Annotated in this window: 51 protein-coding genes and 4 tRNA genes (1 of these 55 cut by a window edge); 17 read left to right on the top strand and 38 right to left on the bottom strand. The window is 58.9% G+C overall.

Annotated features, from left to right (window positions below):
- The 4 genes from ACIOWL_RS12155 to ACIOWL_RS12140 all read right to left on the bottom strand — a co-directional run.
- Positions 1-776 carry the 5' portion of a Gfo/Idh/MocA family protein gene (locus tag ACIOWL_RS12155; RefSeq protein WP_400385271.1) on the bottom strand. 373 nt of this gene lie to the left of the window's left edge, so the window shows 776 of its 1,149 coding nt (coding positions 1-776); its start codon is at positions 774-776; the stop codon falls past the left edge of the window.
- A 46-nt stretch (positions 777-822) separates the two neighbouring features.
- On the bottom strand, positions 823-1,884 hold the full coding sequence (locus tag ACIOWL_RS12150; protein ID WP_400385268.1) for a substrate-binding domain-containing protein: 1,062 nt from the start codon (positions 1,882-1,884) through the stop codon (positions 823-825).
- 62 nt (positions 1,885-1,946) lie between these two features.
- Entirely contained in the window at positions 1,947-2,975 is a 1,029-nt protein-coding gene (locus ACIOWL_RS12145; protein ID WP_400385265.1) for an ABC transporter permease, read from the bottom strand.
- Positions 2,972-4,510 (bottom strand): sugar ABC transporter ATP-binding protein, encoded by a 1,539-nt coding sequence (locus ACIOWL_RS12140; RefSeq protein ID WP_400385262.1) that lies wholly within the window; start codon positions 4,508-4,510, stop codon positions 2,972-2,974. Before ACIOWL_RS12140 ends, ACIOWL_RS12145 begins: the two co-directional genes overlap by 4 nt.
- A gap of 110 nt (positions 4,511-4,620) precedes the next feature.
- On the opposite strand from ACIOWL_RS12140, the gene ACIOWL_RS12135 reads away from it, so the two are divergent.
- The 6 genes from ACIOWL_RS12135 (at position 4,621) to ACIOWL_RS12110 (ending at position 11,783) form a co-directional block, all read left to right on the top strand.
- Positions 4,621-5,838 (top strand): ROK family protein, encoded by a 1,218-nt coding sequence (locus ACIOWL_RS12135; RefSeq protein WP_400385259.1) that lies wholly within the window; start codon positions 4,621-4,623, stop codon positions 5,836-5,838.
- Between the two features lie 11 nt (positions 5,839-5,849).
- Positions 5,850-6,869 (top strand): sugar phosphate isomerase/epimerase family protein, encoded by a 1,020-nt coding sequence (locus ACIOWL_RS12130; RefSeq protein ID WP_400385256.1) that lies wholly within the window; start codon positions 5,850-5,852, stop codon positions 6,867-6,869.
- A gap of 158 nt (positions 6,870-7,027) precedes the next feature.
- Positions 7,028-9,184, top strand: coding sequence for an RNA polymerase recycling motor ATPase HelR (gene helR, locus ACIOWL_RS12125; RefSeq protein WP_400385254.1), 2,157 nt, complete (start codon positions 7,028-7,030; stop codon positions 9,182-9,184).
- Between the two features lie 32 nt (positions 9,185-9,216).
- Positions 9,217-10,458, top strand: coding sequence for a sensor histidine kinase (locus ACIOWL_RS12120; RefSeq protein WP_400385251.1), 1,242 nt, complete (start codon positions 9,217-9,219; stop codon positions 10,456-10,458).
- Positions 10,455-11,072, top strand: coding sequence for a response regulator (locus tag ACIOWL_RS12115; RefSeq protein ID WP_400385248.1), 618 nt, complete (start codon positions 10,455-10,457; stop codon positions 11,070-11,072). Before ACIOWL_RS12120 ends, ACIOWL_RS12115 begins: the two co-directional genes overlap by 4 nt.
- 267 nt (positions 11,073-11,339) lie before the next feature.
- Positions 11,340-11,783: a DUF2871 domain-containing protein gene (locus ACIOWL_RS12110; RefSeq protein WP_400385245.1), complete on the top strand. Its 444-nt coding sequence runs from the start codon at positions 11,340-11,342 to the stop codon at positions 11,781-11,783.
- A 74-nt stretch (positions 11,784-11,857) separates the two neighbouring features.
- Here the strand turns inward: ACIOWL_RS12110 and ACIOWL_RS12105 are convergent, their stop codons facing one another.
- Positions 11,858-13,024, bottom strand: coding sequence for a hypothetical protein (locus ACIOWL_RS12105; protein WP_400385242.1), 1,167 nt, complete (start codon positions 13,022-13,024; stop codon positions 11,858-11,860).
- Positions 13,025-13,193: 169 nt separating this feature from the next.
- Here ACIOWL_RS12105 and ACIOWL_RS12100 point away from each other — a divergent pair, with 169 nt between their 5' ends.
- On the top strand, positions 13,194-14,429 hold the full coding sequence (locus tag ACIOWL_RS12100) for an exonuclease domain-containing protein (RefSeq protein WP_400385239.1): 1,236 nt from the start codon (positions 13,194-13,196) through the stop codon (positions 14,427-14,429).
- Between the two features lie 97 nt (positions 14,430-14,526).
- Here ACIOWL_RS12100 and ACIOWL_RS12095 read toward each other — a convergent pair whose 3' ends face one another.
- From ACIOWL_RS12095 to ACIOWL_RS12040, 12 genes are all read right to left on the bottom strand, one after another.
- Positions 14,527-15,981 (bottom strand): FAD-dependent oxidoreductase, encoded by a 1,455-nt coding sequence (locus ACIOWL_RS12095; protein ID WP_400385237.1) that lies wholly within the window; start codon positions 15,979-15,981, stop codon positions 14,527-14,529.
- Between the two features lie 17 nt (positions 15,982-15,998).
- A complete protein-coding gene (gene cobA, locus ACIOWL_RS12090; RefSeq protein WP_400385235.1) occupies positions 15,999-16,778 on the bottom strand; it encodes a uroporphyrinogen-III C-methyltransferase in 780 nt (259 codons plus the stop codon).
- Positions 16,771-17,628 (bottom strand): ABC transporter permease, encoded by an 858-nt coding sequence (locus ACIOWL_RS12085; protein ID WP_400385232.1) that lies wholly within the window; start codon positions 17,626-17,628, stop codon positions 16,771-16,773. Before ACIOWL_RS12085 ends, cobA begins: the two co-directional genes overlap by 8 nt.
- Positions 17,606-18,343 (bottom strand): ABC transporter ATP-binding protein, encoded by a 738-nt coding sequence (locus ACIOWL_RS12080; protein WP_400385230.1) that lies wholly within the window; start codon positions 18,341-18,343, stop codon positions 17,606-17,608. Before ACIOWL_RS12080 ends, ACIOWL_RS12085 begins: the two co-directional genes overlap by 23 nt.
- On the bottom strand, positions 18,343-19,428 hold the full coding sequence (locus ACIOWL_RS12075; protein ID WP_400385227.1) for an ABC transporter substrate-binding protein: 1,086 nt from the start codon (positions 19,426-19,428) through the stop codon (positions 18,343-18,345). Before ACIOWL_RS12075 ends, ACIOWL_RS12080 begins: the two co-directional genes overlap by 1 nt.
- Complete coding sequence (locus tag ACIOWL_RS12070) at positions 19,415-20,710, bottom strand: sulfate adenylyltransferase subunit 1 (protein WP_400385224.1); 1,296 nt, start codon at positions 20,708-20,710, stop codon at positions 19,415-19,417. The genes ACIOWL_RS12075 and ACIOWL_RS12070 overlap by 14 nt, the downstream gene beginning before the upstream one ends.
- A gap of 2 nt (positions 20,711-20,712) precedes the next feature.
- Complete coding sequence (gene cysD / locus ACIOWL_RS12065) at positions 20,713-21,636, bottom strand: sulfate adenylyltransferase subunit CysD (RefSeq protein WP_400385222.1); 924 nt, start codon at positions 21,634-21,636, stop codon at positions 20,713-20,715.
- Positions 21,637-21,652: 16 nt separating this feature from the next.
- Positions 21,653-22,372: a phosphoadenylyl-sulfate reductase gene (locus ACIOWL_RS12060; RefSeq protein ID WP_400385219.1), complete on the bottom strand. Its 720-nt coding sequence runs from the start codon at positions 22,370-22,372 to the stop codon at positions 21,653-21,655.
- On the bottom strand, positions 22,369-24,069 hold the full coding sequence (locus ACIOWL_RS12055) for a nitrite/sulfite reductase (protein ID WP_400385216.1): 1,701 nt from the start codon (positions 24,067-24,069) through the stop codon (positions 22,369-22,371). The genes ACIOWL_RS12060 and ACIOWL_RS12055 overlap by 4 nt, the downstream gene beginning before the upstream one ends.
- Before the next feature lie 67 nt (positions 24,070-24,136).
- Positions 24,137-24,874: a sirohydrochlorin chelatase gene (locus ACIOWL_RS12050; protein ID WP_400385213.1), complete on the bottom strand. Its 738-nt coding sequence runs from the start codon at positions 24,872-24,874 to the stop codon at positions 24,137-24,139.
- Positions 24,875-24,902: 28 nt separating this feature from the next.
- The gene (locus ACIOWL_RS12045) at positions 24,903-25,670 is read right to left on the bottom strand and encodes an SDR family oxidoreductase (RefSeq protein WP_400385211.1); all 768 of its coding nucleotides are present in this window, start codon (positions 25,668-25,670) and stop codon (positions 24,903-24,905) included.
- Positions 25,671-25,777: 107 nt separating this feature from the next.
- Complete coding sequence (locus ACIOWL_RS12040; RefSeq protein WP_400385209.1) at positions 25,778-26,368, bottom strand: gamma-glutamylcyclotransferase family protein; 591 nt, start codon at positions 26,366-26,368, stop codon at positions 25,778-25,780.
- A gap of 20 nt (positions 26,369-26,388) precedes the next feature.
- On the opposite strand from ACIOWL_RS12040, the gene ACIOWL_RS12035 reads away from it, so the two are divergent.
- Positions 26,389-28,707, top strand: a complete 2,319-nt coding sequence (locus tag ACIOWL_RS12035; protein ID WP_400385207.1) for a hypothetical protein — start codon at positions 26,389-26,391, stop codon at positions 28,705-28,707.
- A 67-nt stretch (positions 28,708-28,774) separates the two neighbouring features.
- On the opposite strand, the gene ACIOWL_RS12030 is transcribed toward ACIOWL_RS12035, so the two are convergent.
- A complete protein-coding gene (locus ACIOWL_RS12030) occupies positions 28,775-29,278 on the bottom strand; it encodes a methyltransferase family protein (RefSeq protein ID WP_400385204.1) in 504 nt (167 codons plus the stop codon).
- Positions 29,279-29,456: 178 nt separating this feature from the next.
- Between ACIOWL_RS12030 and valS the strand changes: the two genes are divergently transcribed.
- The gene (gene valS, locus ACIOWL_RS12025; protein ID WP_400385201.1) at positions 29,457-32,075 is read left to right on the top strand and encodes a valine--tRNA ligase; all 2,619 of its coding nucleotides are present in this window, start codon (positions 29,457-29,459) and stop codon (positions 32,073-32,075) included.
- A gap of 87 nt (positions 32,076-32,162) precedes the next feature.
- Here valS and ACIOWL_RS12020 read toward each other — a convergent pair whose 3' ends face one another.
- The 11 genes from ACIOWL_RS12020 to ACIOWL_RS11970 form a co-directional block, all read right to left on the bottom strand.
- Positions 32,163-33,134, bottom strand: a complete 972-nt coding sequence (locus ACIOWL_RS12020) for a hypothetical protein (protein ID WP_400385199.1) — start codon at positions 33,132-33,134, stop codon at positions 32,163-32,165.
- 156 nt (positions 33,135-33,290) lie between these two features.
- Positions 33,291-33,896 (bottom strand): DsbA family protein, encoded by a 606-nt coding sequence (locus ACIOWL_RS12015; protein ID WP_400385196.1) that lies wholly within the window; start codon positions 33,894-33,896, stop codon positions 33,291-33,293.
- Between the two features lie 59 nt (positions 33,897-33,955).
- Complete coding sequence (gene clpX / locus ACIOWL_RS12010) at positions 33,956-35,248, bottom strand: ATP-dependent Clp protease ATP-binding subunit ClpX (protein ID WP_400385193.1); 1,293 nt, start codon at positions 35,246-35,248, stop codon at positions 33,956-33,958.
- Positions 35,249-35,414: 166 nt separating this feature from the next.
- Positions 35,415-36,074, bottom strand: coding sequence for an ATP-dependent Clp protease proteolytic subunit (locus tag ACIOWL_RS12005; protein ID WP_400385191.1), 660 nt, complete (start codon positions 36,072-36,074; stop codon positions 35,415-35,417).
- A 51-nt stretch (positions 36,075-36,125) separates the two neighbouring features.
- Positions 36,126-36,719 (bottom strand): ATP-dependent Clp protease proteolytic subunit, encoded by a 594-nt coding sequence (locus ACIOWL_RS12000; RefSeq protein WP_400385837.1) that lies wholly within the window; start codon positions 36,717-36,719, stop codon positions 36,126-36,128.
- 254 nt (positions 36,720-36,973) lie between these two features.
- A complete protein-coding gene (gene tig / locus ACIOWL_RS11995) occupies positions 36,974-38,326 on the bottom strand; it encodes a trigger factor (RefSeq protein ID WP_400385188.1) in 1,353 nt (450 codons plus the stop codon).
- Positions 38,327-38,412: 86 nt separating this feature from the next.
- A tRNA-Pro gene (locus ACIOWL_RS11990) sits at positions 38,413-38,487 on the bottom strand.
- Between the two features lie 157 nt (positions 38,488-38,644).
- Positions 38,645-38,719 (bottom strand) — tRNA-Pro (locus tag ACIOWL_RS11985).
- Positions 38,720-39,908: 1,189 nt separating this feature from the next.
- A tRNA-Gly gene (locus tag ACIOWL_RS11980) sits at positions 39,909-39,982 on the bottom strand.
- A gap of 186 nt (positions 39,983-40,168) precedes the next feature.
- Positions 40,169-41,137, bottom strand: a complete 969-nt coding sequence (locus ACIOWL_RS11975; RefSeq protein ID WP_400385185.1) for an Fpg/Nei family DNA glycosylase — start codon at positions 41,135-41,137, stop codon at positions 40,169-40,171.
- A 2-nt stretch (positions 41,138-41,139) separates the two neighbouring features.
- Positions 41,140-41,613: a ribose-5-phosphate isomerase gene (locus ACIOWL_RS11970; protein ID WP_400385182.1), complete on the bottom strand. Its 474-nt coding sequence runs from the start codon at positions 41,611-41,613 to the stop codon at positions 41,140-41,142.
- A gap of 285 nt (positions 41,614-41,898) precedes the next feature.
- On the opposite strand from ACIOWL_RS11970, the gene pepN reads away from it, so the two are divergent.
- The 3 genes from pepN to ACIOWL_RS11955 all read left to right on the top strand — a co-directional run bounded on the left by pepN (position 41,899) and on the right by ACIOWL_RS11955 (position 45,533).
- Positions 41,899-44,445, top strand: coding sequence for an aminopeptidase N (gene pepN, locus ACIOWL_RS11965; RefSeq protein ID WP_400385179.1), 2,547 nt, complete (start codon positions 41,899-41,901; stop codon positions 44,443-44,445).
- Positions 44,446-44,532: 87 nt separating this feature from the next.
- A complete protein-coding gene (locus ACIOWL_RS11960) occupies positions 44,533-45,000 on the top strand; it encodes an OsmC family protein (RefSeq protein WP_400385176.1) in 468 nt (155 codons plus the stop codon).
- A 26-nt stretch (positions 45,001-45,026) separates the two neighbouring features.
- Positions 45,027-45,533 (top strand): globin, encoded by a 507-nt coding sequence (locus ACIOWL_RS11955; RefSeq protein ID WP_400385173.1) that lies wholly within the window; start codon positions 45,027-45,029, stop codon positions 45,531-45,533.
- 64 nt (positions 45,534-45,597) lie between these two features.
- Here the strand turns inward: ACIOWL_RS11955 and ACIOWL_RS11950 are convergent, their stop codons facing one another.
- Complete coding sequence (locus tag ACIOWL_RS11950; RefSeq protein WP_400385170.1) at positions 45,598-46,257, bottom strand: hypothetical protein; 660 nt, start codon at positions 46,255-46,257, stop codon at positions 45,598-45,600.
- Positions 46,258-46,432: 175 nt separating this feature from the next.
- Between ACIOWL_RS11950 and ACIOWL_RS11945 the strand changes: the two genes are divergently transcribed.
- Complete coding sequence (locus tag ACIOWL_RS11945) at positions 46,433-47,320, top strand: acyl-CoA thioesterase (protein ID WP_400385167.1); 888 nt, start codon at positions 46,433-46,435, stop codon at positions 47,318-47,320.
- Between the two features lie 18 nt (positions 47,321-47,338).
- Here ACIOWL_RS11945 and soxR read toward each other — a convergent pair whose 3' ends face one another.
- On the bottom strand, positions 47,339-47,887 hold the full coding sequence (soxR, locus tag ACIOWL_RS11940; protein WP_400385165.1) for a redox-sensitive transcriptional activator SoxR: 549 nt from the start codon (positions 47,885-47,887) through the stop codon (positions 47,339-47,341).
- Between the two features lie 138 nt (positions 47,888-48,025).
- Between soxR and ACIOWL_RS11935 the strand changes: the two genes are divergently transcribed.
- The gene (locus tag ACIOWL_RS11935) at positions 48,026-48,529 is read left to right on the top strand and encodes a flavin reductase family protein (RefSeq protein ID WP_400385162.1); all 504 of its coding nucleotides are present in this window, start codon (positions 48,026-48,028) and stop codon (positions 48,527-48,529) included.
- Between the two features lie 74 nt (positions 48,530-48,603).
- Here ACIOWL_RS11935 and ettA read toward each other — a convergent pair whose 3' ends face one another.
- From ettA to ACIOWL_RS11920, 3 genes are all read right to left on the bottom strand, one after another.
- A complete protein-coding gene (ettA, locus tag ACIOWL_RS11930) occupies positions 48,604-50,286 on the bottom strand; it encodes an energy-dependent translational throttle protein EttA (RefSeq protein ID WP_400385159.1) in 1,683 nt (560 codons plus the stop codon).
- A 113-nt stretch (positions 50,287-50,399) separates the two neighbouring features.
- Positions 50,400-50,873 carry a single-stranded DNA-binding protein gene (locus ACIOWL_RS11925; RefSeq protein WP_400385156.1) on the bottom strand — a complete coding sequence of 158 codons (474 nt, stop codon included), beginning with the start codon at positions 50,871-50,873 and terminating at the stop codon, positions 50,400-50,402.
- A gap of 71 nt (positions 50,874-50,944) precedes the next feature.
- Entirely contained in the window at positions 50,945-51,781 is an 837-nt protein-coding gene (locus ACIOWL_RS11920) for a lysostaphin resistance A-like protein (RefSeq protein WP_400385153.1), read from the bottom strand.
- Positions 51,782-51,960: 179 nt separating this feature from the next.
- On the opposite strand from ACIOWL_RS11920, the gene ACIOWL_RS11915 reads away from it, so the two are divergent.
- Positions 51,961-52,037 (top strand) — tRNA-Arg (locus tag ACIOWL_RS11915).
- A 111-nt stretch (positions 52,038-52,148) separates the two neighbouring features.
- Here ACIOWL_RS11915 and ACIOWL_RS11910 read toward each other — a convergent pair.
- A complete protein-coding gene (locus tag ACIOWL_RS11910; protein WP_400385150.1) occupies positions 52,149-52,895 on the bottom strand; it encodes a site-specific integrase in 747 nt (248 codons plus the stop codon).
- 254 nt (positions 52,896-53,149) lie between these two features.
- Complete coding sequence (locus ACIOWL_RS11905) at positions 53,150-53,509, bottom strand: hypothetical protein (RefSeq protein WP_400385147.1); 360 nt, start codon at positions 53,507-53,509, stop codon at positions 53,150-53,152.
- A 653-nt stretch (positions 53,510-54,162) separates the two neighbouring features.
- On the opposite strand from ACIOWL_RS11905, the gene ACIOWL_RS11900 reads away from it, so the two are divergent.
- Positions 54,163-54,606, top strand: coding sequence for a DUF488 family protein (locus ACIOWL_RS11900; RefSeq protein ID WP_400385144.1), 444 nt, complete (start codon positions 54,163-54,165; stop codon positions 54,604-54,606).
- Here ACIOWL_RS11900 and ACIOWL_RS11895 read toward each other — a convergent pair.
- The gene (locus tag ACIOWL_RS11895; protein WP_400385141.1) at positions 54,603-55,250 is read right to left on the bottom strand and encodes a hypothetical protein; all 648 of its coding nucleotides are present in this window, start codon (positions 55,248-55,250) and stop codon (positions 54,603-54,605) included. The two genes, ACIOWL_RS11900 and ACIOWL_RS11895, sit on opposite strands and share 4 nt — an antisense overlap.
- Positions 55,251-55,459: 209 nt before the next feature.
- Positions 55,460-56,083, bottom strand: a complete 624-nt coding sequence (locus ACIOWL_RS11890; protein ID WP_400385139.1) for a hypothetical protein — start codon at positions 56,081-56,083, stop codon at positions 55,460-55,462.
- Between the two features lie 218 nt (positions 56,084-56,301).
- On the opposite strand from ACIOWL_RS11890, the gene ACIOWL_RS11885 reads away from it, so the two are divergent.
- Positions 56,302-56,460, top strand: a complete 159-nt coding sequence (locus ACIOWL_RS11885) for a hypothetical protein (RefSeq protein WP_400385136.1) — start codon at positions 56,302-56,304, stop codon at positions 56,458-56,460.
- Positions 56,461-56,689: the final 229 nt, after the last annotated feature.

Genomic DNA, 56,689 nt, shown 5'->3' with positions numbered 1-56,689 from the left:
ATGCGGGTAGCTTCGACGGTGGCCATCGCCCCGTTATCCAGCTCCAGGGTGGCCCATATCGCGTCATCCACACTCACTGTTTCCAGGCCGTTTGCTCCGGGTCGTTCGTTGACGAAGGTTCGGATGGTTCCCGATACGCTTTCAACCTGGGCCTGGGTGAGAAAACGCAGCTGGTCCACCGCATGAGAGCCTAGGTCGCCGAGCGCGCCGGAGCCGGCTTGTTCCTTGCGCAGCCGCCAGCTCATGGGCGAGAGCTCGTCGCTCAGCCAGTCCTGGTAGTAGCGGATATTAAGTTGGCGCAGTTCACCAAGCCGACCTTCGGCAATAAGTTTTTGAGCCTGCGCGAGCGCCGGAACCCGGCGGTAGTTGAAGCCGACCATACTTTTAACGCCATCGGCCGCCGCCTGCCGAGCGGCCTGGGCCATTGACTGCGCCTCGGCAAGCGTATTAGCTAGGGGTTTTTCCACCACAACGTGTTTGCCGTGGGCCAGAGCGAACTCGGCGATTTCGGCATGGAGGGCACCCGGGGTGCAGATATCGACAATGTCGATATCTGCACGAAGGATCGTTGCACGCCAGTCGGTGCTGGATTCTTCCCACCCGTAGCGCGCTGCCGAGCGCGCCACGCTGGTGGGGTTGGTTCCCACCAGCACGCGCATCACCACCGCTGGGGTGTCAAAGGCGGCGTTAACATTGCGCCAGGCCTGTGAGTGAGCCTTACCCATAAATGCATGGCCGATGACTGCTACCCCGAGGGCCGTGTCAGTTCTGGGCATATGCTTCTCCTTAGGATTGGTGTGGATGCTAACGGCCGTGGGTTGGTTAGGATTCGAAAGCGGTCGGCAGGTATTTCTCAACGTTGTCCGCGGTCACGACCGCGGCGTAGAGCACAATCTTGCGTGGGATCTCGATATCCAGCAGGTCGCCCAGCGCCTTATCCTGGGCAACCAGACGGGCCAAACGGACGCCGTCGGCTGCCTGGTAGGCAGGGTAAACGGTAGTAGCCTTCACCACCGAGTCACCCGACTGGATTTCGCGCATCATGTTTGCCGAACCGCCGTTACCGACCATGAAGAATTCGTCGCGGTTTGCGGCCTTGATGGCTGCCAAAACACCCACACCCTGGTCATCGTCGTGATTCCAGATGGCGTCGAGCTCCGGGGCCGCCTGGAGCAGGTTGGAAGCCGCACGTTCGCCGGATTCAACCGTGAATTCGGCGGGAACCCGGTTGGAAACCTCAAGGCCGCACTTTGCCAGGGCGTCCTTAAATCCTTGACTGCGTTCTTGGGTCAGTGGCAGCGAGTCGATACCAGGGATCTCACCAATCTTGGCATCCTTTTTCCCGTCCAGCTCGGCACAGATGAAGTCGCCGGCGGACACTCCAACACCGTAGTTGTCACCCAGTACGGTGACACGTGAGGACTGGGCGGTGCTGAACTCGCGGTCAACGTTGATGACCGGAATTCCGGCATCCATGGCTTTCTGAGCCACCTGGGTCAGGGCGGCTCCATCAAATGGAAGCAGCACGATTGCATCAACCTTGTCGTTGATCATGGTTTCGACCTGACTGATTTGGACACTGACGTCATTGGTACCTTCAGCGACCTTGAGTTCCACATCCGGGTACTCTTTAGCGGTTTCAACTGCAAGGTCGGTCATGGCCGCCATGAAGCCGTGGTCAGCAGCGGGAACCGAGAAGCCAATGGTGACTTTCTCGCCTTCTTCAGCATTTGAACCCGCAGCCGCCGGGGCAGCTGAGGTACCTGCTGATTCGTTGGCTGGTGCCGGCGAGTTGGAGACACAGGCGGTGAGCATGAAGGCCGAAGCGGCCAGCAGTGCTGCGGCGCTGAGCATCTTGCGTGAGGGTTGGACCGAGGTGAACATTGCTTCTCCTTTGAATCTATGTTGCTGCGAGGTGTAGTCGTGCGGTGAAAGATGTGAGTGGATCAGGTTCTCGACTGACGTACCGCCAGCTGACGTTGAATCAGCACGGCAATCACGATGATGGCTCCCTTCGCAATCAATTGGACCGAGAGTGAGAGGTTGTTCAGGGCGAAAATATTGGTCAGGGTCGAGAAGATCAGGACACCGAGGATGGTTCCGAAGATGGTGCCGCGTCCGCCGGTGAGCAGCGTGCCACCGATGACCACTGCGGCGATCACATCCAGTTCAAGGCCGGTTCCGTGGGTGGCGCTACCGGTAGTGGTGCGGGCCATCAGCATAAAACCGCCAATGCCTGCACACAGTCCGGCCAACGCGTACACATACATGGTGTGGCGTTCAACCTTGATGCCCGCCAGCCGGGCGGCTTCCATGTTCCCGCCAATGGCGAAGGTGCGTCGGCCGAAGGTGGTGCGGTTGAGCAGTACCCACCCTCCGATGGCCACAACGATGAAAATCAGCACAATGACCGGGATTCCCAAGAAGTCGCCGCCAACTGCCTGCAAAAACTCGTCCACGGTGATGAGTTGGGTCTTTTTGTCGGAAATGATCTCGGCAAGTCCCCTGGCCGCTGCCATCATGGCCAGTGTCATGATGAACGCCACCACCTTGCCGTAGGCGATCAAGATGCCGTTGACCAGACCCGCGGCGGCGCCGATCGCCATGGCCGTCAGCGGGAGAACCAGCCAGGTGGTGTTTTGCGCAAACATTTGACCGGATAACGTTGTGGCCCACACCGTGGACAAGGCCAGGATGGCCCCGGCGGACAGGTCGATGCCGGCAATGGTGATCACGAAGGTGGCGCCGATACTGACTACGCCGGTCACCGCGGCCAGCCGCAGGATGGTCATCGCATTGTTTGTGTCTGCGAATCGGTCTCCAGCGGTGAGCGCACCCAGCACGCAAAGCAGGATCAGGGCGAAGATCAAGCCCATGTTGCGGCGCAGCCCTGCGTCAAGCAGCCACTTCATCAGGCTGCGGCGGGCCGGTTCGTCGGAGACCGCCGGCGTTTTGGTCGGAGTCGAGGAGCTCATAGGGTGGTCCCTTCCATCACAAGGTCAAGAATTTGGTGTTCGCTTAATTGCGTGGCCTCGGCTTGATGCACAATCCGGTTTTCGGAGATCACCAGAACCCGGTGGCTCAAGCCCAAAACTTCTTCAAGTTCACTGGACACCACCAGAACCGCGATTCCAGCGTGTGAAAGTTCGGAGATCAGTTGGTAAATTTCACTCCTGGCTCCGACGTCGACGCCGCGAGTTGGCTCATCGAGCAGCAAGACCTTGCAACCATGTGACAACCACCGGCCCAACACAATTTTTTGCTGGTTTCCGCCGGAGAGGGTCCTGGCTTCACGGGTGGGATCCGCGGGGCGTAGTTCGAGGTTGCTGATCTGCTGCATGCTCGCCCGGTATTCACCCTTTCCTGCGGTAAACCCGGCGGTTGCGTAGCGTCCGATGCTGGCCAAGGTGAAGTTTGCGGTGAGGGTGTCATCGAGTAGCAACGCCTGGCTTTTACGTTCCTCGGGGCACAGTCCAATGCCTGCGTTCACGGCGCTGGCCGGAGAACCCGGACGCAACCGCTTGCCCGCTACATGGACTGAACCGGACACCGGGTGTGTGCTTCCATAGATGGCCGCAAGGATTTCCGAACGTCCCGAGCCGACCAGGCCGGCAAACCCGAGCACTTCTCCGGCTCGCACCGAGAGGTCAATGGGTTCATGGCCGGGAGCCACGACAAGCTGCTCGACCCGCAGGATCTCCTCGGCATCCCCGGGGACCGGGACCACCGGCGGGAACACATTGGTGATGGAGCGCCCGGTCATGAGCTGAATCAGTTCGGTGTTCGAGGTTTGATTCACCGCAAGGTTGGACGCCACGGCCCGCCCGTCTTTCAACACGGTGATTCGATCCCCGATTTGGCGGATCTCTTCGAGTCGGTGAGAGATGTAGATGACGGCGACTCCGCTGGCGGTCAGGGCCTTGACCGTCTCGAAGAGATTGTGGACTTCCTCGGAGTCGAGGACCGCGGACGGTTCGTCCATGATGATCAGGCGCACTTCCCTGGACAGGGCTCGTGCCATCGAGACAATCTGCTGCCCCGCGGCTGAGAGTTGGCCGACTTCCTTGTCGGGAGCGATTTCGGGATGGCCCAGCCTGGCCAGTAGTTTGGCGGCTTCGATTTTTTCAACTTTGGCCGAGCTGAATCCGGCGCGAGTTTTTTCGTGTCCGAGAAAAATGTTTTCGGCTACCGTCAATGATTCGACGAGGTCCAGTTCTTGGTACATCGTGCCAATCCCGGCCTTGATGGCATCGTCCGGGTTGGAGAAATGTTGTTCCTGTCCGTTGAGCAAGATGTCGCCTTCGTTCGGCTGATGCACGCCGGCCAGCACCTTGATCAGGGTGGATTTCCCAGCTCCGTTTTGTCCGAGGAGGCAATGGACTTCCCCCGGGAGCACGTCGAAGCTGACCTGTTGTAGAGCAATAATGCCGGGGAATCGTTTTTCAATTCCGCGCATTTCAAGCAGCCTCGGCTGTTCGAGGGCCTGGTCCATAGATTCTGGATGACTCATGTGATGGACATTACACCGACTTTTGCCTACTGTCGAGCAAAAGTTGTATAAATGATGTCATTAGGTGTGATCTGGAATACAACTTCTGCTGGATGTGATTCACTATGAGAATGGCTTCGACAACAACCTCCCCCAAGTCACCCGCCGCGGCGAAGGGCGCAGGAGAGTTATTCCAATACCTCCGGGACGGTACACCACGCACCCGCTCAGAACTTGCGCAGGCCACGGGATTCTCACGGTCAACCATTGCGGCCCGCGTGGATGCATTGCTGGATCTGGGCCTCATTGGCGCTGTTGGCGCCGCGTCATCCTCCGGAGGCCGACCACCCTCAAACTTTGCATTTGCCCCCACGGCAAGAACGGTCTTGGCCGCGGACCTCGGGGCCGCGCATGCGATCCTCGCCCTAACCGACCTGGCAGGAAACATCATCGACCACCTGCGGTCAGATCTTCAGATTGCCGAAGGTCCTGAAGTTGTCTTGTCGTGGGTTGTCGAAAACTTTGAGCTTCTGCTCTCACGCAACAACCGGGATCTGTCCACACTCTCCGGGATCGCCATCGGAGTTCCCGGTCCGGTTGAGCACTCAACCGGCCGCCCGACCAAACCTCCGATCATGCCGGGGTGGAATCACTACGACATTCCCGGCAGGATCCACCAGAGGTTCAACGTGCCGGTGCTGGTCGACAACGACGTCAACATCATGGCGCTGGGCGAAAAAACACTGTCGTGGCCGGATGTTGAAAACCTGATGTTCGTCAAGGTCGCCACCGGGGTGGGGGTGGGAATTATCAGCGGCTCAGAACTGCAGCGCGGAGCCCAAGGATCCGCCGGCGATCTGGGGCACGTTCAGGTGCCGGGCGGCGCCGACACCCCGTGCAACTGCGGCAACACCGGATGTTTGGAAGCGCTCGCCGGAGGGGCGGCGGTCGCCCGGAACTTGACCGCACTGGGTTACCCGGTCAGCACCGCCTCTGAAGTCAGCAAACTTGCCGAGGAGAACAACACCGCGGCCATCGGGGTGCTGCGCCAAGCCGGACGGGATATCGGTTCGGTGCTGGCCATGTGCGTGAACCTCCTGAATCCCTCGGTGATTGTCCTGGGCGGCCGCCTGGCGCGGGCCGGTGAACATGTCATCGCCGGGGTGCGCGAAGTGGTGTACCTTCGCTCCACACCGCTGGCCACCCAGCACCTGGTGATCACCAGCTCTGCCGCACAAGACATGGCCGGTGTGCGGGGTGCAAGCATGCTCGTCATCTCCCACATCCTCGCCCCCGACTCGGTGGACGAACTGATCGCCCACAACGCCGCAGCACCGGAACTCAGTTAGGAGAACACCCGATGAATGATCAATCCTCAACCCATCCAGTCACGCTCTTTACCGGACAATGGGCGGATTTGCCCTTCGAACAGGTTGCCGCCCTCGCCGCAGGCTGGGGGTACGACGGTTTGGAAATCGCCGCCTCCGGCGACCACCTGGACCTGAAACGCGCCGATGAAGACGCGAACTACCTCAAATCCCGGTTGGAAATTCTTGATCGCCACGGTTTGAAGGTCTACGCAATTTCAAATCACCTCACCGGGCAAGCAGTCTGCGACGACCCCATAGATTTCAGGCACCAGGCGCTCGTTCGACCCTACACCTGGGGTGATGGCGACGCCGAGGGTGTACGCCAACGCGCCGCCGAAGACATGAAACGCGCCGCCAGGGTGGCCCGCAAACTCGATGTGGATGTAGTGGTTGGTTTCACCGGCTCCAAAATCTGGCCCTATGTCGCCCAGTTCCCGCCGGTGCCGCAACACGTCATTGATGCCGGCTATGAAGACTTCGCCGCCCGATGGAACCCAATCCTCGACGAATTCGACGCGCACGGTGTGCGCTTCGCCCACGAGGTGCACCCCTCGGAAATCGCCTACGACTATTGGTCCTCGGTTCGCTCGCTGGAAGCCATCAACCACCGTGAAGCCTTTGGTTTCAACTGGGACCCCTCGCACATGATGTGGCAGAACATCGACCCCGTGGGATTCATCTGGGATTTCAAGAACCGGATCTACCACGTGGATTGCAAGGACACCCGGCTGCGGCCGGCCAATGGACGCGCCGGGGTGCTCGGCTCCCACCTGAGCTGGGGAGACCCTCGTCGAGGCTGGGATTTTGTGTCCACCGGGCACGGGGACGTTCCCTGGGAAGATGCATTCCGGGCGTTGGAGGCCATCGGCTACCAGGGACCCATCTCCATCGAGTGGGAGGATGCCGGCATGGACCGGCTGCACGGGGCCAGTCAGGCAGTGCAGTTCATTCGCTCACTGTTGTGGAAGCGTCCCGACGCATCGTTCGACGCGGCTTTCAGCAATCAGTAGTCGCCAGCGCCAAGACAACCCGGAACATCACACCACGGCATAACTCACCCCGCATTTTCAGGATACCCCGCTCGGGGGGCCTTGCCGCAAGGCCCCCCGAAAGGGTCATAATCGATGCTTGCCCACCAAAACCCGCAGCATCCCCGGGAGCTATCCGCATGCCATCGAGTCACCCGTCGCCAAGCTATTTTCAGTTCAACCCCGAGCATTCAACACCGCAACACACCCTCGCGGTACAAACCGATGAGCAACAACTCACGAAGATCGCACTCAGGGTCCACCAGCTACGCATAGAGACCACCACGCAAATCTCCGACCACGGACACGAACGTGCCGGAGTCCTGCAGCAGTCCCTGGAACGCGACGTTCAGCTGCACCGCTTAGGACAAAAACTTCAATACCTCGACCGAGTGGGCCCGCAGGCCTGCCTCGGATTTATGCAAGAGGCCGCCACCGGCGAGCGCATCTACATTGGCCGCTTGGGGCTCAGTGACGAGCAGGGAGAGAGCCTGTTGGTGGACTGGCGCGCCCCGGCCGCCGAGCCGTTTTTTGCCGCGACCCATTCGCATCCCGCAGGCTTGGCGATGCGGCGTCGCTACCGTTGGCGCCGGCAGCTGGTGACAGATTTCTGGGATGAGGTGTTTGACGATCCCCAGTTGGCCATGAGCCCAGCGTTGGATGACCATTCAGCATTCTTGGCTTCCTTGGGTGCCGAACGCACCGGGCGGATGCAGGATGTGCTCTCCAGCATCCAGGCCGATCAGGACGCGATCATCCGCAGCGCCTCGGCCGGGGCTTTGGTGGTGGATGGCGGGCCCGGTACCGGCAAAACCGTTGTGGCGCTTCACCGGGCCGCGTATCTGCTCTACGCGGATGCGTCGTTGCGTAGTCGTGGCGGGCGGGTTTTGGTCCTGAGCCCCCATGATTCCTATACGGCCTATGTTTCGGATATTTTGCCCAATTTGGGTGAGGATGAGGTCCTGGTTTCCACGCTTTCGAATTTAGTTTCGAATGTCGGGGAGCTTGAGCCGGAATCGAACCCGCGCATCGCTGCCATCAAGTCGAGTATGGCCATGGTTGATGCGGTTGCCCGTGCGGTGGAAGTTTTCGAACAGCCTCCGGCAGGCCAGGTGCTGATTGATTGCAGTTGGGGTGAAGAACGGATCTCGGTGGCGCAATGGAACACCGCGGTGCAAACCTGCGACCCGGGGCTTGGGCACAATGAGGCCCGTGAACAGCTTTTCGAAATCCTGGTGGAAAATCTCATGTCCGGCGTGCCGGACACCGCCGGTTCTGCGGAATTGATTCGCCACGAGTTGAACCACAATACGCAGTTGCTCGGCTGCTTGGATGAGTATTGGCCGGTGCTGGATCCGCAAAACTTGCTCCGCGCCGTGTACTGCACCCCTGCCCTGCTGCGTTATTGTGCGCAGGGGTTGAGCGCTGCGCAGATCCGTGAGCTGCTTGACGCGCCGCCGGCCACACAGTGGACGCAGCAGGACCTTCCGTTGCTTGATCTTGCCCGGTCACTGGTTGGCGACCCCTTGCACGCCGCCGAAAACCGCCGTCGTGCCGCGGTGCTGGCCTCTGAACGTGAACTCATGCTCCAGGTCATTGCGGACCTGATCACCGCGGCGGATGACAAGGAAGACTTGAGCTCGCAACTGATGCATGCAGACCTCCAGGAACAGCTGGTCTCCCAACGAGCCGAGGCCGAGGAACCAACCGAGCTCACCGCCGAGCCCTTCTCCCATATCATTATCGACGAGGCGCAGGACCTGAGCGATGCGCAGTGGGCCATGATCCTTCGCCGTTGCCCCTCCGGCAGCCTGACCCTTGTCGGGGACCGGGCTCAGGCTATCGCTGGATTCAGCGAGTCGTGGGAGGAACGTTTGGCACGTGTTGGCATCCGCAACCCGCGGATCGCACACCTGAGCGTGAATTACCGAACGACCGCGCAGGTGATGGAGGCGGCGGCCGCCGTGATCCACCGGCACCTGCCCGAAGCGAATGTACCGGTGTCGCTGCGCACCGATGGAGCGCCGGTGCGTTGGGGGCACCCCGGCGAGCTCGACTCGATCATCAGCTGTTGGCTTGCCGGGCATCCGCAAGGGATCGCGGCGGTCATCGGGAAGGAGGATTATGTTCCCCCGGCCCGGGTGGTCTCCCTGACCCCGGCCCAGGCCAAGGGACTTGAGTTCGATTTGGTGGTGGTGTATCGACCGCAACGATTTGGAGCCGGACTCTCGGGCGCGGTACAGCGTTACGTGGCGATGACCCGGGCCACCGCCCAGTTGGTGGTTCTGGGTGAATAAACACCGGGGCAGATTTTAGTACGCTGGCTACTATGAGTACCTGGCCGGCGGACACGCTTCACACCCAGAGCCGGCAGCACGCGCTCGCCTCACCGGCGGCCTTGCGCTGGGGGCAACACGTGGTGACCGCCATCCTGCTGGCAATGGTCCTGCTGCGCGGGCTCGCTGGCGCCCAGCACACGTGGCCGGTCATCGGCGCGGTGGTGCTGTTCGCCGGCTGGTATGCCTTGGGGTTCGTCCTGCTGGCCGCTTCCCGCACAACACCATTGCCGGCCTGGTGGCTGGCGATCCTGCTGACCTGTTGGGTGGCAACCCTTGCGGTCTCCCCCGAGTTCATCTGGTTGGCCTTCAGCCTCTGGCTGCTCATTGGACATCAATTGCCCTTTGCACCCTCCATCCTGTGCTCGGTGGCGGTCTACGCGCTGACCATTCTCGCCCCGTACCTGCACCAGGTTCAGCCGACCCCGGCATCGGTTGTCGGCCCGCTGGTCGGCGGGATCTTCGCCTGGGGTATCTCCCGTGGTTATCTGCAGCTGGAAAAAGACGCGCAGGAACGCACCGCGCTGGTTGAATCCTTGGTGCGCGCCCACCACGACATGAGCAACCTGCAAGAAGAGCTGGCCCGCTCCCAGCATGAGGCGGGGGTCGCCGCCGAACGAACCCGTCTGGCCCGCGAAATCCACGACACCGTAGCCCAGCAGCTCTCTTCCATTGGCTTGCAAGCCAAAGCGGCGCTCACAGCAGATAACCCGCGGCGTCAGCACCAGGCGCTATCCCGCATCGACGATCTGGCCGGGGCATCCCTGAGCGACCTGCGCCGGATCATCGCGGCCTTGGCGCCGGCAGAACTCGATTCCCAAGCGCTCGCCGAGGCCCTTGAACGGCTTCTGTCTGGGTTGCGGCGGGACACCGGGACTTCCACCAGGTTGAATCTGGATCCGGGGGTGCCGGCCCTCGACCCGGGCATACAGATCGTGTTGCTTCGCATCGCGCAGTCAGCATTGTCCAATGTGCGGCGCCATGCGCAGGCGTCTACGGTGTCACTGAGCCTGGGGCTCGCTGGCGGCGAGGTGCGTTTGGACATCGTGGACGACGGATGCGGATTCAGGCTGGAAAAGATTCCCCGCACCAGCCAGGCCGGAGGCTTCGGGCTCGTCGCCATGAGCGCGCGCTTGCGTGAACTCGGCGGCGGGCTGGATATTGAAAGTTCCCCGGGGCAGGGCACCGCCCTCTGCGCACACATTCCCCTGCATCAGCTAAAGGACAACACATGATTCGGCTTTTGTTGGTTGACGACCATCCGATTCTCCGGACCGGATTATGCGCACTGTTTGAGAACTATGCAGACCTTGAAGTTGTGGGCGAGGCATCCAGTGGCGAAGAGGCGCTGGCATTCCTGAGCCAGCAGCCTGTCGACGTCGTTCTGTGCGATTTGCGTCTGGGTGCCGGGATGAATGGCGCTCAGACCACGGCGGCCGTATCCAAACTGCCCAATCCACCACAGGTACTGATCCTGACAACCTTTGACAAAGATGCGGAGATCCTCGCCTGCATTGAAGCCGGCGCGGCGGGGTACCTGCTCAAAGACGTCAGCGCGCGCACCATCGTGGACTCGATTCGACAGGCGGCTGCCGGGCAACTGGTCATGGCCCCCGAGCTCACCGCCAGGGTGCTTGCCGGGCTACGACGGCCCAAGGTTGAACTCACGGTTCGTGAAACCGAGGTACTGCGCCAACTGGCCACGGGGGCGGGAAACAAGGCGATCGCCAAGGAATTGTTTGTCACCGAGGCCACGGTCAAAACCCACCTGGTGCACATTTTCGAAAAGCTTCAGGCGACCACGCGGACCGAAGCCATCACCAAGGCAACCAGCCTTGGCCTGCTTTAGCCTCAAGCCGCCTTGCGCAACACACCCGAACGGTTCTCAACCGATCGGTTGATTTTTTATTCGGCTCATTGCCCGATGTTTCCCGTGCGCCCATCGCGTTGACTGGAACCATGAACGTTTCATGCTTGCGGCGAAGCGGTCTGCTCCTGCGTGCCGGTCCCGGCACGTGCGCGGCGGCAGTGCTGTCCAGCTGACCAGAATCGTCGTCTTCACGCAGGCATCAACGCATCCATACGCCTCGATACTTCCCCCAACGAAAGCAATTTCATGCCAAAACTCGTTAATCTCGCGTTCCTCTACATGCTCCTCGGCGTCGCCTCGGGGCTGTTCTTCCGTGAGTTCACAAAACTGAATGATTTCCCTGACGGTGCGTGGACCCAGCTCTCCGTGGTTCACACCCACCTGCTGGTATTGGGATTTATTGTGATCCTGCTTGTGCTGGTTTTGGAGAAACTTTTTGCCCTGAGCACCCAGCGCAAGATGTACTCCTGGTTTTTGTGGACCTACAACACCGGTGTGGTGTTAACCGCTGGCATGTTGACCGTTCATGGAATGCTGACTATTACCGGTCACGAGTCCTCGGCCATGATTTCCGGAATAGCCGGTTTGGGCCACATGTTGTTGACCACTGGAATGATCTTGCTATTCATCATGCTCCGACGCACCGTCACCGTCACGAAGGCGGCAGCACCGGCGGCGGCCAGCATCTAACCACTGCGGCCTGGAACCTAGAGAAGCCGGTTGCCTGGGCAGGCTCCACTGCGGACTTCATTGGATTCCAGGCCCTATGTCGATTCAGCGGCTTGATGATGGCGTCGATACACCACCGCACCGCGAATGGCGGCACGGTCCCGTGCCGCCCGTTTCTTGAGCAGGACCGCCATCACGTCGCGGTCGAACCGCCCCAGTGGTTCCGGCGGCAGTGCACCGGATGCGAGCCATCGGCGAACCAGCATGAGCACTAGCCCGAGTACACACAACAACTCGATCCCGAGAAATACGAGGTAGGCGATGGAAATGAACCAATTTTCTTCAGTCAGCCACCGCAGCGGAATTGCGGCCATGGCCGCAGTCGCCAGAAATTTCGACCCGAACGCCATCATCGCAACATACGATTCTGGATGCATCAGCCACGTGCTGTTGCGGCTGCCGCGCGAATGGCGGATCACCACTACAGCCGACAGCAACGCCTCAATAATGAACAGGTTCACAACTCCCGCGGCGATCGAGAGGAACAGGACCGTCGCCCAGTGCCGTGCCAGGCCCTGGACGCCGTGGACAACGGTGAGATATGTCAAAAGCACACTCAGGTGAATGATCACCATCAACGTGATGCCCCACAACTTTCGGCGGATCAGTACGGCGCGCGGCAGCGTGTGTTGTCCGGCCCGCCGTTGTCCCCACTTTTTGGCATACCACCGGTCATAGTCGTGCAGCGGCTCGGAGCTCAGTAGCTCGATGACGGCATCTGCCTGCGCGGCATTAACCTCATCGAGGTGGCCAAGTTGCAGCAACAGCGCCCCGATCGCCACACACACCAGATGCTCCAGCCGGTCGGCTCCCCCGGTGAAAAATACGCCGATGGTTCCCAAACCGATCATGCTGGCCAAAAAGAGCCGACAGTTGTGAATGATGCGGCTCTTGACCGGACGTTCCACCGGGTAAGGCGCCAAGGGCGCATTGGCCGCCATGCTGGGAGGGGTCAAGGCCAGTGCGATGACGATGGAGACAACAACCGCATAGCCCGCCAGGAGCAGCCCCGGGCTTGGCACGCTCACCGCTTCGACCCACGCGAAAAAGCCGGTCCAGACTCCCTGGCTCAACAATGGAAGCATCAGGGGAAGGTAAATACTCAAGCCGAGAACAGCTATCATCTGTCCGGGCTGGTCTCGGCCATACAGGCGGGTGCCTTCAGACAGGTGCCTGAGTGTTGACAGAAAAACATTTCTCATGGGCCCGTACCATCCACTTCATACCGGCCCAACGGGCATCGGCGCAACCAAAACAAAAAGCGACTGTGAACTGACCATATATGACGTACATGGTTTCAGTCACGCCTGTGTGCCGTGGAGAATTTAGGTGTTGACAGAGATCCACCACGGCCCAGGGGGAAATGTGAGAATGGCCAACGGAGTATTCTCCGTGCTCGATACGGAAACCACGGGATTGTTTCCCGGCGGTACCGACCGCATCGCGGAAATCGCCATCGTGAGAATGAACCGTCACGGAGAAATACTCGACCGCTGGGAAACACTCGTCAACCCGCAGCGGGACCTGGGAAAACAGTCACTGCATGGAATCCAAAGCCGCGACCTGCTCAACGCTCCCACCTTCAAGGATTTAGCTGAAGAACTCCATTGGAGGCTTTCGGGCACCGTTGTGGTGGCGCACAATCTTTCTTTTGATTCACGGTTTTTGGATGCGGAGTTCCAGCGGGCCGGAATGCCGCTCCCAAAGACTCTTCTCAACCAGGGTTTATGCACCATGCGGATGTCTCATCAGTACCTGCAGGGCGCGGGGCGCTCGTTGCAGGACTGCTGCGATTCGTTCGGCATCGAGATCGTCTCGGCGCACAGCGCAGGCGGCGATGCCGCGGCCACCGCGATCCTCCTTTCCCGGTACATGGAGCTTGACGGGCAGAACCCCGAATGGAACCTGCGCCTTGACCGCGCGGCCCAGGCGGCGTGGGTGCAAGACTCTCCGTCCGGACGTATCATCCCGGTGCACCGATCCTCCGCCCCCGCTCACAGAGCACACCATTTTCTTGACCGGTTGACCACCCGCCTGCCCGAGTTTGTGGGCAGCGAAGCGCAAGAGAACTATCTGGCGGTCCTCGACCGTGCGCTGCTGGACCGCTACCTTTCCACCCACGAGGAACAGCAACTGATTTCCCTGGCCGGGCAGCTCGGCCTGGATCGATCAGGCGCCCTTGAGCTGCATAAAATGTATTTTCAGCAGCTGGTGCGTGCCGCCTGGACCGATGGCACGGTCAGCCCGGACGAACAGCTGGATTTGCGTACGGTCGCGGACCTTCTCGGCCTAGGCCGAGACCTCGTTCGGCATTCACTGATGCTGCCCGCCCGCAAGGCGGACAACGAGCTGTCGAAGGCGCCCGGCGAAAGAACAATCGCTCTCGGTTCCCTGGTGGTGCTCACCGGGGAGATGGCCAAACCGCGTCGGCAGATCGAAGCTGCGCTCAACGCCGCAGGGTACGTGCCGCACCCGGCCATCACCAAAAAAGTGAGTTTGCTGGTAGCCGCCGACCCGGATACCCTCTCGGGCAAAGCGAAGAAGGCCCGGGACTACGGTATTCCCGTAGCGTCCGAGGACTACCTGTGGACTACGCTGTTGAGCTGATGTTCTTCGCACAGCCCCAACGGCGTTAAATGTGAAGGGATGGCCCGGCCAATAACTGGCGGGACCATCCCTTAGTTCACCGAGCCTGGGGTGAAGCTTACAGACTCTCAGCTAATTTTTTTGCGCGAGAGAATTCAAGCATGTCTTCACGCTCGACCACCTTGATACGGTCACGGGTGATGTCACCGAAACGGGTGGACACGGTGCCTTCGGCTGCGCCCAGGGCCTTTTCGTGCTCATCCAGCGACTTCCAGCCTTCCCAGTCGGAGAATTCAACCCCGCGCTCTTCGAGCAGCTGGGCGATTGACTGATCGCTGGTCGGCTGGGCCAACGTGCCCAGATCCTCCAGCAGGTGGGTAATGGTCTCCAACGCGTCGCCCTTGGTGTGGCCAATCAGGCCCACCGGTCCACGCTTGATCCAGCCGGTGGCGTACAACCCGGACACGTGGGTGCCGGTGGCATCCAGGACACGACCCTCAACGTTTGGCAGTACACCCTTGGCGCCGTCGTATTCGATGTCGCCAACGGCCGAACCGAAGTAGCCAACCGAGCGGTAGAGGGCCTGGATCGGGTACTCGACGAATTCGCCGGTCCCGCGGGCACCGCCGTTGCCGTCCAACTCGTTGCGCTCGACCTTCAGTCCGGTCACCTTGCCGTCTTCACCCAGAACCTCAATCGGGGACTGCAGGAAGTGCAGGTGCAGGCGGCGCGACGCGCTCGGGGCCTCTTCACGCTCCTCCTGCTCGATCAGCCAGTTGGTCAGCGTGGAGACCATGGTTTTGGTCTGGTTGTTGGTCTTCATGGCTTCATCCGAAGCCTTGTCGAACTCGAAGTCCTCCGGGTACAACACGATGTCCACGTCCTTGGAGTGGGACAGCTCGCGCAGTTCCAGCGGGGTGAATTTCACCTGGGCCGGGCCGCGGCGGCCGAAAACGTGCACGTCGGTGACGGCGGAGTCATTCAGCTGGGTGTAGATGTGCGCCGGGATCTCGGTCTCAAGCAGCTGGTCGGCATGCTTGGAGAGGATACGAGCCACGTCCAGGGCCACGTTGCCGTTGCCGATGACGGCAACTTCACTGGCGGACAGGTCCCAGGTCTTGTCTGCATCGGGGTGCGCGTCGTACCACGACACAAAGTCGGCGCCGCCGTAGGAGCCATCCAGGTCGATGCCCGGGATGTTCAGGTCCGCGTCCTTCTGGGCACCGGTGGCGATGATGATCGCGTCGTAGCGGGCACGCAGATCCTCAACGGTGATATCTCGACCCAAACCGACGTTTCCGTAGAAGTCGATCCAGTCGTTGTTCAGCACCTTGTGCAGGGCGGTGATGATTCCCTTGATTCGCGGGTGATCCGGCGACACGCCGTAGCGGATCAGGCCGAACGGGGTGGGCAGCTCGTCAAAGAGGTCGACCTTCAGGCTCAGCGCTCCGGATGAAACCGGCTGGCTCTTGTTGAGCAGATCAGCGGCGTAGATACCAGCGGGGCCAGCGCCAACGATCGCCACGCGCAGGGCGCGGGCCGAAAGGTGCTCGGGGACGATCAGTTCACTCATCAAACAACATCTCTTTCTTAGTCAACGAATATGGCCGCCGCGGGGGCGTCGGCATTCTCTAGCGGCAGGAGGTCTACCAAGCTATCGGAGGCTTCCGGGGCTAGCCGAACGACATCACCAATCACGATGACGGCCGGATTCGCCACTGCGGCCTTGCGGGCGCGCTCTACAATCCCTTCTAGCGTACCGATAGTTGTGCGCTGCGTCTGTGAGTAACCTCGCTCAACTATCGCAATCGGTGTACTTGACGGTAAACCACGGGTAAGCAATGTCTCAACAATTTTGGGCAAATTGGAGACACCCATCAAGATCGCCAACGTGTGGTCGCTGCGCACAGGGACATCGGCAAGCTCGGTATGGCCGCTGACCACAGTGAACCCGGCGGCGATGCCGCGATGGGTGACCGGGATGCCGGCGGCGGCCGGAACCGAAATCGAGCTGGTGATCCCGGGAATGACCCGGGTGGGAATGTTGTACTTGGCGGCGGCGAGCAATTCTTCGCCGCCACGGCCCAGGACAAACGGGTCCCCGCCCTTGAGGCGAACCACGTTCTTGCCTTGCAAAGCGTATTTGACCAGTAATTCATTGATTTCGTCCTGGGTTTTCACGTGGCAGCCCGGGGCCTTGCCCACATCAACCACAATCACGTCATCAGCCAGGTCGGCCAGCAGTTCAACGGGTCCCAGCCGGTCTGCCAGCACCACCTCGGCAGCCAGCAGCGCCTTGTATCCGGCCACGGTGATCAGTTCCGGATCTCCCGGTCCCCCACCAATCAGGGTGATATGTCCCTTAGGCATGGTTTTCTCCAGTTCGAGTCATTCCGCGGTCGCGCAGCAGTTTGCGTTCCAGCGGGGCAAAACACAGTAGTTCAATAAGCACACCCACCAGCAGGATCACCAGTATGACCAACATCACCAGTGAGAGGTCGGCCAGGTCGCGGCCGCGCTGGAGCAGCGAGCCGACGCCCAGGGCCAGCGAGCCGCCCACCGCGATGAGCTCGGCCGCCATGAGCGAGCGCCAGGCGAAGGCCCAGCCCTGGCGCAGGCCCGACACGTAGCCGGGAAGCGCGGCGGGAAGTTCAACGTGCAGGATGTGTTGGCGTTTGGAGGCGCCGAGTACCCGGGACAGGGCCGAGTACTGGGTGGGGATCATGTCGATCCCCGAAAGCAGGCCGTTGATGATCGAGGGGATCGCGCCGAGCAGCAACACGGTGTAGATGGTCGCGTCGCTCAGGCCGAAGAGGATGATCGCCGCCGGGACCCAAGCGATCGAGGGCAGCACCTGCATGGCCGAAACCAGCGGTCCCAAACCCTTGCGCAACAACGGCTGATGGGCCAGCAACAGCGCGATGGGTGTGGCAATAACCACCGCGATGGCGAAACCGGACAGGGCGCGGAACAACGAGGTCCCCACCGCTGAGAGCAGCGAACCGTCGGCCAGCAGCTCCGGCAGTTTGGCGAACACCGCCGCCGGCCCCGGAAAGAGGTCTTCACGCAGCGGCGAAACCCAGGAAGCGATCTGCCACAGGCTCAGCAGCACGATCACGGTGATGATCGGGGCGATCACCGCATCCAGGGCCCGGCTACGGCGCAGCGCCACGGTCGCTGGCACCTTGGGTGAAACCCTAGTTTGAGTTAGTGCGCTCATGTTTTCGCTGCTCCTTTCGCAAGATGGTGGTCAGTTCGTCGGCCAAGGCGGCGGCCTGGGCCGGGTTGTGCCGCAGTTCTTCGGTGATCCGGCGGGTTTCCAAGATGCGCCCCGGATGCGAGGAAAGTACCAGGATGCGCCCGGAGAGCCGGATTGCCTCACGAACGTTGTGTGTCACGAAGATGATGGTTTTACCGGTCTGCGCCCACAATGAGCGCAACTCTTCATGCAACATGTCGCGGGTAATCGCATCCAGCGCCGCGAAGGGCTCATCCATGAGCAGGACCTGCCGATCCTGGGCCAAGGAGCGGGCCAACGCCACCCGCTGGCGCATGCCGCCGGAAAGCTCATGCGGCTTTTTATCCACCGCATGCCCCAGCTGCACCAGCGTCAGCAGCTCTTGCACCCGCTGCTGACGGGAATCCTTGGGATGCCCGGCCAGCTTCAGCGCCAGATCCACGTTCTCCCCCGCCGAAAGCCACGGCAAAAGATTTGAATCCTGGAACATGAAGGCGGCCCCGTCTTCCGGGACTTCCAGCCACCCCTCGGAGGGGGCAAGCAAGCCGGCAATCATGTTCAACAGCGAGGACTTGCCGCAACCCGAGGCGCCGAGCACCGCGATGAACTCGCCATCTTCAATCTGGGCGCTGAGTTTGTCGATGACCAGCCCGGTTCCCGGATAGCTCAGGGATACTTCATTCAGTAGCACACCCATTACTGCTCCTCAGTGGAAATAAACGAATCATCAACCAAACCTTCGGTACTTCCCGGCTCACCGATCCCCACACCCGCCGCATTGCTCACCAAGGTGTCCAAGGTGTCGCTCAGCGGTGTTTGGTCGAAACTGACCTCGCCCAAGGCGGAGGAAATGACTTCATCGGACAGGCTTCCGCCGCCCAATTCACTCAGCGCGCCCTGCACGGCGTCCAGCTTCTGCTGCTCGTCCGCCGAGTTCAGCCAGGTAATCGCCTCGGCGTTGGCCTTCACGAGTTCCTGGACCGTCGCCGGGTGTTTGGCAATAAAATCTTGCGAGGCCACCAGCACCGTGGTGGGGAACTTTCCCTCGGGCCACAGCTCGGACTCGTTGATCAACCGGTGCGCCCCGTATTCCTGCACCAGCAGCGAGGCATGAGGTTCAGGCAACCAGGCACCATCAATTGAACCGCGAGCGAACAGCTGCGGGACCGTACCATTGGAACTCGGGGTGACGGTTACTTTGTCGGTGAGGTCGTGATCCTTCAGGAAACTGCGCAGGGCCACGTCCTGGGTTCCGCCGTACTGCGGGGTGGCAAGCTCGGAGCCCTCCAACTGCGCAATCTGCGTGATGTCCTTGGTGGTCACCAGGCTTGCCCCGCCGGAGGCGACCCCGGCAACAATCCGCAGCGAGGTTCCCCCGCTGGAAAGGTAGCTGTTCAGCGCCGGGCTGGGGCCCAGGTAGGCCGCGTCGATTGCCCCGGAATTTAATGCCTCGATGGCCGACGGGCCAGCATTAAAAATTTCCGTCTGCAGGCCGGTGCCATCTGCCTCCAGGGTCTTTTCAAGGATTCCCTGTGCGTCGGCAATCAGCGCCGGGGCGTGGGTGACGTTGGCGAAATATCCCAGGCGCAAGGTGGCCGCCGGCCCCTGATCCGCGGTGGCCTCGGCCTGCTTATTCGGTGCCGGGACGAAGGCGGTCAGCACCGCGGCGGAGGCAAGCAACCCAACCAGCACCCCGCCAACCAGCCGCCCGCGCCGGTTGGTGCGTGGCGCGTGGGCGGTCAGCCGGGTACGCGGCAGCGGGTTTTGCTCAGGCGGCTGCATGCTCGGCTCCGATAATCCCGGCCGCCAGGGTGCGTCCGGAGGCCGGATCTATCAGCAGGAAACTTCCCCCGGCCCGTGAGTCGCGGTACGGATTCACGCTGATGGCCGCCGAGCTGCGCACGGTGAGCCGGCCCAGGTCGTTCAGGCCCAAGGTGGAGGCCTCCTGGCGGGAGTAGTCCGCCACGTCAAGCACGTGGTTGATCTGGGCGACCTTCGCGGTGGCGACCTTGGTGCCGTGCTTGAGCAGCACCCGCTGCCCCTCGGCCAGCTTGATCGGGGCCAGGATGCACACCTCTGCCTCGAATTCGCGGACCACCGGCGGCAGGGCTCCAAAAACCACGGTATCCCCGCGGGCGATGTCCACCTCGTCCTCGAATTCAAGGACGATTGCTTCCCCGGCGGTAGCGGTTTGCACCAATCCAGCCGGGGTGCCGATGGCCTTGACCCGGCTGCTGGCGGGGTAGCCGTTGGACAGGATGCTGACCTCATCACCCACGGACAGGCTGCCGTCGGCAAGGGTTCCGGCGTAGCCGCGGTAGTCGCGGTAATATTCCTCGTCCAATCCCGGGGCCAAACCTCCCTGCGGGCGGATCACGTACTGGACATCCAAACGGGCGGCCCCGCTGGCCTGGGCGGGAGCAAGCTCTTCAAGCAGGCCAAGCAAGGTGGGGCCGGCATACCAATCCGAGGCGGCCGAGCGGTCAACCACGTTGTCCCCGTGCAGGGCGCTGACCGGGATGATGGTGGCGGACTGCACACCAAGCTGGGCGGCCAGGGCCAGGATCTCGGTCTCTATGGCGGTGAAACGCGCCTCGTCCCACTGGATCAGGTCCATCTTGTTCACCGCGACAATCAGCTGCGGCACCCGCAGCAGGGCCAGCACACCGAGGTGGCGGCGGGTCTGCTCGAGCACCCCGTGGCGGGCGTCAACCAGCACAATCGCCGCATCCGCGGTGGAGGCACCGGTGACGGTGTTACGGGTGTACTGCACGTGGCCCGGGCAGTCGGCCAGGATGAATGAGCGCTGCGCGGTGGAGAAATACCGGTAGGCCACGTCGATGGTGATGCCCTGCTCACGCTCGGCGCGCAACCCGTCGGTGACCAACGCGAGGTCCAGCGCCCCGGTGGCGCCGCCGAAACCACGCTCGGCGCTGGTGCGGGCCAAATCGTCCAACGAGTCGGCCAGGATCGCCTTGGCATCATGCAGCAGGCGTCCCACCAAGGTGGATTTGCCGTCGTCTACGGAGCCGGCGGTGGCGATACGCAATAGTGTGGTGGTCATTTTTAGAAGTACCCTTCGGTCTTGCGGTCTTCCATTCCCGCGGCGGAAATTCGGTCGTCGGCACGGGTGGCCCCGCGTTCGGTCAGCGTGGCGACCGCCAGCTCGTCCAGCACCTTCGCCACGGTGTCCGCGCCGGAGAGCACCGCTCCGGTGCAGCTAGCGTCCCCCACGGTGCGGTAGCGCACCTGGCGGATGCTCACCGTCTCGTCGGGTTCGGGCTGGCTGACCGAGGTCACCGCACGCCACATTCCGTCGCGTTCGAACACCTGACGCCGGTGGGCAAAGTAGATGGAGGGAAGCTCGATGTTTTCGCGCTGGATGTAGGCCCAGATATCGCGTTCGGTCCAGTTGGAGATCGGGAAGGCACGCACATGCCAGTTCGGTTCGTGGCGTCCGTTGTACAGGTTCCACAATTCCGGGCGCTGGTTGCGCGGGTCCCAGACCCCGAACTCGTCACGCAGGGACAGGATCCGCTCCTTGGCTCGGGCCTTGTCCTCATCGCGGCGGGCGCCGCCGAAAACCACGTCGAAACCGTTGGATTCGATGGTGTCCAGCAGCACACGCGTTTGCAGTCGGTTGCGGGTTCCGTCGGGCAGCTCGGCCAGTTCCCCGCGGTCGATGTACTCCTGCACGGAACCAACCACCAGGTTCAGGCCGTACTTCTTGACTACCTCGTCGCGGAAGTTCAGGACCTCGCCGAAATTGTGGCCGGTGTCGATGTGCACCACGGGAATCGGCACCCGCGAGGGGTACACGGCCTTGGCCAGCAGGTGCAAGACCACCACGGAGTCCTTGCCGCCGGAGAACAGCAACCCGGGCTTCTCGAATTCGGCAAGTACCTCGCGGATAATGTGGATGGATTCGGCTTCCAGGGCGTCCAGGACGCTGCGCTGGGTGCCGGGGATGGCGGTAGCGGTAATGCTCATTGTCAGTCCTTGGGGGTTAGATGTGGATGCCGCATTCGGTTTTCGACAGGCCTGCCCAGCGGCCAGCTCGCGGGTCTTCCCCCGCGGCGACCGGTCGGGTGCAGGGTGCACAACCGATGGATGGGTATCCGTGGGCCAGCAACATGTTCACCGGTACCTGGTGGGTGCTCGCGTAATTGATCAGCTCGTCAAAACTCCACGGCGCCACCGGGTTGAACTTGATCAGCCCGTGCACCTCGTCGTAGGTCACCAGCGGGGTGTTGATCCGGGTGGGCGCCTCGTCGCGGCGTACCCCGGTGAACCAGGCGCTGTAGCCGGAGAGGGCTTCCTTGAGCGGGTCCATCTTGCGCAGCTTGCAGCAGGCGGCCGCATCCCGGGAAAACAGGTCCTTGCCGAACTGCTCATCCTGCTGGGCCACACTCAGTGTTGGAAGCACGTCCACCACGTTGACCGGCAGCGTGCCGGCGACCTCGTCGCGGGTGATCCGGGTTTCGGTGAAGTGGTACCCGGTATCCAGGAACAGCACGTCCACCCCGGGCAGTTGCTGCGCCACCAGGTGAGGCAGCACCGCGTCGGCCATGGAGCAGGCGACCGCGATCTCTTTCACGTCCAGGTGGCGTGCGGCGAACTCGACGACCTGAGCCGCGGTTGCGTCCCAGCCGAGTTCTTCGGCTCCGCGCGCCGCGATGGCGCGCAATTCGTTTTCGGTTTTGCTGGTGCTGGTTTTGGTGCTCATGAAAGATCCTCCTCCGCGGCGCGGTGGGCCCACGCGGCAAATGATTCGCCGTCATTGGCCAGGGTTGAGTAGCTCTTCACCACTCGTTCCACGTAATCCGGCAGTTCATCCGCGGCGACCTTCAACCCGCGCACCGTGCGTCCCAGGCTCGCCTCGCCGTTTTCAAAACCGGCCAGCGTGCCGCCAAGGTGCACCTGGAAACCAGAGACCTGTTCCCCGGCGTCGTTGGTGATCAGCTGTCCCTTGAAGCCGAGGTCCGCGGTTTGCACGCGGGCGCACGAGTTCGGGCAACCGTTAACGTGCATGGACAGCGCCTTGGGCAGTTTGCCCTCGTGGTCCCGCAGGCGCGATTCAATCTCCCGCACCGCCTGAATGGTGGTGTTTTTGGTGTCCACGATGGCCAGCTTGCAGTACTCGATGCCGGTGCAGGCAATGGCCGAGCGACGCAGCAGGCCCGGGTGGGCCTCCAGGCCTAAGGCCCGGGCGGCGCCGACAAACGACTGCACCTGGTCCTCGGCGATATCAAGGGCAATCACCTTCTGGTGCGGGGTGGTGCGCAACCGGGTGGAGCCATGGGCTTCGAGCAGGTCGGCCAGTGCCGTGAGCGTGGTGCCCGAGGAACGGCCGGCTTCTGGGGTCAAGCCAATAAAAAACTTTCCGTCTTTTTGCGGGTGCACCCCGGAGTGGTCCCCTGCGGTCAGCGGCTGCGGGCCCGGAGCGATATCAGGCAATGCATAACCCAGGTATTCGTCTTGAAGCACCTGGCGGAACTTTTCGGTGCCCCATTCGGCCAACAGGAACTTCAGGCGGGCCCGGTTGCGCAGCCGGCGGAAACCATAGTCACGGAAGATGGAGGTGACGCCCTCCCACACATCCGGGGCCTGTTCCTGGCTGACGAAGGCCCCCAGGCGTTCGCCCAGGCGTGGATTGGAGGACAAACCGCCGCCAACCCACAGGTCGTAACCCGGGCCGAGTTCGGGGTGCACAATCCCGATCAGCGCGATGTCATTAATTTCGTGGACAACGTCCTGGCTGGGGTGCCCGGAGATGGCCGTTTTGAACTTGCGCGGCAGGTTCGCGAACTCCGGGTTGCCCACGTAACGTCGGGCGATCTCAGCGATGATGGGAGTCGGGTCGATAATTTCCTCGGCCGCGATTCCGGCCACCGGGGAACCAAGGATGACGCGGGGCACGTCGCCGCATGCCTCGGTGGTGTTCAACTCCACGGACTCCAAACGGCGCCAGATCTCCGGCACATCCACCACGTCCACCCAGTGCAGCTGGATGTTCTGGCGATCGGTGAAGTCCGCGGTGTCGCGGGCGAAATCGGTGGAAATTCCGCCGATGACTCGAAGCTGCTGCGTGCTCAACGCGCCGCCGTCGATTCGTACCCGCAACATGAAGTAGCGGTCTTCCAGCTCTTCGGGGCTCAGTGTTGCGGTTTTGCCACCCGGGATGCCCTGGGCGCGCTGGGTGTACAGCCCCCACCAACGGAAGCGGCCGTGCAGGTCATCGGGGTCGATGGAGTCGAAACCCTGCACCGAGTAAACTTCTTCGATACGCTGGCGGACGTTCAGCCCGTTGTCCGCCGCCTTCATTTCCTCGTTGGCGTTCAGCGGGGTGGTGCCATCGATCTTCCATTGGCCATTGGGCTTGGCTGCCCGTTTGGGTCGTGCCGGTGTGGTTGTCTGCGTCATGTGAACCAGCGTAGAAAACCGCCCCCGGGGGCTGGCAACCGCTGGATGTCACATGACTACGCGTGGCCTAAACGGTTCCAACTTCGTCATCTGAAGACACAAAACCCGCTTCTTTGAGCGCCGATTTCAGACGCACAACGAAACATTGAGCGATCGTGACGTCAGGCAGCAGTGGACTTGTCACCACCGCGGCCCCCGTGTTAGTGAGTTTGTCCTGAAAGAAACCGTCCGCCAGCAGAACACTAAGTAACACCACCGGTTTCTCGCCGGCTTGTTCCACCACATGCGCCACGTTCGGTTGCGCGCCGGCGCAGTAGGCAACCGTCACCGAGACACCCAGCAGTCCTTCAAGCTGGCCCGCCAGTTCAGCGACTTGTTGCTGGCCGATCTCCAGTCGGGTACCGGCCGCCGCCAGCACCACCTGGGGGTTGTTCTCCAGGTGCGGGCGGGCGCGCAGCGCCAACACCTGCGCGAGCTCCGGCAACGGCCCCAGCGGGCGGGCGGCAACCGTGTTTTCCCGGGAGGCTACCGCTTGGGCGATGTCATGGGTGGTGTGCACACCGTCGGACACCAGCAGCGGCAACACCACCGCCGGTTCCCCAGCCGGTAGATTTGCGACCACCTGATCCAGGGAGGGTTCTTGCACATCCACGTAGGCCTCATGCCACCGCAGCTGGGGCAGTACCTCACCGCTCATCTGCTCCAGCTGTTCGCGCAGCTGATGAATCAGCTGCTGTCCGGTGGTGCTGTCGGTGCCGTGGGAGGTGGCGAGAACGTGGACAACGCTGGGGGTGCTGGTACTCATTGATGGCTCCTTACGAAGGCTTGGGTGGCTAGCTGTTGGTGCGAATCAGTTTGTGATTGGCCGCCTGCGCCTGCGGGCGGATGACAATTTGGTCCAGGTTCACGTGCGCTGGCGCGTTGACCGCGAAACGGATCACCTCGGCCACGTCCTGGGCGGTGAGCGGGTTCTCCACCCCGGCGTACACGCTGTCTGCCGCTTCCTGGCTGCCCAGCCGGCGCAGCGCGAACTCTTCGGTCTGCACCAGCCCGGGCAGCACTTCAATCACACGGATGCCGTGTTCTACCTCTTCCAGCCTCAGGGCTTGGGACATGGCGCTCTGGGCTGCCTTCGCCGCGTTGTATCCGCTGCCGCCCTCGTAGCTGGCCAATGCGGCAGTGGAGGTCAGGTTCACGATGGTGCCATGCGCCTCGCGCAAGGCTGGCAACAGGGCCCGAGTCAGGCGCATGGTCCCCATGACGTTTGACTGCCACATGAATTCCCAGTTCTCATCCACCGCGTCGGCCCAGTATTCGGTGCCGCGAGCCCCTCCGGCCACGTTGATCAGGGTATCTGCTCCCCCGAGCTGCGCCACGCGGGCAACCAGCGCATCAACCTCGCTTTGGATGCTGACATCCGCTGGAATGGCGATAGCGCCGGTCTGTTCTGCGAGCTGCTCCAAACGTTGTGCGCGACGAGCCACGGCGAACACGGTCCACCCCTGTTCACGCAGGAGGTGCACGGTGGCCTGGCCGATCCCCGAGGAAGCTCCGGTCACTACTGCCGAACGGTTGGATGAGGTGTTTTCCCAAATAGTCATGGGTTTAGTTTAGGTCCCCGGCAAACTTCGAAGGTAGGTCATGAAGTTCTCTTGCGTCATCTTCACTCCCGAGTCTCGGGCCGGTGAGCTGAGTCAAAGTGCGGCTCTCAGCGAATCGGAGGTCTGGCCGCAAGCTCCTGTTCCAGGTCCGCAAACTGGTATGTCCCCCGATAATCTGTGCCGGCGAGCACTTTGGTGGTGGCGAGAAATTGGGCGAAAAATTCTTCGCCGCGGGTTGCCACGGCGGCCTCAACCAGCCGGCGGTAATTCTCCGGGCGGACACTGGGGATATTGCTGGTGTCACGGCGGAATTCGGAACGGCCGCGAAAAACAATCACCGTGCTCTGGGCAGACATTGGCCCTTGGATCTGCGCGGAAACGTCGATCGCGTCATATTGCGCTTCCCGACGTCCCAAGATTTCAACTTCGGCTTCCGTGACCGGAATCAACACACCATTAACCATGGAACCTCCAGCTGGGGCGATATCCAAGAAGCGACCGTTGCACGCTCGCCCATCGTCAAAAACGATAGGAACCCGGATTTCCCAGTCCCGCGCATAATCATGAAGCAACGCGGTCGGCATGAGCTCCGGTGCGATGTTCCGTTGCAGGGTTCTGGCAACCGATTCGCTGGAGACCAGGGAGCCATACCCAAAGATGTATAAACCGTGACCAGCAGATTCATCCATAGGTGTCATGACTCACATACTATTGTCAGATGACTGTTCACGGGAAGCAGTTCAGTGCACGCTACGAAATGCACAGGTTGCTGGCCGAAGATTATGGGGATCTGCGGCGTCAGGGGTACCGGAGCAGAAACGGCACCTTGGAAATCTTGTTGCGGCCGGGAACCACCGCAAAAACCCTTGAAGCGAACGTTCGTGCCGCGTCGGGGCGGCGAGATCGTGGGTATTGGATCGTCAGGGGTACCAGCCTCGGGCTGGGTATGCTCATCGGTGGCGGCACGCTGATACTTTTGGCGCTCATTGACCTGTTTAATCAGCTGGTAGGTGCCACGTTGATGGATCGTGTGCTCGGGACGCCCTGGCATGGCGCGTTGCTGGTCATGACATTTCTGGCCGGGGGCGCCGCGGTGAGTTTCGCACCCCGAGCGTTATCGGCCGACGACGGGTGGGCCCGAAGTTTGGCTTTTAGGTGGCTCAATGAAGAGCGCCGGGCGCTGACCCGGATCAACCGCCGTTTGCGCGATTCGGTGAAAGCGTCCAGGGTGCAGAAAGTTGTTATCTGGAACGCGTTTTCTCCCGATTCCATCGCACCCCACCAGATCCTTGATTGTTTCCACAAAATCCAAGTCACCGTGGAACTTCAAATCCACCACGATCAACAACCGCAACTCGTCGATTTTTGGGATGAAGCTCGCGCGAGATTTCCAGACTTTCGCCAAGACGGCCCGGAACACCCCACGGAAGCTGGTCTGAGCAGTATTACTGTCCGCGGCTCGGAGCTTGCCCGCTTGTTGGAGGAGGTAGCCGGGCCCTCGGCTGCACACGCGTACGGTTTGGCGATCCAGCATTCAACCCATCGAGTTGTTGAGCCGTGGAAAACGGCAATCAGGGAATCTGGCAAGTTTTCCCATGCAGGCATCGCCTACCGGCTTGCCGCACAACGTTTTGACCAGCTTTTCACCGAAGGTGACGCGCAGCTTCCGGTGGCTTCTGGAAGCCAATGGATGCAACGTTTCATCACCGACTATCACGTTTTTGTGCCGGACCTCATTGGCGGGGTGCTCCGCACGGCGGTATCAGACCAGGGTGAAGATCCGTTGGCTGCCAACCGGGACCTGGCCCTGATGCTGGATGTTCGGAATCCAGCGCATGCTCCGCTTCCGGAGGATCTCAAGGACGATGTTGCCTCATTGTTCATCACGATCATTCGCACGGAAATTGGACACTGGGAATCGCCGGAATTCGGCAGTTTGCTCAATCACTACATCCAGTTGGCCTCCAGCCGGGGGCATTACCGCGGCATCAATGTGTTGGCCGAAGTTTTAACGTATGAGTTGGATGTGCCAAGTGACCAACGACGGCTTTTGCCTCAATTGTCTATCGACAGCCTGTTGACGTTGCACGAACCCCTCTCGATTGCGGGACACGGGCAACTGGCAATTCGCCTTGCACGTTGGATCGCGCCGTTTACCGGAGCCGCTGGCGCGCTCGAACGAGCATCGATTCTCGAACGAATCGGCGACTTTGATGCGGCACGCACCGAATTGGACTCGATCAAGGATGTCATCGAGGCCGACGCGAAGTTGACCGATACTTATCTACGCCGAAGTGTCTGGTTGATGCTCAGCGCTGGACGCCATCAAGTCGGCTGGGATCCAACAGCGGTGCGGACACAGCTTGAACGGCTGGACATCCTCTTCGCTCACCCGCATCGCCACCGTACCCCCAGCGATGCTAGGGAACTTGAAAATTTTTGGGCACTGCTTAATGAATGGGAGGAAAATCGGTCCGCGGCCATTGAACGACACCAGCGCGCCATTGACCTGCCCGGCGTTCCGCTACGCCGGATGCTGGGCACCATGATCAACAAGGGACGCACTCAACGGGATCTTGCCGTTGTCCAAATCCTGAGGGAACAGCGAACCGTCAGCACCACCGAATGGGAGTCCGCGCTGGCAGATCTGGCCGAAGCGGTGACCGTCATCAACCGCGGCTACCAAGGCAAAATCGAGATTGGCGATCTTGATGAATCCCCCATCGGAGCCCATAATCTGGCGCTGGCCCGCCTGTACCAGTCGGCCATCTGCGAGCGACTCACCCAGCACGATCAAGCGCTCGAATTCGCGCAGCTGGCCTTGGAACATGCCGGCGAGGGGCTGAGGCAGTTGCAGGTCAGCGGTTCAACACGTAAATTCGCAACACTATCTGCCGAAGCGCAACTCGCGCAGGAGTTCCTCAACAGTTTGGCGGCCGAAGAACCCCGCGGGTGGGAATCGTTGCCCCCAGCCGACCTGCTAAATCTGCGTTGGGCCTTGAAGCTCAACCCATTGTTCACGCGCGAAACTGCCTGATTGCTGGCCGCCAGGCGCGTGCGGCACGAAGGCGGCGGCCTGCTGGGAAAATCGACGCCCGCAACGTTCACACACGGAAACGGTCGTGGCTCACCCGCCAGATCAGGTTTTCCGGCACGGCCAGCCAGCGTGGCACTGCCTGGCGATAATGCTCATAGTCGGGCCCAAATCGTTGGGCCAAAAAGGCCTCCTCAGCTGGAATCTGCAGCATGTCCAACCAGAGCGCAAGCGCCACGGCTGGTACCAGCGCCCGCGCCGATCCGTGCCACACCCCGTGAGCAAACGCCACACCGACCATGCCTAGATACATTGGATTTCGGCTGACCGCATTGGCGCCGGACACAATGAGCACGCTAGTTCGTTCCGGGTGCATCGGATTGCTTGATGTTTTGGCGGCGATAAATGCAGTTTCAGCCCACAGCGCCAGCCCGACACTGGCAGTGGCGATCGCACCGGAAGCCACCTTGGCCACAGGGATACTCCGGCTGTTCCTGGTGATCAAACGCTGGGCCACGAGTGTGGCCGCCACGAGCACTGGCGGAGGGATTTTTGGTACGGAATATTGGCTCATGCCACCGATGCTACGCCCAGCAAACCCGCCTGCCTATAGTCAATTCACCTCACAGGGCACCGGAGCATTTGCCCCTGTCCTTTGCAACTCCGGGGCTACGGTGAAGGCTGCACGCACCAGGTGGTGCGGCCTCGACACGGATGTCCGACGGGCTGCTAAAACATGAAATAATAGGCTTATGGCAGAAGAAAACTTGGGCACAGACACGCCCGCAACAGTTTCCGTTCCTGACAAGCCTGCATTGGAAGGTTTGGAAGAACGTCTCTCGTCCCGGTGGCGTACCGAGGGCACCTATCACTTTAATGAGGACACGACCCGCGAGGCCGTTTACTCAATCGACACTCCCCCGCCAACAGCGTCAGGGTCTTTGCACGTAGGACACATGTTCTCCTACACCCAGACCGACGTACTGGCCCGCTACCAGCGGATGAACGGCAAAAACGTTTTCTACCCATTGGGTTGGGATGACAACGGGTTGCCGACAGAACGCCGAGTGCAGAACTACTTCGGGGTCCGTTGCGATCCGACCAAGCCGTACATCGAGGGTTACCGCCCGCCAGAGAAGCCGGCCAAGAACCAGCGCGACTGGGATGTTATCGGCCGCAAGAACTTCATCGAGATCTGCGAAGAGCTGGCCGTCGAGGACGAGAAGGTCTTTGAACAGCTGTTCACCACCTTGGGCTTGTCCGTCGACTGGCGGATGACCTACCGCACCATTGACGATAACTCGCGCGCCGTTTCGCAGCGGGGTTTCTTGGAGAACCTGGCCAAGGGCGACGCCTACATGGCTGAAGCTCCGACCCTGTGGGACGTCACCTTCCGCACTGCGGTGGCACAGGCAGAACTCGAAGACCGAGAAATGCCAGGCGCCTACTACCGTTACGGTTTTGCCACCGAAACCGGTGAGAAGGTGTTCATCGAGACCACTCGTCCCGAGCTGTTGGCCGCCTGCGCTGGCCTGGTTGCCCACCCCGATGATGAGCGCTACCAGCACCTGTTCGGCAAAACCGTCACTTCCCCGCTGTTTGGTGTTCCAGTCACCGTGTACCCGCACCCGCTCGCCCAGGCCGACAAGGGCTCGGGTATCGCGATGGTGTGTACCTTTGGCGACTTGACCGACGTGACCTGGTGGCGTGAACTGCAGCTGCCGACCCGGCCGATCATCGGCCGCGACGGACGCATCCTCAGCGATGCACCCGAGTGGATCACCACCGAGGACGGCAAGGACGTCTACGCCAAGATTGCCGGGAAGACCTCGTTCTCCGCCAAGGAGACCATGGTGGAGCTGCTCACCGAGGCAGGCCTGCTTGACGGTGAACCGAAGAAGATCTCCCGCCCGGTGAACTTCTTCGAAAAGGGCGACAAGCCCCTGGAAATCGTCACCTCCCGTCAGTGGTACATCCGCAATGGCGGCCGCGACGAGGACCGCCGCGCCCGCATGATCAACCGTGGCGAGCAGATCGACTTCCACCCATCGTTTATGCGCTCGCGCTACGAGAACTGGGTATCGGGTCTGAACGGCGACTGGCTGGTCTCCCGCCAGCGCTTCTTCGGTGTGCCGGTGCCGGTTTGGTACCAGGTTGATCAGCACGGTGAACCGAACTACGACGCACCAATTCTGCCCGAGATCGCTCAGCTGCCGGTTGACCCGGCCGCGGACGCTCCGGCAGGCTACACCGAGGAACAGCGTGGACAGGCTAACGGCTTCATTGGCGACGCCGATGTCCTGGACACCTGGGCCACCAGCTCGCTGACCCCTCAGATTGCTGGCCGTTGGGGCCGTGATGATGAGTTCTTCGCCAAGGTCTACCCGTTTGATCTGCGCCCGCAGGGCCATGACATCATCCGCACCTGGCTGTTCTCCACCGCAGTGCGTGCCGATGCACTTCACGGCAACGCGCCGTGGAAGCATGCAGCGATCTCGGGTTGGATCCTGGACCCGGACCGCAAAAAGATGTCCAAGTCCAAGGGCAACGTGGTGGTTCCCAATGACGTACTGGACAAGTTCGGTGCGGACGCCGTTCGCTACTGGGCAGCCAGTGCAAAACTTGGTGCGGATACCGCGTACGAGATCAACCAGATGAAGATCGGCCGTCGTTTGGCCATCAAGATCCTGAACGCCTCGAAGTTTGTTTTGAACCTCGGCGCTACCGAAGCAAACGTCCTTACCGACGACGCTTCCGTGGTCACCAATGGTTTGGATCATTCGCTGCTGACTCGTTTGTCAACCGTCATCGGTGATGCACAGCGCGCGTTCGAGAATTACGATTACGCCCGCGCCTTGGACATCACCGAGTCATTCTTCTGGTCATTCACCGATGACTACGTGGAACTGGTCAAAGACCGTGCCTACGGTGGCCACGGGGAAGCCGAGCAGGCCAGTGTTTTGGCAACCCTTGCCACAACCCTTGATTCGGTGCTCCGACTATTTGCACCATTCCTGCCCTTTGCGACCGAAGAGGTTTGGGGTTGGTGGCGCACCGGGTCGGTCCACCAGGCCCAGTGGCCAACGACCGGTCATCTGGCTGCGGCAATCGCCGACGCCGATGCCGCTGTGTTGCCGCTGGTCGGCGTGGCACTGTCCGGTATCCGTAAGGCGAAGTCGGATGCCAAGGTCAAACAGCGCACCGAGGTCCTCTCCGGAGAGATCCATGCACCAGCTGCACAGATCGCGCAGTTGCGTGCCGGCTTCGAAGATCTGAAGTCTGCGGCCAACGCGCGCGAGTTGACGCTGGTTGAAGCCGACGGCGAACTCACCGTGACCAACGTCGAGTTGGCACCGGTCGAAGAGGCCTAAGTTCCGCAAAAACCGCGGGTCGCCAGTTCATTTCTGAACTGGCGACCCGCGGTTTTTTGTCCTATGAAGTTTTAGCGTAGGCCCGGATCACGTCCCGACCTCGCTCACAGTTCCAGCAATCTGTTCGCGCGCGACAGCTTGGCGCCTGCGAAGAATCGTTGAGATAGGCCAGGACGCTGCGCCCACAATTCCGGAGACCACAGCAACCGTTGTCAGCGCACCGGTCAATTTTCCGGTGACCTGCACGTAGATGAGCTCTGCGACTGCTGGATCAACACTCACAAACAGGTGCTCCCCCGCATAGTCTGCAAGGAGTGTTGTTATAGCCAATGCGCTGACCCCGGTGACAAGTGCTAGCCCGATCAGAACCCGGGTGAGGTAACGGGGAGTAAGAATGACCGCGGCGATCAGGAATCCGGCCGCGACATAAATAATCCATGGTCCGAAGGTCTCGATCACGTTGTAGACTCGCTGGACGGTCAATAGCTGATCACTCTGGATGATCTGCACATCCCACTCAAGATTGGTGACCGCGCCAAGCCCCGGGATACCCAAGTTCGTCAGCGAGGAGACGATTTCCCCTAACAAGTCACTGAGTTGGAAGGTCAGTGCGCCTGCGCCATCCAAACTGACACTCGTGCTGTTGTCCGAAAGGATTGAAATTGTTTTTGCATGGCTGGCCCGCAGTGTGGATTCCCAGAGCGAGGAAAACTGGTTGGATTGCACAAGATTGCTGACCGAATCATTAACAATTCCATCTACCCTGTCTGCAATTTGGCCACTGGGAATCAGCTGCGAGAGCCACCCGTCTCCCGTCAAGGAATCAATTCGCTCTTCAAGATTTAGCTGATTGGATACCGCCTGCGAAATCTGTCCTGAGATATCCTCTTGCAGCTGTGGGTTGCTGGCAAGCGGCACCAATAACTGAGTGAAGCCCTCGGTATTTGTGACATACTTTGTCGCCCAAAGCCCAGCCACACCGACCGGTGCCAGAACGAGGCCGATGATGAGAAAAACGCTGGCGGCGATGGAGCGCCAACGCGAAGTCGTTTCAGGCAAGATTTCCTTCCTCAGGGCAAATCGTTTGGCCCTCGACTACACCTTAGCAATCCACCATGTCAGCAAGCGCTGAATTTCCCTTGCAATCAATGGGTGGCACAGTTTAAACACCTCAGGGGTGTTCCGTGACGGAACACCCCTGAGGCAGAGAACAACCTAGAAGGTCGGGCTCTCGGTGCGTGAGCGCTTGAGCTCGAAGAAGTATGGGAACGAGGCCAGCTGTGCGGCTGCGTCAAAGAGCTTACCGGCTTCTTCGCCTTCTGGGACCCGGGTGATCACTGGCCCGAAGAACGCTACCCCATCCACTGCAACGATAGGTGTTCCGACGTCTTGGCCGACCTTGCTGATTCCGACTTCGTGGCTGGCACGCAGGGCGTCATCATTCGCGTCGGTGTTAGCAGCGTTTGCGAGGTCTGCGGGAAGGCCGGTCTTCTCCAAAGCCTTCGCAATCACCTCGTCACGGTCGCTGACCTTATCGTAGTGGAACAGCTCACCCATTGCGGTATAGAGCTGGTCCTTGACCTGATCTCCGTGATCTTGGGCGGCCTTGATGATGACACGGACCGGGCCCCAGGACCGATCCATACTTTCACGGTACTCGGCCGGCAGATCTCGGCCTTCGTTCAGAACGGACAGGCTCATCACGTTCCACGACACCTCAATGTCGCGAACCTTTTCAACTTCTTTGATCCAGCGGCTCGTCGCCCAGGCGAATGGGCAGATTGGATCGAACCAGAAATCGACGTGCTGACGCTCAGCCATGAACTACCAACTTTCCTAGGGTAATCTGTCGAAGTTCGACAGGTTGATGAAGAGGGGAACTAAGCAGACTTCTTATTTCTCTTGGCTACCACCGCATGTGACAACAGGGTCGGTTCGGTCCCATCCATGACGGTTTCGCGAGTTACAACAACTTCGGCAATATCGTCACGGCTCGGCAACTCGAACATGATTCCAGCCAAAGTTTCTTCGAGAATTGCACGCAGGCCACGGGCACCGGTTTCACGTTCGATGGCTAGCTCGGCGATGGCGTCAAGCGCAGGCTGTTCAAAACTTAACTGAACACCGTCCATTTGGAACATTTTTTGGTACTGCTTAACCAACGCGTTTTTTGGTTCGGTCAACACCCGCACCAATGCGTCGCTGTCCAAATGCTCTACCGTGGTGATGACCGGCAGACGGCCAATGAACTCGGGAATCAACCCGAACTTCAGCAGATCTTCGGGTCGCGCGTCTGAGTAGGAAGCAACTTCTGACTTCAGTGCGGTCAGTGGCGCGCCGAACCCGATTCCCTTGCGTCCGGCGCGAGAGGAGATAATTTCCTCAAGACCGGCAAAGGCTCCCGCCACGATAAAGAGGATGTTGGTGGTGTCCAACTGCAAAAAATCTTGATGAGGATGTTTACGGCCACCCTGCGGTGGAACAGCTGCGACGGTCCCCTCAAGAATTTTCAGCAGGGCCTGCTGAACACCCTCGCCCGAAACATCACGGGTGATCGACGGGTTCTCACTCTTGCGTGAAATCTTGTCGATTTCGTCAATGTAGATGATTCCGGTCTCAGCCTTTTTGACATCGTAGTCAGCAGCCTGGATCAACTTGAGCAGAATATTCTCAACGTCTTCACCAACGTAACCTGCCTCGGTCAGGCTAGTGGCATCTGCGACGGCAAAGGGGACGTTCAACTTTTTTGCGAGCGACTGCGCCAGATAGGTTTTGCCGCAACCGGTAGGCCCGATAAGCATGATGTTGGACTTGGAGACTTCAACATCGCCCAAAGGATCATCATTGGTTAGCGCCGCGACGGGTGCATGCTCCTGGTTGCCGTGGATCCGCTTGTAGTGGTTGTACACGGCTACCGACAGCGCACGCTTGGCGTTCTCTTGCCCAATGACGTATTCCTGGAGCGAGCCAAAAATCTCACGGGGTTTAGGCAGGGAGAATTCCTCGTTAACTTGCTCTTCAGCAAATTCCTCGGCAATGATCTCATTGCACAACTCAATGCACTCGGTGCAGATGTAGACGCCGTGACCGGCAATCAGCTTCTTAACCTGTTTTTGACTCTTTCCGCAGAAAGAGCACTTCAGCAGGTCCGAGCCCTCGCTCATACGTCCCATCGCACCATTCTCCCATTTGCCTTCAGTAGCTGTGGACTTACTCAATTCTAGGTTAGGTAGTCCCCAAAATAGCCGAACATGGCGGCTTACCTGTCATGTGGCACTTTCAAATGAAAGCATCACTTCAGATAAACCGCCACGATCCGGTGATTATTCCCGGCTTGGACTAGTGTCCCAGCTGCGCGCGGTTGAGTTTACGCGGGGTCAGGACTTCATCCACGATGCCGTAGACCTTGGCTTCAGATGCCGTCATAAACAGGTCACGCTCGACATCGTCGCGAACCTTTTCTACCGACTGGCCCGAGTGCGAAGCGATGGTGGTCTCCAACCAGGAGCGCATACGCATCACTTCTTCGGCCTGGATCTGCAGGTCCGAAGCGGTACCGCGCTCTCCGCCACCCATCGATGGCTGGTGGATCAGCACACGAGCGTTTGGCAGCGCCAGACGCTTGCCCGGGGTGCCAGCCGCCAACAAGACGGCCGCGGCCGAAGCTGCCTGACCGAGGCAAACGGTCTGCACCTCTGGGCGGATGAACTGAATGGTGTCGTAGATCGCGGTCATCGCGGTGAACGAACCACCCGGGGAGTTGATGTACAAGGTGACGTCGCGCTCCGGGTCCATCGACTCCAGTACGAGCAGCTGAGCCATCACGTCATCTGCGGACGCGTCGTCAACCTGGGCGCCGAGGAAGATGATGCGATCTTCGAACAGCTTGGCATACGGGTCCTGGCGCTTGAAGCCGTACGGGGTACGCTCTTCGAACTGCGGCAGGATGTAGCGGGCCGAAGGCATCTGGCCGCTGGTGGCTTCAGGATTGAAGTGCATGGTGTTCTCCTAGGACAAGTCTGTGTGAATCAAGCGGGTGGGTGCGGACGCTTAGGCGTCGACTCCGCCGCCACCGGTAACGGATCCTGCGTGCTTGGCGATCTGGTCGAAGAAGCCGTACTTCAGTCCGTCTTCTGCGGTGAACCACTTATCGCGCTGGTTGTCGATGAGGATCTGCTCGACGCTCTGGCCGGTCTGCTCCGCGGTCAACTCGCTCATGACCTTCTTCATGTGCATGATCAGCTCGGCCTGGATCTTGATGTCCGAGGCGGTGCCTCCGATGCCACCCGATGGCTGGTGCATCAGGATACGGGCGTTCGGGGTTGCGAAACGCTTGCCGGGGGTTCCGGAGGACAGCAGGAACTGCCCCATGGAGGCCGCCAGGCCGGTCGCCACGGTCACCACGTCGTTCGGGATGAAGTTCATGGTGTCGTAGATCGCCATACCCGCGGTGATCGAGCCACCTGGGGAGTTGATGTACAGGTAGATGTCCTTCTCAGGGTCCTCAGCGGAGAGCAGCAGCAGCTGCGAGCAGATGGCGTTCGCATTGTCGTCGCGGACCTCGGAGCCCAGCCAGATGATGCGCTCCTTGAGGAGGCGGTTGTAGATGTAATCCTCACGGCCGGCCGGATCAACGGTGGCCATGGTGGGAGTGCGCGAATCATTTGACATGTTCTCTACCTCTTCCAAACGTGTAGATCAGATTCTGGGATCCTTGATCCGAACCCCAAAGCTGCAACTGGTTTACTTGCAGATTACTTACTTCAAGTCCTTCATGGGGCGATTCATGCCCCGTTTTCGCTCACGGCGCATGCTGCACGCCCGCAGCGAACAAAAATGGCCGCCAGCCAGCGAGTTTACACACGCTGGCCAACGGCCATCATTGATGTAGCAGTAGGCTACTTGGCTTCGGTTGCCTCGGCTTCAACTGCCTCGGTCTCAACCTCGGCAGCCTCGTCCTCGCCTGCTGGCTTGACGAAGGAGGTCAGGTCCACAGCGGCACCGTTGGAGTCGGTGACGGTTGCGTATTCCAGGACCTTTGCCAGTGCCTTGCGGCGACGAACCTCGCCCAGCAGCATTGGAACCTGGCCGGCGCCGTCCAGCATCTGTGCGAACTGGTTTGGCTCCATGCCGTACTGGCCTGCGGTCTGAACGATGTAATCGATCAGCTCGGACTGCTCAACACCGATTTCTTCGGCGTTTGCCACTGCGTCCAGGATGATTTCGTTCTTGAAGGCACGCTCGGTGTTCTCGCGAACCTCTGCGCGGTGCTCTTCGGTGTCGTGGTCAGCCTCGGCGTTTGGCTGATCGAAGTGCTGTTCGATCTGCTCGGTGATGACCGACTCTGGCACTGGAACCTCAACCAGTTCCAGCAGCTTGTCCAGAACCAGATCGCGGGCCTCGACACCCTGCTCTACAACCTTGCCCTCTGCGGCGGACTTGCTCAGGTCTTCGCGCAATTCAACGATGGTGTCGAACTCGGAAGCCAGCTGTGCGAAGTCGTCGTTAGCTTCTGGCAGCTCGCGCTGCTTCACTGCGGTCACGACGACCTTGACGGTGGCAGGCTTGCCAGCGTGCTCGCCGCCAGCCAGCTCGGTTTCAAAGGTTGCGTCTTCGCCAGCGGACAGGCCGGTGATGGCCTCGTCCATGCCCTCAAGCATGTTGCCGGAGCCGATCTGGTACGACAGGCCCTGAGCGGAGTCAACCTCTTCGCCCTCAACCGAAGCGGTCAGGTCGATGGTGACGAATGCATCAGCAGCAGCTGGAGCCTCAACATCCTTCAGGGTGCCGAAACGACCGCGCAGGTCGTCCAGGGCCTTCTCGATGTCTTCGTCAGAAACTTCCTTGGCCTCAACAGAAACCTCGATGCCCTTGTAGTCAGGCAGCTCAACGTTCGGGCGGATGTCCACTTCGAGGGTGAAGACCAGCTGGCCTTCGCCTTCCTTCTCGATGGAAGGAAGCTCGGTGATGTCGACCTCTGGGCGCGACAGCGGGGTGAGCTCGTTTTCGACCATTGCGGCCTGGTAGTAGTCGTTCAGACCCTCGTTCACAGCGGTCTCGATGACGTATCCACGGCCGACACGCTGATCGATCAGGCGGGAAGGAACCTTGCCCTTGCGGAAGCCCGGGACCTGAATCTGCTGAGCGATAGTCTTGTACGCCTCATCGACGCGGGGCTTCAGTTCCTCGTAAGGGACTTCAACGGTCAGCTTAACCCGAGTCGGGTTGACGTTTTCGACGGCGCTCTTCACAGCGTTGTACTCCTGAGTTGTAATAATTAGGTCTAATCTGCAAAAAACCCCGCAACATGGTGGCGTTGCGGGGTTGTTTGACAGAGTCGGGGTGACAGGATTCGAACCTGCGACCTCACGCTCCCAAAGCGCGCGCTCTAGCCAAGCTGAGCTACACCCCGATTAGCAGTGATCAGTCTAACCTAAGTTTTCCTGTATCCACTAATCGTTTGTGATGCAGTCCGGGACTATTTCACTAGCATCCGAAGATCACAAGATCTAAATAATATTTAGCTCTCAAGTTTCATGTCCAAACGGATCAGATCCGCAGTCCATGAGTCGGGGTGACAGGATTCGAACCTGCGACCTCACGCTCCCAAAGCGCGCGCTCTAGCCAAGCTGAGCTACACCCCGTTGAATTCTCATGAAAAACGCTTCTCACTTGAATCAACACTTCGTGAATTCAGGTTTGGATTTGTTTATCCGCGCCTGACCACAAGAAATAAAGATACACGGGTTCCCGAGAAAAGCAAAATCGGGGCTCTCTGGTGAAAACCAGAAGGAAACCGCATGTTTCCGGGGATTTTCCGAGAAAATCATCCGATCCGCAGACTTTTTGGCTCCAGACGTGAGTTGAGTAACAGGAAAATCATTGATTATCGGATTGCCTGCGGGAAGCAGCACGGATGGCAAGTGAAACCTGACCAAAAAATCTAATTACCTCAAAGGCCGCGCTCGAACTTGCAAGGCCCAAGGATTGAAGTGCCGGCGAAATCCGACTTCAACCGATAAGAGCAACGCCCCGCCTGGTTCAGGAAGCGCCGAATACTCCTGAGCCCGCATGCCAGAACGAAGCTTGAACAAAAATTTTGATCAGAACACCGGCGAAGCTTGGACGATGGCAGTTCAAAGTAACGCTCGCCTTCCGCTATTGGCCCTGGAGCGAATCCTGATCGAAAAATTTGATCACCTCAAAGGCTGCGACCCAGCTTGCAGGCGTCCCTGCGATGTTGGGCCGACAAAAACTTGCCATAGACAACAGCCGAACAGTGACCCGAACCGTGAGCGACGACCCGAACTTGCCCGAGCCCCCTGCCGAAACGAAGCTTGAACAAAAATGTTGATCAGCACGCGGGCGAAGCTCAGGCAATGGGAATCCAAGTAATGCCCGCCTTCCGCTACTGGATCTGGAATGAATCCTGATCGAAAAATTTTGTCGCAAATGACACTCGCGAGCCTCCCCCGATGCGCTGCTCAGTTTCACTACAGCCACAACACCTCGACCCACGACCTTGTGCCCCAGCCATTGCTCGTCGAGGCTCGCAAATCAAGATTCTGCTTTTTGGACATCGCGCCGTGGATTCTGGCCTATCACGCCAAACGGCTTGGCCTAAGATCGGCCATCGGTAGCTTGAGACATCAAGGGCAATGGAAGGAATCACCATAAACTGCCTCGGCAGCCCGAATAGCCCCCAACTTGAGAGGTGAGACACGTTGGCCACATTTTGACTGAGGAACGGGCGACCGATGGAGAATGTGGGCTGATCAGACAATCCACAACGGGGGATGAAAAAGAGGCCTTGCAAATTACAAGGCCTCTAATTGGAGGGGATGACGAGAATCGAACTCGCGTCATTAGTTTGGAAGACTAAGGCTTTACCATTAAGCTACATCCCCATTTCGAAGCTGCGTCGCTTCGAACAAGTTCTAGTCTAGACCATAAAACTTGAGCATTGCAAATCGGGAAACCAGTCTCCGACTTGGGACGCATTTGCATAGCACCTTAGCAACCCCCATGAGACTAGAACACGCCGGCAATCTGAAACTAAACGATGAATTTCAGTTTGCCGGCGTATTGAACGGCTAGCCGCTTACTTTTTTACGCGGAAGACGTTGGCACTTCGGACACCAATACAACTTCCTGGCAGCAACTTCGGTAAGGGAAATTTTTGCCGAACATTTTCGGCACGCCATCCCCTGTCGCTGATAAACGTAATAGGCATTCTCAGGCCAGATCTCCCCTTCAGGATCTCGGTCCGCTGGAAGAGTGGTGATGATTTTTCCATCACGAACCCCGTCTTCCATCACCGATACGATGTCGGTCCACAGTTTTTTGGCTGCACGGGTGGAAAGTTCGTTGGCCGGAAGATCTGGCGAGATTTTGTTGCGGAATAGAGTTTCAGCTCGGTAGATATTTCCTACACCGCTGATGATGTTCTGGTTCATCAGCACGATTCCAATGGGAGACTTTGTGCGCAACAAGTTCTGACGAAACTCCGCATAGGCGACGTCAAGTAGTCGCTGCGCATCCGCCGCCACCGCTTGGCCCTTGGCCGCCCTGAACCTCGTGGCCGCACCGATCAGCGGATCCGGACCTAGCTTGGACAATTGTGTTTGAACTTGATCATGGTCTAGAACTTCACAAGCGGTAGGACCCCGCAGATCTGCCCATCCATGCTCAGAAACGATTCGTGCCCGTACGGCACCTACCGGTGCAGGCGGCCCGGTGTACTCCCCTGCGTCTTTCCGCGACTGTGTTTCTCGCTCGCCGATTTTTCGCGGCGCGCCAATCGATGACGCACCACTGAAGTAGCTATCGCCACCAAAGCTGAATGCGCCATAAAGTCCCAGGTGTACACGTAGGTACAAATCGTTGGAGAAGTGACAGAAAAGCTGCTTGCCTTTGGCGAAGGCGTATTCGAGTTGATGCCCGTCGATTCGTTGCGCGTCAACTTCGAACCGGCCCTGGGGTGAAGAAACGCTGACCGACTGGCCGCCAAATACGTCGTCGAATTGGCGGGCCAGTCGATGCAGGGAATGACCTTCAGGCACTGCTAGTCGATAACCTGACCGGTCGTTTCGTAGGTCGCAATTTTTCCGATGCGACGCACGTGACGCTCAGCATCGCTGAACGGCTCATTAAGAAAAGCTTCAATCAGTTCCGCGGCTTCTTCCACCGTATGCTGTCGGCCACCTACGGCAATGACGTTGGCATTGTTGTGTTCGCGCGCCAATTTAGCGGTGTCGAGGTTCCAGGCCAATGCCGCACGGATGCCTTCCACCTTGTTGGCAGCGATCTGTTCGCCGTTGCCCGAGCCGCCAAGTACGATACCCAACGCATCAACTCCCGCACGTTGATCAGCAACAACCGCCTTGGCGGCGTTGATGCAGAAAGCAGGATAGTCGTCTTCTGCGTCATAGGACTTCGGGCCGTGGTTGACCATCTCGTATCCCTTGGCCGTCAGTCGATTCACCAAGTAATCACTGAGTTCAAGACCTGCGTGGTCGGTGGCAATATGCACGCGCATCGTGTGGGGCCTCATTCGTTGTGGGCGTTTATGCTGTCATCTCTTAGTTTAGCGACCAACATACGCACCAAAGGTATTGAGTCGCTCGCCACCCCTTCAACTGCCAACTAACCGCAAATTAGCCTAGGTTCTCGTCATTACATGGGAAAATATGCGAAATATATGGATTCCTCCGGTCAAGGGGTTGCATACCGGACGGTGGTGGGTGCCACAATAGATCTAGATATTCAATATCCGTTTCAGAACTTCGGGTGAGGTGTTGCCTCACGAAGAATTGGAGAACCAATGCCAGGTATGAACCTCACTCGCGCTGAGGCCACCGAACGCGCCAACCTGATCAACGTTCAGTCTTACGAAGTGAACTTGGACCTCACTCAAGGTGAGAGAATTTTCACTTCACAGACTACCGTCAAATTCACCGGAACCCCGGGAACGTCGAGCTTCATCGACGCGGTCACCGACACGGTACGTTCGGTAACCCTCAACGGGGTTGAACTCGATCCAGCCGAAGTTTCCGACGGCATCCGAATCCAGCTGCCTAATCTCGCTGCTGAAAACGTGCTCACCATCGATGCGGATGCGCTGTACATGAACACCGGTGAAGGCCTTCACCGTTTCGTGGACCCGGTGGATCAGGAAGTTTACCTCTACACTCAGTTCGAAGTCGCCGACTGCCGCCGCATGTTTGCCGTCTTTGAACAGCCGGATCTCAAGGCAACCTTCCAGTTCTCGGTCACCGCGCCGAAGTACTGGAATGTGGTTTCCAACGCACCGACCCCGGAACCTGCCGCCAGCGGCGACAACGCCACGTGGGTTTTCCCGCCGACCCAGCGCATCTCTTGCTACATCACCGCGCTCATTGCTGGACCATACCAAGTAGCTCGTGATTCTTTGGTGTCCTCCAACGGGCGCACCGTGGAGCTCGGTGTTTTCGCTCGCGCCTCGTTGATGGAGTACCTCGATGTTGAGAACATCGTCACCATCACGCGTCAGGGATTTGAGTTCTTTGAGAAGAACTTCGGCACCGCCTACCCATTCGAGAAATACGACCAGCTATTCGTGCCCGAGTTCAACGCAGGGGCCATGGAAAACGCCGGTGCCGTGACCTTCCTGGAAGAATACGTTTTCCGCTCTCGTCCAACCGGTGCCATGGTGGAGCGTCGTGCCATCACGATCCTGCACGAACTGGCTCACATGTGGTTCGGCGACCTGGTCACCATGAAATGGTGGAACGACCTGTGGCTTAACGAATCGTTTGCCGAGTTCATGTCAACCCTGGCAGCGGCTCAGAACACCGAGTTCACCAGTGCGTGGACAACCTTCAACACCCTGGAAAAGAACTGGGCCTACCGCCAGGATCAGCTTCCATCCACTCACCCAATCGTCGCTCCCATCAACGACCTTGAAGACGTCGAGGTTAACTTCGACGGAATCACCTACGCCAAGGGCGCCTCGGTACTTCGCCAGTTGGTGGCATTCGTGGGCCAAGAGGAGTTCATGGCTGGTGTCCGTGAATACTTCAAGAAGCATTCCTGGTCCAACACCGAGTTGCCGGACCTTCTCAGCGAATTGGAAGCCGCCAGCGGTCGCGATCTCAGCCATTGGGGTGAATCCTGGCTGGAAACCGCAGGCGTCAACACCCTAACCGCCGACATCACCGAGGACGCCAGCGGAAAGATCACGTCCTTCGCTATTCGCCAGAGCGCTGTGGCGGACTACCCCACCCTTCGCCAGCACCGCCTAGCCGTTGGATTCTACTCGCTGGATTCCGAAGGAAAACTGCAGCGAGTGCACCGCGAGGAACTGGATATTGACGGCGAATCGACCGAGGTACCCGGACTCGTTGGCCTCCAGCGCCCGGATTTGGTATTGCTCAATGACGATGATTTGACCTACACCAAAATTCGTTTGGACGAGCGTTCGCTGGCGACCGCGAGCGAGCACCTCAAGGATTTTGTCCAGTCATTGCCACGCACCTTGGTTTGGTCTGCCGCATGGGATGCAGTGCGCGAAGCAGAATCTCCGGCGCGCACCTACGTCCAGCTGCTGCTGAACAACATCGGCCACGAGGTGGACTCGACCGTCATCATGGTGTTGCTGCGTCAGCTGAACACGTCCCTGGATTACTACGTGGCCGCAGAGCACCATCAGGAACTGAGCATCGCTGCCGCTGATCGCCTGTGGGAGCTGGCTACGACCGCCGAGGCAGGTTCGGATGCGCAGTTGCAGTTCGCCAAGGCCTTTGCCCACCGCGCCCGTACCGCAGCACAGCTTGATACGGTTCAGGCAGTATTCGACGAAGCAACCGTGTTGGAAGGCCTGAGCGTGGATACCGATCTTCGCTGGGCACTGGCCATCGCCTTGTCCGCCGGTGGCCGAATGGATGAAGCAGCACTGGATGCAGTGCTGGCCGCAGATGACACGTCCAAGGGCAAAGCCTCGTGGCACACGGCTCGCGCCGCGCGTCCCACAGCCGATGCGAAGGCCGCTGCATTTGCGGCGGCAACCAGCGCCAACCTGTCCAATGACCAGCAGAGCGCGGTCATCGCGGGCTTCAACATCGCTCACGATTCCTCACTGATTGCCGGCTACGCTTCGCAGTACTACGACCTGTTGCTCAACGCTTGGGAATCGTCGTCGCATGAAATGGCCAAACAGATCGTTTTGGGTTTCTATCCCAGCGCGAACGTCTCTGCCCAGACCCTGAAGGACACCGACGATTTCCTGTCCTCGCTGGGCGACAAGCACCCGGCCATGCGCCGCTTGCTCGTCGAGTCAAAGGCCGACGTTGCTCGCGCGCTGGCCGCCCGTGAAGCTGACACCCACGCCTAAACGCGAGTCGAGGTAAATCGTGGTGTGCCACTCGCCGTGTGCGAGATGGCACACCACGATTCTTTTAAAGGATGAAAGAATAGTTTTATGGACCTCTCACAGCACGACTACCGGGTCGGGATCGAATGGACGGGCAACCGCGGTTCAGGTACCAAGGATTACCGCGGCTACGGACGCGATCACACCGTCCGAGCACCCGGTCTGCCGGATCTGCCTGGGACCGCAGACCCCACGTTCCATGGGGATAAGGATCGCTGGAATCCGGAGCAGTTGCTGCTGGCGGCGCTCTCCCAATGCCACATGCTGTCTTATCTTCATGTGGCGGTGACTCGCGGGGTAGTCGTCACCGGCTACAGCGATGAATCCACCGGTACCATGCGCTTGAACCGCGACAACAGCGGAGAATTCACCCAGGTCGTATTGCATCCGCGGGTAGAGCTCGCCGATGAATCCCAACGCGCACTTGCCGATTCACTGCATCATGAGGCCAACAAAGTCTGTTTTATCGCACGGTCCGTGAATTTTCCTGTCCTGCACGAACCAGTCACGTTCTAGCCGACCACTTTTCAAGGATCTAACCCATGAGCGAACCACAATTTCTTCCGCAGGTCACACGCCGCGACCCCATGAGCAATCCCCTGGTGATGGGAAAATCCTCGCAAGAGTTCCTTGAGCTGGCGCAGGAGCCCGTTGATGTTTCCCAGTATGCCGGAACATTTTACGAGGAAGTCGGAGGTCGTGAAGTTTTCGCCCAACTGACCAAAAACTTTTATGACTCCGTTGCAGAGGACGAAGACTTCCGCCGGCTTTACCCCGAAGATGACCTGCGCCCAGCCCAGATCCGCCTGCAATTGTTTTTGGAACAATACTGGGGCGGCCCAACCACCTTCTCGGAACATCGGGGGCATCCACGACTACGGATGCGGCATAACAACTACCCGATCAATTCTCACTACCGCGATGTGTGGCTGGGTCATATGAACAAGGCCATTGATCAGTTGGAACTTCCGATGCTTCAGGCCGAAACCCTGCGCGACTACTTTGATCGGGCAGCGCATTCGCTCCAGAACACCCCGGATACTGTCTGATCCGTCCAAATAACAAGGGTGGGCTGAAAGTTTGGTTACTTTCAGCCCACCCTTGTTTTAGTCTCTAGCCAAGCAGTGAGGCTTTCCGGGTCAACACGTGACCACGCCCATTGCTGATGCGGGCCCAGCCACCGTTGCGAAAGACCGAACTTTCGCCACCAGGTGTGAGGAATCCCAGCGCCTGCATCGCAAAGGCAGCCCCCATGGGAAGCTCGTGTGCATCCTCGGTGATCGGAGAGGACCAAATCCGTTGTCGAATTTGGGCCACCACCGGTTTGCCAGGGTTCTCCGGCAATGCTTGGGCCACTGCGTCAATGCCGGCTTGGGCAGCGGCTCGCAGCAAGTCATCTGCAATGGATCCGTGATCAGTCCATCCCGAAACTGGCACCGAGATTCCTGCCCACCGCGGATTTTCCTCAACAGGCGGCAAGGCAAACTCAACGGAGCTCTCCCCCATCCGAGCCAGCCGGTCCTGAACCGAAGCCAGTGAATAACTGCTGGTCAACTCGGCTGGTTGCGCCAGTCGATGAACGCGCATGGCCAAGATGGTGTATTCGCCTTGACCGAGCTCAGCTGGCACCAACACCGGGACGTAGACGGCCAGGGCGGTGCCTCGTGCCATCAGTAGTGCTGCATCATCCTCAACGGTTTTGGCCCGACTAATAAAGTTCGCAAGATCCGTTACCGAAGTGCTGTCATCAAAAACTAAACCAGTGCTCGCCATGCGTTTATCGTCTCACGAGTCTTCGAGTTCCACGGTGTGCTTCAGCTGATGGCGTTATGAAGGGGTTGTGATCGTATAGTTGGACGGTGAGACCGTGCGTAAAAGACGTCGTGTGACGTATTTGATTCACGGTGTCTGCGTGGTCTCTTGATACGTACTACAAGGAGTCGAAAACGTGGCCGAAGAATTAGGCACCACCCAAATGCTGCTGGATTTGCTCAATTTAGATGGCGATGACCAAGCCCGCACCGACGAAGACATCTTTGTGGGTCACACCCCTTCGCACACCCTGGGTCGGGTTTTCGGCGGCCAGGTTCTAGCCCAGTCTGTTGTTGCGGCGACACGAACGGTTGAGCCGGAGCGTGCCGTCCATTCCCTGCACGGCTATTTCCTTCGTCCGGGTGATCCGAATCAAAACATCACCTTTGGCGTTGAGCGCCTGCGTGATGGCCGCTCTTTTTCTGCCCGCCGGGTTCACGCGTACCAGAACGGTGAACCGATCCTGTCGATGATCACCTCGTTCCAGGTGCCAGCCGAAGGCCTGGATCATCAGGATCCCATGCCGGTGTCCGCCCCGGAACCGGAATCCCTGCCGACAACTGCCGAGCTCATCGGACATATCGACCATAGCGTCGCCCGCGAATGGGCCTATCAGCGTCCATTTGACGTTCGGCACGTGAGCGACCCGATCTATCTTCCCGGAAGGTTCGAGAAGGCTCCGGAATCGGTGGTGTGGCTGCGGACCACCGCAAAATTGCCTGATGACCCGGCGCTGCACCGCGCGGCGCTGGCCTATGCCAGCGATTACATGTTGCTGGAGCCGGTCTTGCGCGCCCATGGCAAGAGCTGGGTTGAACCAGGATTGAGTGTCGCCAGCCTCGACCACGCGATGTGGTGGCACAGGGACTTCCGGGCCGATGAATGGCTGTTATACGTGTTGCATTCACCCTCTGCATCTTCGGCTCGGGGTTTGGGCACCGGTCAGTTCTACAACCGCGCTGGCCTGCTTGTCGCAACTGTCGCACAGGAGGGCATGGTCCGGCTCCCCCACGAGTCGCTGTGATCCTCAGCCGGTCAGGCCTTACCCCTGGCCGGCCCCGGCACAGCCGGCTCGCTTAGTGCCATGCAACGAAGAGCTGAGATCGTCATCGTCGGCGGCCTCGAGCCTGCGCGCACCAGCTCCCTCCTGCGCCAACTCGTCGTCCGGGTTCAAAAGTTTGCAGGCTTTCATCGACAGGCACCCGCATCCAATGCATCCCATGAGTCGGTCTTCAAGTTCCTCGATTGCCCTTCGGCGTGCTTCCAGTACACGCTTCCATTCCGCCGTAGCTCGCAGCCAATCGTTTTCAGACGGCATGGTGTTCATGGGCACTGGTTCCAGGGCGTGTTTGATGTCATGTAATGGAATCCCGAGCTTGCTGCCTACACTAATCAAGGAAATTCGCCGTAACATGTGCCGCGGATAACGGCGTTGGTTGCCAGCCGTTCGGGACGAGGAAATGAGTCCCAAATCCTCGTAATAGTGCAAGGCCGAGCGGGCGACTCCGGTGCGCTCACTGACCGAGCCGATGCTCAGCAATTCTTCTCCCAGCATCTGTGTCGAGTTTTCCCTCTCACTATCTGTGTTCATGATCACCACACTCCCGCTTGACCTCAAGTTTACTTGAAGTCTTAGGGTGGGGTCGTATAGATGGTTTAGATTCGGGGTAATCATCAACTCCGTACAACGCTGAATTGCCTACGGTGATCAGCAGAAGGAACAGTGAAAATGTCGAGTTTGTCTGACGACTTCCGGACGGCCTTCCGTCATCACCCTGCCGGTGTTGCACTGATTACCGCCACCGTGGACGGTATCCCCTACGGCCTGACGGTCTCTTCGCTGGCATCTCTATCGATCGACCCTGTTGCAGTGTCGTTTTCACTAACCAAAGAATCCGGGGCCGCGGGTGCGGTACTGTCGGCATCGAGCTTCATGATTCACCTACTGGGTGAAGATCATCACGACCTCGCGACGAATTTCGCGCAGCCCGGGGCACCACGTTTTACCGACGAGCAGGGTTTCACTTTTCTCCCCACGGGCGAACCGTACTTTCCCTTAGCTCCCGTAGCATTGCGTGCCAGCATGCATTCTTCGATCAGCGTTGGGGGCTCACGACTGATCGCCGCGGAGGTCCACGAGATTCTGAACGGCACACACCAGCAGCACCTGCTGCATCAGGACCGCCAGTACGTTCGCCTGTCGAACCTGATGGCGCAGTCACCTAAGAACTGAAGGCCAGGTCAGAGCACTCTGCCGACATGACAAAGGCCGCCACTTTCGTGGCGGCCTTTGGCAAACCCGGATTTTTAGCCGCGGGTCAGGCGGCGGTGGGTCACGCGGTGCGGCTTTGCAGCATCCGGGCCCAATCGGTCGATCTTGTTTGCTTCGTAGGACTCGAAGTTACCCTCAAACCAGTACCAGTTCGATGGATTTTCCTCGGTGCCCTCATAAGCCAAGATGTGTGTGGCAACTCGGTCGAGGAACCAACGATCGTGGGAGACCACGACAGCACAGCCCGGGAATTCCAGGAGTGCGTTTTCCAGCGACGAGAGAGTCTCAACGTCGAGGTCGTTGGTAGGCTCATCGAGCAGCAAGAGGTTTCCACCCTGCTTGAGGGTCAGCGCCAAGTTCAAGCGGTTTCGCTCACCACCGGAAAGAACGCCGGCCTTCTTCTGCTGGTCTGGGCCCTTGAAGCCGAATGCCGAAACGTAGGCACGCGAAGGCATTTCAACCTGGCCAACCTGGATATAGTCCAGGCCGTCCGAAACAACCTCCCACAGGCTCTTGTTCGGGTCGATGTTCTCGCGGTTCTGATCAACATAGGAGATCTTGACGGTCTCACCAACCTTCAAGTCACCTCCGTCGAGCTGCTCCATACCAACGATGGTTTTGAACAGGGTTGATTTACCAACACCGTTCGGACCAATCACACCAACGATGCCGTTACGCGGCAAGGAGAAGGACAGGCCTTCGATGAGGACGCGGTCTCCGAAGCCCTTCTTCAGGTCCTTGGCCTCGATAACGACCTGGCCCAAACGCGGGCCTGGTGGAATCTGGATTTCTTCGAAGTCCAGCTTGCGGGTGCGCTCTGCTTCCGCGGCCATTTCCTCGTAACGAGCAAGGCGGGCCTTAGACTTTGTCTGGCGGCCCTTGGCATTGGAACGGACCCATTCCAGTTCTTCAGCCAGGCGCTTGGCCAGCTTCTGATCCTTCTTGCCCTGAACCTCCATACGTTCGCGCTTCTTCTCCAGGTACGTGGAGTAGTTGCCCTCGTATGGGTGCAGACGGCCACGATCAACTTCACAGATCCATTCTGCAACGTGATCCAGGAAGTAGCGGTCGTGGGTCACGGCCAACACAGCACCCGGGTAAGCCGAGAGGTGCTGCTCAAGCCACAGTACAGACTCCGCATCCAAGTGGTTAGTTGGTTCGTCAAGCAGCAACAGGTCAGGCTTCTGCAGCAGAAGCTTGCACAGAGCCACACGTCGACGCTCACCACCGGAGAGGTGGGTAACCATTTCATCGCCAGGTGGGCACCGCAATGCATCCATTGCCTGCTCAAGCTGGTTGTCAATGTCCCAAGCGTCGGCAGCGTCAATCGCTTCCTGCAGCTTGCCCATTTCTTCCAAGAGCGCGTCGAAGTCGGCGCCTTCTTGAGCCATCTCTTCGGAGATCTCGTTGAAGCGCTGGATCTTCTCGTAGATCTCGCCAACACCTTCCTGGACGTTGCCCAGGACGGTCTTTTCTTCGTTCAGTGGTGGTTCCTGCATCAGGATACCGACCGAGTAACCAGGTGAGAGCCGAGCCTCACCGTTGGACGGGGTATCGATACCCGCCATAATCTTCAGGATTGTTGACTTACCAGCACCGTTAGGGCCCACGACACCAATTTTGGCGCCCGGATAGAACGACATGCTGACATCGTCAAGAATGACTTTGTCACCAACGGCCTTGCGAGCCTTGGTCATCGTGTAAATGAATTCCGCCATACCCTTAAGGCTAGTCGCTCGCAGGGCTCAAAACCCAATTCATTCAGCAGAAACTTCCCTGCACGGTGCTCGGATTCACAAAGTCCCCCCGAGCACCGTTACGGCGGACACTTTCAGGCAGCGTCGGTTTCCTCGCTGGCCCACACATTTTCTCCGCTGGACTGTTCCACAGAACGTGAACGGCCAGCAGCAGAAGAGTGTGTCATCCGATCTCCATCGCTGTTTTCGTTGCGAACTTTCGTGAACAGCGAGGTTCCGAACCGCAGATCATGTCCCAGCGAATACGCTTCGATGTCCGCACTGGTCCCCCTGGTGCCATCCGGACGGTCAAATTGGCGGATCTGAAGTTTGCCAAAAATCACCAGATGATCTCCCTGGGCGATTGACTCCATGACGTTTTCGGCTAGCGAACGGAAGGCAGAAACGGAGTACCAACTGGTACCTCCGTCGACCCACTGCCCGGTTTCGCCATCTCGTTTGCGTTCATGGGTTGCAACACGAAATTTCAGGACAGAAAGACCCTTGGGCGTAATGCTCAGTTGCGGTTCGGTCCCCACAATCCCCCGAATGGTCAATAGATCAGCCATGGTTCATTCTCCTTCGAATACGGCACCGGCGATTACCGGTTCCCCACCATGTTCCTTCTGAACACGGTCGGCTAGGCGCGGATGCCTCGAAATGTGGATAACCCGGATTCCGCTGGCTGGCGAAACGCGCCTAGCAGCAACATCACGATGATGACCACGCCCGGAAGAATCCAGCCGGACCAACCCAGAATGGACGCTTTCTGCGTATCAAGCATGGCTCCCATCACCACAAAAAGGGACACAAGTCCGGCACTGGCGTTAAAGATGCCGTGAGCCAGGGCTGCCGGCCAGACAGAGTTCGATTTGCTGCGAAGCCAGGCGAAAAACGCACCCACAATGATGCACATGCCGCACATGGAAATCACGCCCCCTGCGCCGTTTGCCAGTGGATAGTTGTATCCCAGCAGGATGAGCGGAGCGTGCCAAATGCCCCAGACGATACCCGAAATCAGGATGGCGGGAAGCTGGCCCAGGGGTTGCAAGCGCGGCCACAGCCACCCGCGCCAGCCGATTTCCTCGCCCAACGCCGGAAGCAAATTCACCAGTCCAGCAACAAGCAACAATCCGGCCTGCGCGGTCAAGAATCGAGCCAGGCCGTCTTGCGCTGAAACAATCCTCAAGACCGTAAAGTTCTGCAGGTCGCCGGGAAATACGCCGATCCATGAACCAATGAAGACTGCTTGGAGTATCAAAAATACTGGAATTACGATGGCCAGCAGGAGGGAGAGAAACCAGCGTGCTGGCCGATGAATGGGCCATATTCCAACATCCGATAAAAATCGTTTCAGGCGACCTTCGAGACACGAGACAATCAGTGCCGCGACACTGGGCGTCAGCATCATCGCCAGCGCGACCCACACAAATGAAGGCTCGGTCAGCCCTGCGCCAAACCACAGAGGCAATGCCACGAGCCACGCAAGAGAAATGCTCAGGAGACAAAAGACGACGGTTCCGCGTTTGCTGCCAAATTTCCACCGTTGCACATTAACCACACCTACTCAACACATTGAATCCCCTTACATGCTTCACCCTATCGGCTTAGAATCGCGTTTCACCCGATCTATAGGCTAAACTATTTTTCGGTTCCGCCTCCGTAGCTCAGCTGGATAGAGCAAGAGCCTTCTAATCTCTAGGTCGTGGGTTCGAATCCCGCCGGGGGCACCATCAAAAAACCGCCGTTCACTTGGTAAAACAAGTGAACGGCGGTTTTCTCTTTTGAACCGAAACCCGAATCTTTAGCGGAAATTACCACAGTTTTACCACAGTTAAGTTTTTTCAGGAGGCTCCGCCAAAGCGCTGCGCTCGCCGGTCAGCCAGAGAAATCACGTTATGTTCCGGCTCCGGATCAGGGGTCCAGTGACTCGTGAGCTTGTCGGCGACGTCCGTACGCATTTCATCCAGCACATGCTGGTACCGGGTCAACATGGAAACCTGCGACCAACCCAAGATCTCCATCACGACTCGTGGTTCAATTCCGAGCAGCAGAAGTGTAGTGGCAGCAGTATGCCGCCCATCATGCACTCGCCCCTCGGGCACTCCAGCCAGCTTTAGGAAATCCTTCCAGGCTTGCCAGTCGGAGCGATAATCTACGGGCATCCCGTTAGGTCGAGCAAAGACCAGATCATGCTCGACCTTCTTCTGGTCCACCCAAGCCACCCAGTCCTTCGACCTCTGCAGGAGCTGCACCTCTCGATGCACCTTCAGAGCGTGGACCAGCTGGGCCGGCATAGGCAAGCTGCGGTTTCCCGATTCGCTCTTAGGTGGACCCGAGAAGAACCCTCCGCTGTGGCGCTCTGGGCACCGCCAGGCAGATGCAAACCCGCATGACCAGGCATCATTCCCCTGCTGGGCGCATCCGTGCTTCCAAGGCAGCGTGTAGAGCTCGCGGGAAATCTTGATTCGACCCGCTTCGAAATCAATATCCGACCAGGACAAGCCCAGTGCCTCGCCCTGTCGTGGCCCAAGCATCAGGTTCAGCACCCAGCGCGCGCCATCATCCATGCCTACAGCGATCGCGAGCATGGACCGAACCTCGGCCGTCGTGTAAACCTGGGGCGTAAAGTCAGTTTTCCCGGAGACTTCGACCCGGAGCGCAGGATTCCTGGCTAACACTCCCCTGTTGACCGCCATATTGAGCGCTCGCCGGAGGACGCGGTGCAGCCCTTGGATGGTGCTAGCTGCGAGTGGTTCAGCTTTCCCCTGGTCAGTACGTCCACGCTGTCGGCTGTTTCGTGCGTCCGCGTAGAGCGTGTCGATGTCAGTGGGGGTGAGTTTGTCTAGACGCTTGCCTGCGAGCCGATGGGGCGGACGTAGTTGTCGATCTTGGATCGGTAGGCGTTGATGGTGCGTGGCCGCACATCTGCATTCGGAGCAATGACGTCCAGGTAGTGGTCCAGCCATTCGATGAGGCGTGGTGATTTGCTAAGGCTGACACTTTGGGCGGAGACTGCCTGGAGCGCAGACTTGAGCTTGGTAGCGCACTCCGCCCGGGTCTTCCCGTAGACGGACTTTCGAATAGACCGGCCGCTGGGCAGATACCCTGCAATGTAGTTGGATTGCCATTGGCCATTATTGCGCTGTTTGGGTGCTGACCCTTCATTGTTGTTGCGCCTGGACGTCTTGTCTGAGGTGGTCATGATTCCCTCCTTGGGGAAATTGTGTGCGCCAAATAAACCCCAGCACTGGGGTTACCGACGAGTTGTGGATAAAGGTTAGGCAATATGTTCGGATACTGGCCAGAGCTGCTGAATCTGGTCACCATCAAGGGCCTGGAGTCGATCGATTATTATCTGCTCGGTAACATCCAGTTCCTCCGCCATAACCTAGGGGTTCCGAGACCAGCCTGCCACTCGGTGTAGGTCCTCGAAGCTGACCAAGAAGCGGGCGGTCTCCAGGCATATCTGCCGCTCGACGGCCGGCAGTTGGCAGCCGTTGTGGCCGTGCTTGATGTGGAAGGCCTCGTGAGCGAGGAAGTATCGGCGCTCAACTGTCGTGAGTGCCGGGTCTATCCAAATGCGCCGGCCGTCCGTAGCGGCCACCGCATCTGGGTGTGGTCGATTCCAAATGATTACTACTTGGGCAAGTGTGCGCAACATGCCCCAAACGTTCTGCATACGCAGAATATATCTAACCTGAACCAAGAGTTCGAATATATGTTCTAATGATTTTGTGAGGTTCGCTCCTTGTTCTCGCGATTCTCAGGATTCGCTTAGTAGTGTGGTGGACAATGGATGGAATACTGTCGGGAGACAGTGGTATAAGACGTAAGCGATCTGGTAAGGAGTTCGAAATGGGCACTGGAATTCTTGGGCATGGTTATGAAGGTCGGAGCATTGACGAGTACATCTCTGACCTTCTTGCCTGGAATGTCCAGACTCTCGTTGATGTTCGCCTCAACGCGATTTCCCGCAAGAAGGGATTTTCTAAGCGAGCCCTTTCAGAAGCGCTGTCGAATGCGGGTATTACGTATTTGCACCGCCCCTCCCTGGGAAATCCAAAAGACAACCGAGACGGGTTTTGGAATCCAGGTTCTACTGCTGCCGAGGTTGCTCACGAGAACTTTCGAGCCACTTTGGAGAGCGAAGAAGCGCGAGGTGCCATTCAAGAGATAGCGCACCTGGCTAGCACCGAACAAATCGTTCTTCTGTGCTTCGAATCTGATGAGCGATGCTGCCACCGCGCTCTCGTTCGCGAGGCCGTCAATGACGAACTTTACCAACTAGCTACGGTCTAGCCGTTTGCACTGTAGATGCCGAGAACGTTGTAAGCCAGCGTTTTGGCCTTAAGGTTGCCAACAAAGAAAAGTGGCTCCTTCGCTGGGTTGCATCTAACGTCGAGGAATCGCTTGCGGATCTCTGAAATTGCCATCTCCTCAGGGCTTTCCCGATGCCTACGAGAGAATGCTTCCAATTCCCAGTCGATAAACGTTTGGTTATGTCCATTGCACGCGCTGGACATGCAGAGGTAGCTAAAGGCTGCCCTAAACCTTGGCTCTTCGAGCTTCCTCTTTGGTGGAAGGTTCTCTGAAAAGAGGTCTTCCTGGATGAAGGCAGCTTCGACATTTCTCTTCTGATCTTCAGTCCATCCTTCAAAGGGGATTATTACTAGATCCAGGATCTTTCGTGGTCGGATAACAGCTAACGAAGGATAGGTATCTGCGCCTCCCCCGGCACGTACTTTCGCCTGAATTTCGCACATGGTCCATCTGTCTGCCAGCGGAGCAATATACTTATTCCGATTCTGCCAACCTTGAACATTTCCACGATGGATAATGTTGGAGCGATCGGGCTTGTAACTTTCTGGGCGAAAGTCGCTCTGATTCGGAAGTACTGGCAGCTCGATAATCTCATACTTACTGAACTGATCCAGTTCAGCCATGCTCCGGAATGGTATGGGGTACAGACGAATCCATTTCATTTGATCGCCATCGACCCAAATTCCCGCAACACAGACTGTATCGCCGTAGGTCGCAGAGGGTTGGGGAATCGACTTGACGGTAACAAGTACCTTGGCAGTCTTGAATTGGCTTGTACCGCGATCCTTTGTGTACAGCGAGTGGTCCTCGTCAAACAGACTATCTCCGAACATTATTCGTCATCCTCACAATTCTCGTCATGCTCGCCAGTTTGTTCATCGTGTTGCTCGCGCTTTGTCTTCACCTTCGGATGCGCGGCCAACTGCTCTAACGGCGGGGCCGGGTACTTTTCAGCCTCGGCGCCGTGGATCTCGGTAATGCCGTAGCCCTCGGGCTCGGTCTTCTGTCCAGGGCGAGGGTCACTCGCGGACGCCACTGCTGGGAGTTGCGGAGGTGTGTTAACAGGGTCCGCTCGGGACTGCTGTTCATCAGTTCCACTTTCGCCGTCGCGCATAGCACTGACCAAGCCCATGATTAGTGCTTGATCGCGAATGCTAAATTCGGGGGAATTGCGAACAGCGTCCTCGACGGTGACTTCTGGAATTTCAAGATCCAGGCCCATACTGACCAGTGCCGCCTGTGCGACTTTCTGCTCTGAAACCATCAAAACAAGTGCCAACTTTCGAATGAGCGACCCCGTGACCGACACAAGCTCTCGGTTCTTAAGTCGAGAGAAGTCCGAAGTTGTTATGTCAGTATCAAGCTTCGCGGCTCGCCTTCCGAGGTCTCGGTCGGACCAGCCGTTCTTTTCCTGGACGCTCTTGATCAGATCGGCCAGTGTTTGCATGCTGTTCACGAGCTCAGCTTCTCCCGGAAAACGAAAATGGCGAAATGGCGTGGACACTCAGTGAACACGAAAGGTGGACACCAAGAACTCTACAAGTTTTTCGCCAAAAAACGTTGCGCCACATGGGATGTGACGAAACTAGGTGCCTGATGGAATTGACGAGTGGATACTAGAGCAATTAAATGAGTACAGAAAATGAGCATCATGAGTAGAAATAGAATACAGAAATGAGCATTGGCTCTATCGATATTGGAGAGCTCTGGATGGAGGGTCGAGAACTAGAAATGCTGCAGTGCCTGAAGACCGTCAAGAAGGTGTCGAACCGAGATCTGGCGAAAATTGCAGGCTACAAGTCGCATTCCTACATGAACGAGATCATGAAATGAGATGCAACGGAAACCCACATTCTAGCGAAAACTACCGCAATTTCACCACAGTCAAGATGATCAGGATACTTCGCAAGAGTCGTATGCTGATCGGTCAATCAAGAAGTTGAGTGTAGTTGCCGAACCGGGAGATACCGTTATCTTGTTGACAGCCCCTAAAAGAGGATCATAGGGACTGTCGGCCGACCAGCCTCGGCATGGTGTCTTGCCCCTGTCCAACCAATGATCC

The organism is Glutamicibacter sp. NPDC087344 (assembly GCF_044744225.1).
Classification (GTDB): Bacteria; Actinomycetota; Actinomycetes; order Actinomycetales; family Micrococcaceae; genus Glutamicibacter.
The sequence above is the reverse complement of the archived record's forward strand: the minus strand, read 5'-3'. Positions and strand labels throughout refer to the sequence as shown.

What these genes read in the sequence shown, in the direction of transcription:
- ACIOWL_RS12150 (WP_400385268.1), bottom strand. Translation starts at nt 1,884, where the DNA reads ATGTTCACCTCGGTCCAACCCTCACGCAAGATGCTCAGCGCCGCAGCA.
- ACIOWL_RS12145 (WP_400385265.1), bottom strand. Translation starts at nt 2,975, where the DNA reads ATGAGCTCCTCGACTCCGACCAAAACGCCGGCGGTCTCCGACGAACCG.
- ACIOWL_RS12140 (WP_400385262.1), bottom strand. Translation starts at nt 4,510, where the DNA reads ATGAGTCATCCAGAATCTATGGACCAGGCCCTCGAACAGCCGAGGCTG.
- ACIOWL_RS12135 (WP_400385259.1), top strand. Translation starts at nt 4,621, where the DNA reads ATGGCTTCGACAACAACCTCCCCCAAGTCACCCGCCGCGGCGAAGGGC.
- ACIOWL_RS12130 (WP_400385256.1), top strand. Translation starts at nt 5,850, where the DNA reads ATGAATGATCAATCCTCAACCCATCCAGTCACGCTCTTTACCGGACAA.
- helR (WP_400385254.1), top strand. Translation starts at nt 7,028, where the DNA reads ATGCCATCGAGTCACCCGTCGCCAAGCTATTTTCAGTTCAACCCCGAG.
- ACIOWL_RS12120 (WP_400385251.1), top strand. Translation starts at nt 9,217, where the DNA reads ATGAGTACCTGGCCGGCGGACACGCTTCACACCCAGAGCCGGCAGCAC.
- ACIOWL_RS12115 (WP_400385248.1), top strand. Translation starts at nt 10,455, where the DNA reads ATGATTCGGCTTTTGTTGGTTGACGACCATCCGATTCTCCGGACCGGA.
- ACIOWL_RS12110 (WP_400385245.1), top strand. Translation starts at nt 11,340, where the DNA reads ATGCCAAAACTCGTTAATCTCGCGTTCCTCTACATGCTCCTCGGCGTC.
- ACIOWL_RS12105 (WP_400385242.1), bottom strand. Translation starts at nt 13,024, where the DNA reads ATGAGAAATGTTTTTCTGTCAACACTCAGGCACCTGTCTGAAGGCACC.
- ACIOWL_RS12100 (WP_400385239.1), top strand. Translation starts at nt 13,194, where the DNA reads ATGGCCAACGGAGTATTCTCCGTGCTCGATACGGAAACCACGGGATTG.
- ACIOWL_RS12095 (WP_400385237.1), bottom strand. Translation starts at nt 15,981, where the DNA reads ATGAGTGAACTGATCGTCCCCGAGCACCTTTCGGCCCGCGCCCTGCGC.
- cobA (WP_400385235.1), bottom strand. Translation starts at nt 16,778, where the DNA reads ATGCCTAAGGGACATATCACCCTGATTGGTGGGGGACCGGGAGATCCG.
- ACIOWL_RS12085 (WP_400385232.1), bottom strand. Translation starts at nt 17,628, where the DNA reads ATGAGCGCACTAACTCAAACTAGGGTTTCACCCAAGGTGCCAGCGACC.
- ACIOWL_RS12080 (WP_400385230.1), bottom strand. Translation starts at nt 18,343, where the DNA reads ATGGGTGTGCTACTGAATGAAGTATCCCTGAGCTATCCGGGAACCGGG.
- ACIOWL_RS12075 (WP_400385227.1), bottom strand. Translation starts at nt 19,428, where the DNA reads ATGCAGCCGCCTGAGCAAAACCCGCTGCCGCGTACCCGGCTGACCGCC.
- ACIOWL_RS12070 (WP_400385224.1), bottom strand. Translation starts at nt 20,710, where the DNA reads ATGACCACCACACTATTGCGTATCGCCACCGCCGGCTCCGTAGACGAC.
- cysD (WP_400385222.1), bottom strand. Translation starts at nt 21,636, where the DNA reads ATGAGCATTACCGCTACCGCCATCCCCGGCACCCAGCGCAGCGTCCTG.
- ACIOWL_RS12060 (WP_400385219.1), bottom strand. Translation starts at nt 22,372, where the DNA reads ATGAGCACCAAAACCAGCACCAGCAAAACCGAAAACGAATTGCGCGCC.
- ACIOWL_RS12055 (WP_400385216.1), bottom strand. Translation starts at nt 24,069, where the DNA reads ATGACGCAGACAACCACACCGGCACGACCCAAACGGGCAGCCAAGCCC.
- ACIOWL_RS12050 (WP_400385213.1), bottom strand. Translation starts at nt 24,874, where the DNA reads ATGAGTACCAGCACCCCCAGCGTTGTCCACGTTCTCGCCACCTCCCAC.
- ACIOWL_RS12045 (WP_400385211.1), bottom strand. Translation starts at nt 25,670, where the DNA reads ATGACTATTTGGGAAAACACCTCATCCAACCGTTCGGCAGTAGTGACC.
- ACIOWL_RS12040 (WP_400385209.1), bottom strand. Translation starts at nt 26,368, where the DNA reads ATGACACCTATGGATGAATCTGCTGGTCACGGTTTATACATCTTTGGG.
- ACIOWL_RS12035 (WP_400385207.1), top strand. Translation starts at nt 26,389, where the DNA reads ATGACTGTTCACGGGAAGCAGTTCAGTGCACGCTACGAAATGCACAGG.
- ACIOWL_RS12030 (WP_400385204.1), bottom strand. Translation starts at nt 29,278, where the DNA reads ATGAGCCAATATTCCGTACCAAAAATCCCTCCGCCAGTGCTCGTGGCG.
- valS (WP_400385201.1), top strand. Translation starts at nt 29,457, where the DNA reads ATGGCAGAAGAAAACTTGGGCACAGACACGCCCGCAACAGTTTCCGTT.
- ACIOWL_RS12015 (WP_400385196.1), bottom strand. Translation starts at nt 33,896, where the DNA reads ATGGCTGAGCGTCAGCACGTCGATTTCTGGTTCGATCCAATCTGCCCA.
- clpX (WP_400385193.1), bottom strand. Translation starts at nt 35,248, where the DNA reads ATGGGACGTATGAGCGAGGGCTCGGACCTGCTGAAGTGCTCTTTCTGC.
- ACIOWL_RS12005 (WP_400385191.1), bottom strand. Translation starts at nt 36,074, where the DNA reads ATGCACTTCAATCCTGAAGCCACCAGCGGCCAGATGCCTTCGGCCCGC.
- ACIOWL_RS12000 (WP_400385837.1), bottom strand. Translation starts at nt 36,719, where the DNA reads ATGGCCACCGTTGATCCGGCCGGCCGTGAGGATTACATCTACAACCGC.
- ACIOWL_RS11970 (WP_400385182.1), bottom strand. Translation starts at nt 41,613, where the DNA reads ATGCGCGTGCATATTGCCACCGACCACGCAGGTCTTGAACTCAGTGAT.
- pepN (WP_400385179.1), top strand. Translation starts at nt 41,899, where the DNA reads ATGCCAGGTATGAACCTCACTCGCGCTGAGGCCACCGAACGCGCCAAC.
- ACIOWL_RS11960 (WP_400385176.1), top strand. Translation starts at nt 44,533, where the DNA reads ATGGACCTCTCACAGCACGACTACCGGGTCGGGATCGAATGGACGGGC.
- ACIOWL_RS11955 (WP_400385173.1), top strand. Translation starts at nt 45,027, where the DNA reads ATGAGCGAACCACAATTTCTTCCGCAGGTCACACGCCGCGACCCCATG.
- ACIOWL_RS11950 (WP_400385170.1), bottom strand. Translation starts at nt 46,257, where the DNA reads ATGGCGAGCACTGGTTTAGTTTTTGATGACAGCACTTCGGTAACGGAT.
- soxR (WP_400385165.1), bottom strand. Translation starts at nt 47,887, where the DNA reads ATGAACACAGATAGTGAGAGGGAAAACTCGACACAGATGCTGGGAGAA.
- ACIOWL_RS11935 (WP_400385162.1), top strand. Translation starts at nt 48,026, where the DNA reads ATGTCGAGTTTGTCTGACGACTTCCGGACGGCCTTCCGTCATCACCCT.
- ettA (WP_400385159.1), bottom strand. Translation starts at nt 50,286, where the DNA reads ATGGCGGAATTCATTTACACGATGACCAAGGCTCGCAAGGCCGTTGGT.
- ACIOWL_RS11925 (WP_400385156.1), bottom strand. Translation starts at nt 50,873, where the DNA reads ATGGCTGATCTATTGACCATTCGGGGGATTGTGGGGACCGAACCGCAA.
- ACIOWL_RS11910 (WP_400385150.1), bottom strand. Translation starts at nt 52,895, where the DNA reads ATGCTCGCGATCGCTGTAGGCATGGATGATGGCGCGCGCTGGGTGCTG.
- ACIOWL_RS11905 (WP_400385147.1), bottom strand. Translation starts at nt 53,509, where the DNA reads ATGACCACCTCAGACAAGACGTCCAGGCGCAACAACAATGAAGGGTCA.
- ACIOWL_RS11900 (WP_400385144.1), top strand. Translation starts at nt 54,163, where the DNA reads ATGGGCACTGGAATTCTTGGGCATGGTTATGAAGGTCGGAGCATTGAC.
- ACIOWL_RS11895 (WP_400385141.1), bottom strand. Translation starts at nt 55,250, where the DNA reads ATGGCTGAACTGGATCAGTTCAGTAAGTATGAGATTATCGAGCTGCCA.
- ACIOWL_RS11885 (WP_400385136.1), top strand. Translation starts at nt 56,302, where the DNA reads ATGAGCATTGGCTCTATCGATATTGGAGAGCTCTGGATGGAGGGTCGA.